The sequence below is a fragment of the Gemmobacter aquarius genome (assembly GCF_003060865.1).
Classification (GTDB): Bacteria; Pseudomonadota; Alphaproteobacteria; order Rhodobacterales; family Rhodobacteraceae; genus Paragemmobacter; species Paragemmobacter aquarius.
The window spans coordinates 1076545-1132427 of sequence record NZ_CP028918.1; the positions used below are offsets into that span (position 1 = coordinate 1076545).

53 protein-coding genes and 2 pseudogenes (2 of these 55 only partly in view) are annotated in these 55883 nt (G+C 65.1%); 33 read left to right on the forward strand and 22 right to left on the reverse strand.

Annotation, left to right across the window (positions count from 1 at the left end; genetic code table 11):
* The 11 genes and pseudogenes from pepT to HYN69_RS05270 form a co-directional block, all read left to right on the forward strand.
* Positions 1 to 187, forward strand: the end of a protein-coding gene (pepT, locus tag HYN69_RS05220) for a peptidase T (protein ID WP_108434818.1). 1034 nt of this gene lie to the left of the window's left edge; 187 of the gene's 1221 nt are visible here — the last part of the coding sequence; its start codon lies beyond the left edge, outside the window; it ends in the stop codon at positions 185 to 187.
* A gap of 213 nt (positions 188 to 400) precedes the next feature.
* The gene (locus HYN69_RS05225; RefSeq protein WP_108434819.1) at positions 401 to 1480 is read left to right on the forward strand and encodes a transporter substrate-binding protein; all 1080 of its coding nucleotides are present in this window, start codon (positions 401 to 403) and stop codon (positions 1478 to 1480) included.
* Positions 1477 to 2094: an ANTAR domain-containing response regulator gene (locus tag HYN69_RS05230; RefSeq protein WP_108434820.1), complete on the forward strand. Its 618-nt coding sequence runs from the start codon at positions 1477 to 1479 to the stop codon at positions 2092 to 2094. Before HYN69_RS05225 ends, HYN69_RS05230 begins: the two co-directional genes overlap by 4 nt.
* A complete protein-coding gene (locus HYN69_RS05235; RefSeq protein WP_108434821.1) occupies positions 2072 to 2956 on the forward strand; it encodes an ABC transporter permease in 885 nt (294 codons plus the stop codon). The genes HYN69_RS05230 and HYN69_RS05235 overlap by 23 nt, the downstream gene beginning before the upstream one ends.
* Positions 2956 to 3876: an ABC transporter permease gene (locus tag HYN69_RS05240; RefSeq protein WP_108434822.1), complete on the forward strand. Its 921-nt coding sequence runs from the start codon at positions 2956 to 2958 to the stop codon at positions 3874 to 3876. Before HYN69_RS05235 ends, HYN69_RS05240 begins: the two co-directional genes overlap by 1 nt.
* Positions 3877 to 3914: 38 nt before the next feature.
* Positions 3915 to 5528, forward strand: a complete 1614-nt coding sequence (locus HYN69_RS05245) for an ABC transporter substrate-binding protein (protein WP_108434823.1) — start codon at positions 3915 to 3917, stop codon at positions 5526 to 5528.
* On the forward strand, positions 5528 to 6487 hold the full coding sequence (locus HYN69_RS05250; RefSeq protein WP_108434824.1) for an acetamidase/formamidase family protein: 960 nt from the start codon (positions 5528 to 5530) through the stop codon (positions 6485 to 6487). The genes HYN69_RS05245 and HYN69_RS05250 overlap by 1 nt, the downstream gene beginning before the upstream one ends.
* 5 nt (positions 6488 to 6492) lie before the next feature.
* Positions 6493 to 8259, forward strand: a complete 1767-nt coding sequence (locus HYN69_RS05255; RefSeq protein ID WP_230426491.1) for an ABC transporter ATP-binding protein — start codon at positions 6493 to 6495, stop codon at positions 8257 to 8259.
* 54 nt (positions 8260 to 8313) lie between these two features.
* Positions 8314 to 9453: a fumarylacetoacetate hydrolase family protein gene (locus HYN69_RS05260; protein WP_108434826.1), complete on the forward strand. Its 1140-nt coding sequence runs from the start codon at positions 8314 to 8316 to the stop codon at positions 9451 to 9453.
* A 75-nt stretch (positions 9454 to 9528) separates the two neighbouring features.
* Positions 9529 to 11370 carry a dihydroxy-acid dehydratase gene (ilvD, locus tag HYN69_RS05265; RefSeq protein ID WP_108434827.1) on the forward strand — a complete coding sequence of 614 codons (1842 nt, stop codon included), beginning with the start codon at positions 9529 to 9531 and terminating at the stop codon, positions 11368 to 11370.
* 73 nt (positions 11371 to 11443) lie between these two features.
* Positions 11444 to 11746, forward strand: a pseudogene (locus tag HYN69_RS05270) (arginase family protein); the annotation flags it as partial.
* 338 nt (positions 11747 to 12084) lie between these two features.
* Here HYN69_RS05270 and HYN69_RS05275 read toward each other — a convergent pair.
* On the reverse strand, positions 12085 to 12840 hold the full coding sequence (locus HYN69_RS05275; protein WP_230426492.1) for an efflux RND transporter permease subunit: 756 nt from the start codon (positions 12838 to 12840) through the stop codon (positions 12085 to 12087).
* Positions 12841 to 13101: 261 nt separating this feature from the next.
* Here HYN69_RS05275 and HYN69_RS05280 point away from each other — a divergent pair, with 261 nt between their 5' ends.
* The 5 genes from HYN69_RS05280 to ureC are packed head-to-tail and all read left to right on the forward strand — an operon-like array spanning position 13102 to position 16465.
* Positions 13102 to 13929 carry an urease accessory protein UreD gene (locus HYN69_RS05280; RefSeq protein ID WP_108434828.1) on the forward strand — a complete coding sequence of 276 codons (828 nt, stop codon included), beginning with the start codon at positions 13102 to 13104 and terminating at the stop codon, positions 13927 to 13929.
* Positions 13929 to 14231 carry an urease subunit gamma gene (locus tag HYN69_RS05285; RefSeq protein WP_108434829.1) on the forward strand — a complete coding sequence of 101 codons (303 nt, stop codon included), beginning with the start codon at positions 13929 to 13931 and terminating at the stop codon, positions 14229 to 14231. The genes HYN69_RS05280 and HYN69_RS05285 overlap by 1 nt, the downstream gene beginning before the upstream one ends.
* 12 nt (positions 14232 to 14243) lie before the next feature.
* Positions 14244 to 14402: a peptidase M23 gene (locus HYN69_RS05290; protein ID WP_108434830.1), complete on the forward strand. Its 159-nt coding sequence runs from the start codon at positions 14244 to 14246 to the stop codon at positions 14400 to 14402.
* Positions 14399 to 14704, forward strand: a complete 306-nt coding sequence (locus HYN69_RS05295; protein ID WP_108434831.1) for an urease subunit beta — start codon at positions 14399 to 14401, stop codon at positions 14702 to 14704. The genes HYN69_RS05290 and HYN69_RS05295 overlap by 4 nt, the downstream gene beginning before the upstream one ends.
* Positions 14705 to 14722: 18 nt before the next feature.
* Positions 14723 to 16465, forward strand: a complete 1743-nt coding sequence (gene ureC, locus HYN69_RS05300; protein WP_108434832.1) for an urease subunit alpha — start codon at positions 14723 to 14725, stop codon at positions 16463 to 16465.
* Here ureC and HYN69_RS05305 read toward each other — a convergent pair.
* A complete protein-coding gene (locus HYN69_RS05305) occupies positions 16462 to 16797 on the reverse strand; it encodes a hypothetical protein (RefSeq protein WP_108434833.1) in 336 nt (111 codons plus the stop codon). The two genes, ureC and HYN69_RS05305, sit on opposite strands and share 4 nt — an antisense overlap.
* A 136-nt stretch (positions 16798 to 16933) precedes the next feature.
* Here HYN69_RS05305 and HYN69_RS05310 point away from each other — a divergent pair, with 136 nt between their 5' ends.
* The 8 genes and pseudogenes from HYN69_RS05310 (at position 16934) to urtE (ending at position 25353) form a co-directional block, all read left to right on the forward strand.
* Positions 16934 to 17515: an urease accessory protein UreE gene (locus tag HYN69_RS05310; protein WP_108434834.1), complete on the forward strand. Its 582-nt coding sequence runs from the start codon at positions 16934 to 16936 to the stop codon at positions 17513 to 17515.
* Entirely contained in the window at positions 17512 to 18144 is a 633-nt protein-coding gene (locus HYN69_RS05315; RefSeq protein WP_108434835.1) for an urease accessory protein UreF, read from the forward strand. The genes HYN69_RS05310 and HYN69_RS05315 overlap by 4 nt, the downstream gene beginning before the upstream one ends.
* Positions 18145 to 18153: 9 nt before the next feature.
* Positions 18154 to 18786 (forward strand): urease accessory protein UreG, encoded by a 633-nt coding sequence (gene ureG / locus HYN69_RS05320; RefSeq protein WP_108434836.1) that lies wholly within the window; start codon positions 18154 to 18156, stop codon positions 18784 to 18786.
* A gap of 481 nt (positions 18787 to 19267) precedes the next feature.
* Positions 19268 to 20551 carry an urea ABC transporter substrate-binding protein gene (gene urtA, locus HYN69_RS05325; RefSeq protein WP_108434837.1) on the forward strand — a complete coding sequence of 428 codons (1284 nt, stop codon included), beginning with the start codon at positions 19268 to 19270 and terminating at the stop codon, positions 20549 to 20551.
* 73 nt (positions 20552 to 20624) lie between these two features.
* Positions 20625 to 22574, forward strand: coding sequence for an urea ABC transporter permease subunit UrtB (gene urtB / locus HYN69_RS05330; protein ID WP_108434838.1), 1950 nt, complete (start codon positions 20625 to 20627; stop codon positions 22572 to 22574).
* 99 nt (positions 22575 to 22673) lie between these two features.
* Positions 22674 to 23905, forward strand: a pseudogene (gene urtC, locus HYN69_RS05335) (urea ABC transporter permease subunit UrtC).
* Positions 23902 to 24645 carry an urea ABC transporter ATP-binding protein UrtD gene (gene urtD, locus HYN69_RS05340; protein ID WP_108434839.1) on the forward strand — a complete coding sequence of 248 codons (744 nt, stop codon included), beginning with the start codon at positions 23902 to 23904 and terminating at the stop codon, positions 24643 to 24645. Before urtC ends, urtD begins: the two are co-directional and overlap by 4 nt.
* A gap of 12 nt (positions 24646 to 24657) precedes the next feature.
* The gene (urtE, locus tag HYN69_RS05345; protein WP_174213599.1) at positions 24658 to 25353 is read left to right on the forward strand and encodes an urea ABC transporter ATP-binding subunit UrtE; all 696 of its coding nucleotides are present in this window, start codon (positions 24658 to 24660) and stop codon (positions 25351 to 25353) included.
* Between the two features lie 243 nt (positions 25354 to 25596).
* Here urtE and HYN69_RS05350 read toward each other — a convergent pair whose 3' ends face one another.
* The 15 genes from HYN69_RS05350 to bchF all read right to left on the reverse strand — a co-directional run bounded on the left by HYN69_RS05350 (position 25597) and on the right by bchF (position 41748).
* Entirely contained in the window at positions 25597 to 26085 is a 489-nt protein-coding gene (locus tag HYN69_RS05350) for a c-type cytochrome (protein WP_108434841.1), read from the reverse strand.
* 122 nt (positions 26086 to 26207) lie between these two features.
* Positions 26208 to 27419: a 5-aminolevulinate synthase gene (gene hemA, locus HYN69_RS05355; RefSeq protein WP_108434842.1), complete on the reverse strand. Its 1212-nt coding sequence runs from the start codon at positions 27417 to 27419 to the stop codon at positions 26208 to 26210.
* A gap of 1 nt (position 27420) precedes the next feature.
* Entirely contained in the window at positions 27421 to 28233 is an 813-nt protein-coding gene (gene puhE / locus HYN69_RS05360; protein ID WP_108434843.1) for a putative photosynthetic complex assembly protein PuhE, read from the reverse strand.
* Between the two features lie 96 nt (positions 28234 to 28329).
* On the reverse strand, positions 28330 to 29424 hold the full coding sequence (gene acsF / locus HYN69_RS05365; protein ID WP_174213600.1) for a magnesium-protoporphyrin IX monomethyl ester (oxidative) cyclase: 1095 nt from the start codon (positions 29422 to 29424) through the stop codon (positions 28330 to 28332).
* Positions 29421 to 29717, reverse strand: a complete 297-nt coding sequence (locus HYN69_RS05370; RefSeq protein WP_108437046.1) for a hypothetical protein — start codon at positions 29715 to 29717, stop codon at positions 29421 to 29423. The genes acsF and HYN69_RS05370 overlap by 4 nt, the downstream gene beginning before the upstream one ends.
* 2 nt (positions 29718 to 29719) lie before the next feature.
* Complete coding sequence (gene puhC / locus HYN69_RS05375) at positions 29720 to 30181, reverse strand: photosynthetic complex assembly protein PuhC (protein ID WP_230426493.1); 462 nt, start codon at positions 30179 to 30181, stop codon at positions 29720 to 29722.
* A 13-nt stretch (positions 30182 to 30194) separates the two neighbouring features.
* Positions 30195 to 30827, reverse strand: coding sequence for a photosynthetic complex putative assembly protein PuhB (gene puhB / locus HYN69_RS05380; RefSeq protein WP_108434845.1), 633 nt, complete (start codon positions 30825 to 30827; stop codon positions 30195 to 30197).
* Positions 30828 to 30891: 64 nt separating this feature from the next.
* A complete protein-coding gene (puhA, locus tag HYN69_RS05385) occupies positions 30892 to 31662 on the reverse strand; it encodes a photosynthetic reaction center subunit H (protein WP_108434846.1) in 771 nt (256 codons plus the stop codon).
* Between the two features lie 18 nt (positions 31663 to 31680).
* The gene (locus HYN69_RS05390) at positions 31681 to 33120 is read right to left on the reverse strand and encodes a PucC family protein (RefSeq protein ID WP_407925254.1); all 1440 of its coding nucleotides are present in this window, start codon (positions 33118 to 33120) and stop codon (positions 31681 to 31683) included.
* Complete coding sequence (bchM, locus tag HYN69_RS05395; protein WP_108434848.1) at positions 33117 to 33785, reverse strand: magnesium protoporphyrin IX methyltransferase; 669 nt, start codon at positions 33783 to 33785, stop codon at positions 33117 to 33119. The genes HYN69_RS05390 and bchM overlap by 4 nt, the downstream gene beginning before the upstream one ends.
* Before the next feature lies 1 nt (position 33786).
* Positions 33787 to 34689: a ferredoxin:protochlorophyllide reductase (ATP-dependent) iron-sulfur ATP-binding protein gene (gene bchL / locus HYN69_RS05400; RefSeq protein WP_108434849.1), complete on the reverse strand. Its 903-nt coding sequence runs from the start codon at positions 34687 to 34689 to the stop codon at positions 33787 to 33789.
* Between the two features lie 106 nt (positions 34690 to 34795).
* A complete protein-coding gene (locus tag HYN69_RS05405) occupies positions 34796 to 38383 on the reverse strand; it encodes a magnesium chelatase subunit H (protein WP_407925248.1) in 3588 nt (1195 codons plus the stop codon).
* On the reverse strand, positions 38373 to 39950 hold the full coding sequence (gene bchB / locus HYN69_RS05410) for a ferredoxin:protochlorophyllide reductase (ATP-dependent) subunit B (protein WP_108434850.1): 1578 nt from the start codon (positions 39948 to 39950) through the stop codon (positions 38373 to 38375). Before bchB ends, HYN69_RS05405 begins: the two co-directional genes overlap by 11 nt.
* Complete coding sequence (locus tag HYN69_RS05415) at positions 39947 to 41239, reverse strand: ferredoxin:protochlorophyllide reductase (ATP-dependent) subunit N (RefSeq protein WP_108434851.1); 1293 nt, start codon at positions 41237 to 41239, stop codon at positions 39947 to 39949. Before HYN69_RS05415 ends, bchB begins: the two co-directional genes overlap by 4 nt.
* Positions 41236 to 41748 (reverse strand): 2-vinyl bacteriochlorophyllide hydratase, encoded by a 513-nt coding sequence (gene bchF, locus HYN69_RS05420; RefSeq protein WP_230426494.1) that lies wholly within the window; start codon positions 41746 to 41748, stop codon positions 41236 to 41238. The genes HYN69_RS05415 and bchF overlap by 4 nt, the downstream gene beginning before the upstream one ends.
* 313 nt (positions 41749 to 42061) lie before the next feature.
* On the opposite strand from bchF, the gene HYN69_RS05425 reads away from it, so the two are divergent.
* From HYN69_RS05425 to idi, 8 genes are all read left to right on the forward strand, one after another.
* Positions 42062 to 42865, forward strand: coding sequence for a cobalamin B12-binding domain-containing protein (locus HYN69_RS05425; protein WP_230426495.1), 804 nt, complete (start codon positions 42062 to 42064; stop codon positions 42863 to 42865).
* Positions 42866 to 42925: 60 nt separating this feature from the next.
* A complete protein-coding gene (ppsR, locus tag HYN69_RS05430) occupies positions 42926 to 44341 on the forward strand; it encodes a transcriptional regulator PpsR (RefSeq protein ID WP_108434854.1) in 1416 nt (471 codons plus the stop codon).
* Positions 44342 to 44428: 87 nt separating this feature from the next.
* Complete coding sequence (gene bchE / locus HYN69_RS05435; protein ID WP_108434855.1) at positions 44429 to 46081, forward strand: magnesium-protoporphyrin IX monomethyl ester anaerobic oxidative cyclase; 1653 nt, start codon at positions 44429 to 44431, stop codon at positions 46079 to 46081.
* Positions 46078 to 46638, forward strand: coding sequence for a bacteriochlorophyll 4-vinyl reductase (gene bchJ / locus HYN69_RS05440; protein WP_108434856.1), 561 nt, complete (start codon positions 46078 to 46080; stop codon positions 46636 to 46638). Before bchE ends, bchJ begins: the two co-directional genes overlap by 4 nt.
* 165 nt (positions 46639 to 46803) lie before the next feature.
* Positions 46804 to 47700 (forward strand): chlorophyll synthase ChlG, encoded by an 897-nt coding sequence (gene chlG, locus HYN69_RS05445; RefSeq protein ID WP_108434857.1) that lies wholly within the window; start codon positions 46804 to 46806, stop codon positions 47698 to 47700.
* Positions 47697 to 48980, forward strand: coding sequence for a BCD family MFS transporter (locus HYN69_RS05450; protein ID WP_108434858.1), 1284 nt, complete (start codon positions 47697 to 47699; stop codon positions 48978 to 48980). Before chlG ends, HYN69_RS05450 begins: the two co-directional genes overlap by 4 nt.
* A 3-nt stretch (positions 48981 to 48983) precedes the next feature.
* Positions 48984 to 50165 (forward strand): geranylgeranyl diphosphate reductase, encoded by a 1182-nt coding sequence (locus HYN69_RS05455; protein WP_108434859.1) that lies wholly within the window; start codon positions 48984 to 48986, stop codon positions 50163 to 50165.
* A gap of 26 nt (positions 50166 to 50191) precedes the next feature.
* Positions 50192 to 50713 (forward strand): isopentenyl-diphosphate Delta-isomerase, encoded by a 522-nt coding sequence (idi, locus tag HYN69_RS05460; RefSeq protein WP_108437048.1) that lies wholly within the window; start codon positions 50192 to 50194, stop codon positions 50711 to 50713.
* Between the two features lie 213 nt (positions 50714 to 50926).
* Here the strand turns inward: idi and bchO are convergent, their stop codons facing one another.
* From bchO to crtA, 5 genes are all read right to left on the reverse strand, one after another.
* Positions 50927 to 51805, reverse strand: a complete 879-nt coding sequence (gene bchO, locus HYN69_RS05465; protein ID WP_108434860.1) for an alpha/beta fold hydrolase BchO — start codon at positions 51803 to 51805, stop codon at positions 50927 to 50929.
* A gap of 1 nt (position 51806) precedes the next feature.
* Complete coding sequence (locus HYN69_RS05470) at positions 51807 to 53417, reverse strand: magnesium chelatase subunit D (protein WP_230426496.1); 1611 nt, start codon at positions 53415 to 53417, stop codon at positions 51807 to 51809.
* A 65-nt stretch (positions 53418 to 53482) separates the two neighbouring features.
* Positions 53483 to 54487, reverse strand: coding sequence for a magnesium chelatase ATPase subunit I (bchI, locus tag HYN69_RS05475; protein ID WP_108434862.1), 1005 nt, complete (start codon positions 54485 to 54487; stop codon positions 53483 to 53485).
* Positions 54484 to 54624 carry a hypothetical protein gene (locus HYN69_RS21150; protein ID WP_216824657.1) on the reverse strand — a complete coding sequence of 47 codons (141 nt, stop codon included), beginning with the start codon at positions 54622 to 54624 and terminating at the stop codon, positions 54484 to 54486. The genes bchI and HYN69_RS21150 overlap by 4 nt, the downstream gene beginning before the upstream one ends.
* Positions 54621 to 55298 (reverse strand): spheroidene monooxygenase, encoded by a 678-nt coding sequence (crtA, locus tag HYN69_RS05480; RefSeq protein ID WP_108434863.1) that lies wholly within the window; start codon positions 55296 to 55298, stop codon positions 54621 to 54623. The genes HYN69_RS21150 and crtA overlap by 4 nt, the downstream gene beginning before the upstream one ends.
* A 184-nt stretch (positions 55299 to 55482) precedes the next feature.
* Between crtA and HYN69_RS05485 the strand changes: the two genes are divergently transcribed.
* On the forward strand, positions 55483 to 55883 hold the 5' end (the start) of the coding sequence (locus tag HYN69_RS05485; RefSeq protein WP_108434864.1) for a phytoene desaturase. 1165 nt of this gene lie beyond the right edge of the window; the window shows 401 of its 1566 coding nt (coding positions 1-401); the start codon lies at positions 55483 to 55485; the stop codon falls past the right edge of the window.

Sequence of the window (55883 nt, forward strand, 5' to 3'; positions counted from 1 at the left end):
GGGGATTGCTGCGGTATCGGTGCCGATACGTGGCGGCACCGACGGGTCGCGGCTGACCGAGATGGGGGTGCCGACGCCCAACATCTTTACCGGCATGCAGGAAATCCACGGGCCGCTCGAATGGGTGTCGGTGCAGGACATGGCCGCCGCCGTGCGGGTTCTGCTGCGGCTGGTCGGGCGCGGCTGAGGCTGCGCCCGGGAGCGTATGCCTGAAATTTAGGCAAATGTCATGATGCACCGCCGGTTTGGTGCATCCTTCCCTTGACCACGGGTGCATTGCCTCTAGTCTTGGTCACACATCGGCGAGAGCCAAGCGGCACACGGGCCCCATGATGCGAGGAAGTTTTGCGCTTCCCTGCATCGGGGCCTGTCGCATTTTCGGGGGGAGGAACGGGGCGGCATGAAGCGGCGGGTGGAACTGGGGCTCTTATATTCGCGGTCGGGCAGCTATACGCTGATTTCCGAAGCGTGCCGCACGGGTGCCTTGGCCGCGATTGCCATGGTGAACGCCGACCCTGCGCTGGATGTCAGCTTTGTTCCGGTAGAGCGTGACCCCGAAGGCAATGTCGATCTGTACGGGCCGCTTTGCGAGGAGATCCTGAGGGATACGGGGGCGCGCCATGTGATCGGCTGCGTGACGAGCTGGAGCCGGAAAGAGGTTATCCCCGTGCTGGAAAAGCACGGCGGGACGCTTTGGTATGCGGTGCCTTACGAGGGGTTCGAGGCGTCGGACCATGTGGTTTACACCCATGCCTGCCCGAACCAGCATCTGCTGCCTTTGCTCGACTGGGTGCTGCCCGCGCATGGCAGGCGGGCTTACCTTACGGGGTCGAATTACATCTGGGGCTGGGAGATGAACCGGCTGGCGCGCGAGGTGATTTCGCAGGCCGGGGGCGAGGTGTTGGGCGAGCGGTATCTGCCGATCGGGTCGCGCGATGTGGCGCGGATGATCGAGGAAATCCGCCATGCGCGGCCGGATTTCGTGCTCAATTCGCTGATCGGGCCTTCATCATACGAATTTCTCGCGGCCTATCGGCGGCTGGGTGCGGAGGACGCGCATTTCAGGGCGGATCGCTGCCCCGTGCTGTCGTGCAACCTGACGGAATGCGAATTGCCCGCGCTGGGCGAAGCGGCCGAGGGGTTGGTGGCGGCGGGGCCGTATTTCAGGGGCGCTGCGGGTTGGCCCGATGCCGGTATCGGTGGGCGGTTCGGGTCGTCGCATGAAGCGGCGGCATTCGCGGCGGTGCGGGAATTGGCGCGGCTGCTGCATGGCCGTGCAGAGGCGGGGATTGCAGGCTTGTTGGCGGGGGCGGCTTCGGTGGTGGATGCCAAGACGCATCACACCGAATTGCCCGTGCTGATCGCGCAGGTGCGGGGCGGGGCGTTCCGCGTGATCCGCGAGCAGGCGGCGGTGGCGGGTGACCCGTATCTTACGCGGGGGCGGGTGGCTGCCGTGCCAGCCTTGCGGGTGGTGTCATGAGACGGCCGATCCGCATCCAGAACCTTGGCGGGGCAAGGGCGGTGATCTTGCATCGCCCGCACCCCACCGTGCAGGCGCTTACGCGGCAGTTGACGGCAATCGGGCTGAGTGTCGAGCAGGTATGGCCGGAACTCGGGCCTTCGGCGCTGGGGGCGGATTTCGTGTTCTTCGATGCCGACATGGGTCATGACGAGCAATTTCCGTGGGAAGCGGGGGCGTCGCCCATGCCGATGGTGGCGTTGATCGGGTCGGAGGCGCCGGGGCGGATCGAATGGGCGCTGCGGGCGGGGGCACATGCACAACTTCTCAAACCCGTGGGGGACAACGGGGCCTATTCGGCGCTGCTGATCGCGCGGGATGCGTTCGACGCGCAAAGGGCGCTGTCGGTCGAGATCGCGGATTTGCGGCGGCGCTTGGACGAGCGGTTGACGGTGGTGCGGGCGGTGGCTGCGCTGGCAGCACGGGGCAAGACCGAGGACGAGGCTTACGCGCAGTTGCGGCAGATGGCGATGGCGTGGCGGGTGAGTTTCGAGGATGCGGCGGTGCGGGTCGTGGCAGGAATGGCGGGTGGTGCAGGAACGGGGGGCGAGGATGACCGACGGAACCGTGGTTGACGCGGGCCGCCCTGCGGGGGCGTTCGCGCGGCTGATGAAGCGGAAGATGGCGGTGGTCGGGCTGGTCCTGATTGCCGTGGTGGTGCTGGGCGCGGTGCTCGCGCCGTTGATTGCGCCCTATGCGCCGGACGAGCAGCTGTTCGACGGGCTGACGCTGGAAGGTGCGCCCTTGCCGCCCGATGCGACGTTCATCTTTGGCACCGATTTGCTGGGGCGCGATCTTTTCACGCGGATTTTGTATGGCGCGCAGACGAGCCTGATCATCGGAGTGGTGGCCAACGGGCTGGCGCTGCTGATCGGCACGGTTGTCGGCATCGTTGCGGGGTATTTCAGGGGCTGGGTCGGGTCGGTGCTGATGCGGTTCACCGACCTGATGATGGCCTTTCCGGCGCTTTTGTTGGCGATATGCCTCGCGGCGATCTTCCAGCCGTCGCTCTGGATCGTGGCGATGGTGATCGCGCTGGTGAACTGGGTGCAGACGGCGCGGGTGATCTATACCGAGACGACAAGTCTGGCGACGCGCGATTTCATCGCCGCCGAGCGGACGCTGGGGGCGGGGACGGGGCGGATTTTGTTCAAGCATATCCTGCCGCATCTGGTGCCGACGATCATCGTCTGGGGCACGCTGGGGATTTCGACGACGGTGCTGCTGGAGGCGACGCTGAGTTTCCTCGGGGTTGGCGTGCAGCCGCCGACGCCAAGCTGGGGGAACATCATCTTCGAGAACCAGACCTATTTTCAGGCAGCCCCCTGGCTGGTGTTCATTCCGGGGGCGGCGATCATCTTGCTCGCGCTGGCGTTCAACCTTGTGGGCGATGCGCTGCGCGATGTGCTCGACCCGACGCAGCGGGGGCGTGACTGATGGCGGGGTATTTTCTGCGGCGGATCGTGCAGGCGGTGCTGATCTTGCTGGGGGTGAGTTTCATCACCTTCTTCCTGCTTTACGTGCTGCCCGCCGATCCGGTGCGCCAGATTGCGGGGCGGTCGGCCACGGCGGCGACGGTCGAGAATATCCGCCAGCAGTTGGGGTTGGATCAGCCTTTCATCGTGCAATACGGGCGCTATCTGGCGGGGCTGGTGCAGGGCGATCTGGGGCGGTCCTATCTGCAAAAGACCGAAGTGGCCGAGCTTATCGCCTCACGCCTGCCTGCCACCTTGCAGTTGATGCTGGCCGGGATTGCGGCGGAACTGGTGCTGGGCTTGGGCATGGGGATCGCGGCTGCACTGCTGCGGGGCCGTGTGGCGGATCAGGTCTTGATGATGACCAGTTTCGTGACCGTATCCGCGCCGCAATTCGTGGTGAGCCTGCTGCTCTTATACGTCTTTGCGGTCAAGCTGGGCTGGTTTCCCATCGGCGGTTACGGGACGCTTTGGCATCTGGTGCTGCCTGCGCTGACCTTGGGCATCCTCGGGTCGGGGTGGTATTCCCGCATGATGCGCTCAAGCATGATCGACGTTCTGCGCGCCGATTTCATCCGCACCGCGCGGGCCAAGGGGCTGACGCAAAGCCGTGTGGTGCTGCGCCATGCGCTGCCCAACGCGATCTTGCCGATCATCGCCATGATCGGGATCGACATCGGGATTTTCATGGGCGGGATCGTGGTGGTCGAGAGTGTGTTCGGCTGGCCGGGGATCGGGCAGCTCGCGTGGCAGGCGATCCAGCGGGTCGATATTCCGATCATCATGGGTGTGACGCTGGTTTCGGCCTGCGCCATCGTCTTGGGTAACCTTTTGGCCGATGTTCTGGCCCCTTTTGTCGATCCGCGCATCCGGCTTCGGTGACGCGGCAGTTTTTGGCCCACCAACAGGAGAGAGAAACGATGAAGAAATGGCTTACCTCGACCGCTCTGGTGCTGACGCTGGCTTTGCCCGTGGCGGCGCAAGACTATACGCCCAGCCCCGATGCCAAGGCGGGCGGTTCGATCACGGTGACCTACAAGGATGACGTGGCGACGCTTGATCCGGCGATTGGCTACGACTGGCAGAACTGGTCGATGATCAAATCGCTGTTCGACGGGCTGATGGATTACGTGCCCGGCACCACCGAGCTGCGCCCCGGTCTGGCCGAAAGCTACGAGATTTCGCCCGACGGGCTGGTTTACACCTTCAAGCTGCGCGCAGGCGTGAAATTCCACAACGGCCGCGAGATGACGGCAGAAGATGTGAAATACTCGCTCGGTCGCGTGACCGATCCTGCCACGCAATCGCCGGGGGCGGGGTTCTTCGGGTCTATCGCGGGCTTCGATGCGGCGGGGCCTGACGGGCTTTCGGGTGTGGAAGTGACAGGTCCCTTGACGGTCAAGATCACGCTTTCGCGGCCCGATGCCACGTTCCTGCATGTCATGGCGCTGAACTTCGCATCCGTGGTGCCAAAGGAAGCGGTCGACGAGGCAGGGGCCGATTTCGGCAAGAAGCCGGTCGGGACAGGGGCCTACAAGCTGGAAGAATGGACGCTGGGCCAGCGGCTGGTCTTTGCCAAGAACGCCGACTACTGGCGTGCGGGTGTGCCGTTCCTTGACTCGGTCGTGTTCGAGGTCGGGCAAGAGCCTGTCGTGGCGCTGCTGCGCTTGCAGAACGGCGAAGTCGACGTTCCCGGCGACGGCATCCCTCCGGCCAAGTTCCAAGAGGTGATGGGCGATCCGGCGCAGGCCGCGCATGTCGTCGTGGGTGGGCAGTTGCATACCGGCTACATCACGCTGAACGTCAAGATGGCGCCGTTTGACAATCTGGACGTGCGTAAAGCCGTGAACATGGCGATCAACAAGGACCGGATCGTGCAGATCATCAACGGTCGCGCCGTGCCTGCGACCCAGCCGCTGCCGCCCAGCATGCCGGGCTATACCGAAGGCTACGCCGGTTACGCCTATGACGTCGAAGGCGCCAAGAAGTTGCTGGCGGATGCCGGTCTTGCCGACGGGTTCGAGACCGAGATGTATGTGATGAACACCGACCCGAACCCGCGGATCGCGCAGGCGATCCAGCAGGATCTGGCGGCCATCGGGATCAAGGTGAACATCCAGTCGCTGGCCCAAGCCAATGTGATCGAGGCCGGTGGCGCGGGCACGGCACCGATGATCTGGTCGGGTGGCATGGCATGGATTGCCGACTTCCCCGATCCGTCGAACTTTTACGGGCCCATCCTTGGCTGTGCCGGTGCCGGTGACGGTGGCTGGAACTGGTCGAAGTTCTGCGACGAGGCACTGGATGCCAAGGCGACCGAGGCCGACAGCATGGCCGACCCTGCCAAGGTCGAAGAGCGCCTGAAGCTGTGGTCGGACGTTTATACCGGCGTGATGGAGCAGGCACCCTGGGTGCCGGTGTTCAACGAAGAGCGCTACACCATGAAGTCCGACCGCATGGGTGGCGAGGATGCGCTTTACGTCGATCCGGTCTCGATTCCGGTCAACTATGACTACGTCTGGGTCAAACAGTAATGTGCAAAGCCTGCAACTACACGATCCACGGCGCGCAGCATCACTTCGGGTGGGATAACTCTATCGCACCCGTGCTGCGGGCCGAACCGGGGTCGACGATCCTGTTCCATTGCAACGATTCCTCGGCGGGCCAGTTAGGCCCGTCGTCGACCGTGGCGGATGTGGGCACGCTCGATTTCGGTAAGATCAACCCGGTGTCGGGGCCGATCTATATCGAGGGGGCAGAGCCGGGCGATGCGGTCAAGGTGACGATTGAAAGCTTTGCGCCGCGTTCGTTCGACGGGGCCGGATTTGGCTGGACGGCGAATATTCCGGGGTTCGGGTTGTTGGCCGATCAGTTTACCGAGCCTGCGTTGAAGGTCTGGAAATACGATCCCGCCACCATGGAGCCTGCGCTTTGGTCGGATGTGGCGCGGGTGCCGTTGAAGCCCTTTGCCGGGACCATCGGCAATGCGCTGGCGGAAGCCGGGCTTCATTCGGTCGTGCCGCCGCGTCGGGTGGGCGGGAACCTCGATATCCGCGATCTGAACGCGGGGACGACGCTCTACCTGCCGGTCGAAGTGGCAGGCGCCTTGTTCAGCGTGGGCGATACCCATGCGGCGCAGGGCGACGGCGAGGTGTGCGGGACGGCCATCGAGTCGCCCATGGATGTGGTGCTGACGCTCGATCTGGTGAAGGGGGCGCATCTGAAGACGCCGCGTTTCACCACGCCGGGGCCGGTGACGCGGCATCTGGACGCCAAGGGCTATGAGGTGACGACGGGGATCGGGCCTGACCTGATGAGCGCTGCCCGCGATGCGGTGGCGAACATGGTCGATTTCCTGTGCGCCACGCGCCAGATGGCGGCGGTGGATGCCTATATGCTGGTGTCGACCTGCGGCGATCTGCGGATTTCCGAGATCGTCGATATGCCGAACTGGGTGGTCAGCTTCTACTTCCCGCGCTGCGTGTTCGAATGAGCGTGATGCAAGAAATGTCCGGGGCTGTGGCGGCCCCGGATGCCCCCGTGTTGGTGGTGGATCAGCTTTGCGTCGCGGTCCGGACCGAAGGCGGGATGAAGCCCTTGGTGCGGGATTTGTCGTTTTCGCTGCGGCGGGGCGAGACGCTGGCGATTGCGGGGGAGAGCGGGTCAGGCAAGTCGATCACCTCGCTTGCCATCATGGGGCTGTTGCCGCCGCCTGCGGTGCGGGTGACGGGGGGCGCGGTGCGTCTGGGCGGGGTGGAGTTGACCGCGCTGCCCGAAAGCCGGATGCGGAGTTTGCGCGGTGACCGGATCGCGATGATCTTTCAGGAGCCGATGACGAGTTTGAACCCCGTGCTGACGGTCGGGGCGCAACTGGTCGAGGCGATACGGGCGCATGAGGCGGTGGGGCGTGCCGAGGCACGGGCGCGGGCGCTGGAGGCTTTGCGGGCGGTGCGGCTGTCGCAGCCCGAGCGGCGGCTTGAACAGTATCCGCATGAATTGTCGGGGGGCATGCGGCAGCGGGTGATGATCGCCATGGCGCTGGCCTTGCGGCCCGAGGTGCTGATTGCGGATGAACCCACGACTGCGCTGGATGTGACGGTGCAGCGCGAGGTTTTGGACCTGCTGCGCGATTTGCAGCGCGATCTGGGGACGGCGATCATCCTGATTACCCACGATATGGGCGTGGTCGCCGAAATGGCCGACCGTGTGATCGTGATGAAGGACGGTGCTCAGGTCGAGACGGCGGCGACGGCTGATCTGTTCGCGCGGCCACAGGCGCAATACACGCGCGATTTGCTGGCGGCAGTGCCGAGGATGGGCGCGGGGGCTGTGCGTGCGCCCGTGACGGGCGATGTGGTGGCATCGCTTCGCGATGTGGTGGTGCGCTTTCCGCTCAAGGGCGGGCTGCTGGGGCGGGTGACGCAGAATGTGCATGCGGTCGAGCATGTATCGCTTGAGGTCCGGCGCGGCGAGACATTCGCGCTGGTGGGCGAATCCGGCTGCGGGAAATCGACGATTGCCAAGGCGATTGTGGGATTAGTGCCGCATCAGGGGCGCATCGAGGTGGGCGGGCAGGCGCTTGAGGGCCTTGATACGGCAGGGCAGAAGGCGCTGCGCCGCAAGGTGCAGATGGTGTTCCAAGACCCTATGGCAGCACTCGATCCGCGGATGACAGTGGGCGATCTGATCGCCGAGCCGTTGGTGATTCACGGGGTCGGGACACGCACCGAACAGCGGGCGGCGGCGGCCGAGTTGATGGCGCGGGTGGGGCTTGGGGCCGATGGGTTGGACCGCTATCCGCATGAATTTTCCGGCGGGCAGCGGCAGCGGATCTGCATTGCGCGGGCGCTGGCCTTGAAGCCTGAATTGATCATTGCCGATGAAAGCGTGTCGGCCTTGGATGTTTCGGTGCAGGCGCGGGTGCTTGAATTGCTGCGCGCCTTGCAGGCCGAATTCGGCATCGCTTTCCTGTTCATCAGCCATGACATGGCGGTGGTCGAGAATATCTCGGACCGTGTGGCGGTGATGTATCTGGGGCAGATCGTCGAGACGGGGACGCGGGCACAGGTGTTCGGCAACCCGCAGCACGCCTATACGCGGCGGCTGATCGAGGCGGTGCCGGTGCCTGATCCTGCCCATGTGCGGGCGGCGGGGGTGCGGCTGGCGGGCGAGGTGCCCTCGCCGGTGCATGACGTGGGGCGCGGGCCGGTTCGGGTGACGCTGGTCGATGTGGGCGGCGGGCATCTGGTGGCGCGCGAGGGGTAGGTTGCCCTTCGGCCTGTGACAGGCCAAGGTGCCGGAAAATCGGGGGGATGGGCGATGATCGGACTGCCACAAGAGGGGCTGTTTCTGGGGCGTGTGTGGCGGGCGGGGGTTGGTCCTGCGGTCGTGACGCTGCGCGGGGGCCGTGTGTTCGATATCACCTCGCGCGCTGCGCCGACGATGCGCGATGTGCTGGAACAGGCGGATATCGCGGGATACGTCGCGGGGATCGCGGGGCAGGATATCGGGTCGCTGGATGACATCGCGGCGGCCTCGGTGGAACCCGCGGGCGATGTGACGCGGCTTCTGGCGCCGAATGATTTGCAGGCGGTCAAGGCTTGCGGTGTGACATTCGCGCGGTCGATGATCGAGCGGGTGATCGAGGAGCGGGCGGCGGGCGATGCGTCCCGCGCCGAGGCGATACGGGCGCGGGTGGCAGGGGCAATCGGCGACTCGCTTCGCAATCTGGTGCCTGGGTCGGACGAGGCTGCGGAAGTGAAGCGGCTGTTGCAGGCCGAGGGGCTGTGGTCGCAATACCTCGAGGTGGGCATCGGTCCGGATGCAGAGGTGTTCACCAAGGCCCAGCCGATGGCGGCGGTAGGATACGGGGCATCGGTGGGGCTGCATCCGATCAGCAAGTGGAACAACCCTGAACCCGAAGTGGTGATGGTGGTGGACAGCACGGGGCGGATCGTGGGCGCGACGCTTGGCAACGACGTGAACCTGCGCGATGTCGAAGGGCGGTCGGCGCTGCTGCTGGGCAAGGCCAAGGACAACAACGCGGCGGCGAGTGTGGGGCCGTTCATCCGGGTCTTCGATGCGGGGTTTACCTTGGATACCGTGCGCGGCTTGGAGTTGACGCTGACGGTTGAGGGGACGGACGGGTTCACTCTGACGGGGCGGTCGTCGATGGCCGAAATTTCGCGCGACCCCGCCGATCTGGTGGCGCAGACGCGGGGGCGGCACCACCAGTATCCCGACGGGTTCGTGCTTTACTGCGGGACGATGTTTGCCCCCGTGCAAGACCGTGACGGGCCGGGGCAAGGGTTCACGCATCACCTTGGTGATGTGGTGACGATTGCGGCGCCTGAACTGGGGCGGCTGGTAAATACGGTGCGGCTGTCGACCGGGGCGCCGGAATGGACATTCGGCGCGTCGGCATTGATGAAAAACCTGAGCGCGCGCGGGCTTCTTTAGCCCTTTGCCTTGACCACCGACACACAGGGTGCCACATCGGCACGAGCCGATTTCGCATGACCGGAGGAAACCCCGATGCCCGTCTATCGTTCACGCACCACCACCCACGGCCGCAACATGGCCGGCGCCCGCGGCCTGTGGCGCGCAACGGGCATGAAGGACGGCGATTTCGGCAAGCCGATCATCGCCATCGTGAACAGCTTCACCCAGTTCGTGCCGGGGCACGTGCACCTGAAAGACCTTGGCCAGATGGTCGCGCGCGAGGTCGAGGCGGCAGGTGGTGTGGCCAAGGAGTTCAACACGATTGCCGTCGATGACGGGATCGCGATGGGCCATGACGGGATGCTTTATTCGCTGCCGTCGCGCGAGATCATTGCCGACAGCGTGGAATACATGGTCAACGCCCATTGCGCCGATGCGATGGTGTGTATCTCGAACTGCGACAAGATCACTCCCGGCATGCTGATGGCGGCGATGCGGCTGAACATTCCGGTCGTCTTCGTGTCGGGCGGGCCGATGGAGGCCGGCAAGGCCGTGATCAAGGGCAAAGAGATTGCGCTCGATCTGGTCGATGCGATGGTCGTGGCGGCGGATGAAAGCTATTCCGACGCCGAGGTCGAAGAGATCGAAAAGGCGGCTTGCCCGACCTGCGGGTCATGTTCGGGCATGTTCACCGCCAATTCGATGAACTGTTTGACGGAAGCCCTTGGGCTATCGCTGCCGGGGAACGGGTCGACCTTGGCAACCCATGGCGACCGGCAGCGGCTGTTCGTCGAGGCAGGGCATCTGATCGTTGACCTTGCCAAGCGCTATTATGAACAGGACGATGCCAGCATCCTGCCGCGCAATGTGGCCAACAAGCAGGCTTTCGAGAATGCTATGGCGCTCGATATCGCGATGGGCGGATCGACCAACACGATCCTGCACATTCTGGCGGCCGCGCATGAAGGCGGGATCGACTTCGATCAGGACGACATCGACGAGTTGTCGCGCCGCGTGCCCTGCCTGTGCAAGGTGGCCCCCGCCAAGCAGGATGTGCATATGGAAGATGTGCACCGCGCGGGCGGGATCATGTCGATCCTTGGCCAGCTCGATGCCGGTGGCCTGCTCAACCGTGATTGCGTGACGGTGCATTCGCCCACCATGGGGGCGGCGCTCGACCATTGGGACATCAGCCGGACGAACCATGAGAACGTGCGCCAGTTCTTCAAGGCGGCACCGGGCAATGTGCGCTCGGCCACGGCGTTTTCGCAGAACAAGCGGTATCAGGAACTGGACCTCGACCGTGAAAACGGCGTGATCCGGTCGGTGGAGCATGCGTTTTCGAAAGAGGGCGGTCTGGCGGTGCTGAAAGGCAATATCGCGCTCGATGGCTGCATCGTGAAGACGGCGGGCGTGGACGAGTCGATCTTCGTCTTTTCGGGTCCGGCCAAGGTTTACGAATCCCAGAATGCCGCCGTGGCCGCGATCTTGAACAACGAGGTCAAGGCGGGCGATGTGGTAGTGATCCGCTACGAGGGGCCAAAGGGCGGGCCGGGGATGCAAGAGATGCTTTACCCGACGAGCTATCTGAAATCGAAGGGGCTGGGCAAGGTTTGCGCTTTGCTGACGGACGGGCGTTTTTCGGGCGGCACCTCGGGGTTGTCGATCGGGCACGCCAGCCCCGAAGCGGCTTCGGGCGGGGCGATCGGGTTGGTGCGCGAGGGGGATATGATCGACATCGACATTCCGGCGCGGACGATCAATCTGCGGATTTCGGACGCGGAATTTGCGGCGCGGCGGGCCGAACAGGACCGTTTGGGCTGGAAACCCGCCAAGCCGCGGTCGCGCAAGGTGTCGCAGGCGTTGCGGGCATATGCGCTGTTCGCCTCATCCGCCGACAAGGGTGCTGTGCGGGTTCTGCCCGACGAGGCGTAAGGGTTTTTCCACGAAACCGGATGGGGCATCGGGGCATCACAGCCGTGGTGCCCCTTTTGTGTTGCGGGCGCAGGTGCGCGAGCGGATCGGGGATGCGCCGGTTTACATTACCTATGACATCGACTCGCTCGATCCGGCCTTTGCGTCGGGGACGGGAACGGTCGAAGTGGGCGGGCTGAGCACGTGGCAGGCGCTGGAGATCATCCGTGGCTGTGCGGGGCTGAACATCGTGGGGGGCGATCTGGTCGAGGTGTCGCCGCCCTATGATACCACGGGCAATACGGCTCTGATCGGGGCAAATCTGCTGTACGAGATGCTGTGTGTGATGCCGGGGGTGCCGCAGAAGCCTTCGCGCTGGTCGGGGTTGGTGTTTTAAGACCGAGGGGTCAGGCGGGGCAGGAAACGCGACCCGCGTTTCCCCGCCTGCGCGGGACGGTAGCGACCTGCCGGTGTGGCTCGGTCACCACAGAGGCCGGCGCCAGGCCAGGCGGGCGAGAAGCGCCCGCCATGGGCGGGACGGGCGCTGGCCGGTGGCCTCGGGGCCACCGGCGGATGGCGGGACGGGCACCGCGTGGCAAGGCGATGGCCTTTGCCATGGGTGTGAGGCGATCTGTGTTTTACGCGGGCGTATCTTCTGAGGAAGTGGGTGGGTGGATCACCCACCCTACGGTGTCGCGCTGGATTTGTAGGGTGGGTGATTCACCCACCCTTTCTTCATTCGGCTACGTGCAGCGTCGGGCGTTTGCCGGACAGGGCGTCGACGCGGGTGGAAAGGTCGTCGATCCGTTCGGCGAGGACCGATGCGGCGGGTTCGTCGGGCTCGCTTTCCTTGGGGCCGAGGATGCGGCTGAACAGGCGGCCGACGAGGCGCGACAGGTCGTCCATGATCAGGAAGAAGGCGGGCACCACGATCAGCGACAGCACGGTCGAGACGATGATGCCGCCGATCACCGCCGTTGCCATGGGTGCGCGGAACGATCCGCCCTCGCCCACGCCGAGAGCGGAGGGGAGCATGCCTGCCGACATGGCGATGGAGGTCATCACGATGGGGCGGGCGCGTTTGTGGCCGGCCTCGATCACCGACTGGAAGCGGTCCATGCCTTGGGCGCGCATTTCGATGGCGAAATCGATCAGCAGGATCGCGTTCTTGGTGACGATGCCCATGAGCATCAGGATACCGATCAGGACAGGCATCGACAGGGCCGATCCGGTGAGGATAAGCGCCGCGGCCACGCCACCGATGGCGAGGGGGAGCGAGAAGAGGATGGTGAAAGGCTGGATGACCGAGCGGAAAAGCAGGATCAGCACGGTAAGCACCAGCATCAGGCCCATGATCATGGCATTGCCGAAGCTGGACATCAGTTCGCCCTGAACCTCGGCATCGCCGGATTCCTCGATCCGGGCGGTGGGGGGCATTTCGACGCTTGCGGCGAGTTCCTTGAAGCGGTCGCTCGCGGTTCCCAGCGCCACACCCACGGGAAGGTTCGCGCCGATGGTGGCGCGCCTTCCTCCTTGCGGAAACTACACGCGAGATGCGGGGGGTGCGGGGGGTGTGAAACCCCCCGCCCCGGCAGGAGGGCAAGGCAACGCCTTCCCGAACTGCCTGATTTCCGTGCATCGCGCCCATTCTGCGGGCGCGTCGACACGCGGCACCCTTACCGGACGGGCCGCCGGTCAGTGGGCTGTTGAGCCCGCCTTTGCCTTTCGCTTTGGGTGGTGGCGCGAGGTGATATGACCCTACAGGCCGCCCTTTCCCCGATGCAGCGCAGCCGTGGCGAGGCTTTCGCTTCCTTTGCGCTTTCGGGCGGGCGGATGCGTCTGGGCGATTTGCGGCAGGCGGGGTCGGCCAAGGCGATTCTGCCGCATGTGGGCGCTGTGCCCGAGGTGGTCTTTCTGAACACATCGGGCGGGCTGACAGGCGGGGACCGGTTGTCTTATGGCGTGACCTTGGGCGACGGAGCCTGCGTGGTGGCCACGACCCAGACGGCCGAGCGGGCCTATTTCAGCAATCAGGGCGCGGCGCGGGTCGATGTTTCGCTGAGTGTCGGGGAGGGGGGCTGGATCGACTGGTTGCCACAAGAGACGATCCTGTTCGACGGCTCGAACCTAGTGCGGCACACGCGCATCGATCTGGGCGCGCGGGCGGGGTGTCTGGCGCTGGAAGCGGTGGTGCTGGGGCGCGCCGCGATGGGCGAGACGGTGGCGCGGCTGGCGTTCCGCGACCGGCGCGAGATCTGGGCGGGCGACAGGCCGGTGCATATCGAGCCGTTGTTTCTGGACGATGCGGGTTTGCAGGCGGGTGCGGCCACGCTGGGCGGCGCGCGGGCTTTCGCTTCGGTCGTGATGGTCTGCCCCGATGCGGGCGACCTGCTGGCACCGCTGCGGGCGGTGCTGACGGTCGAGGGCGTGGTGGCTGCGGCATCCGCCTATGACGGGCGGCTTACGCTGCGGATGATGGCCGGCGATGGCTGGCCGCTGCGGCAGCAAATTGCGCGGGCTTTGCACGTGCTGCGGCGCGGTGCGGCGCTGCCCCGCGTGTGGCAGATAGGGAGAGACTGATGAACCTGACCCCGAGGGAGAAGGACAAGCTGCTGGTCAGCCTTGCCGCGATGGTGGCACGCGGGCGACTGGCGCGGGGGGTGAAGCTGAACCACCCCGAGGCGATTGCGTTGATCACCGATTTCGTGGTCGAGGGCGCGCGTGACGGGCGCAGCGTTGCCGACCTGATGCAGGCGGGGGCGCATGTCATCACCGCCGCGCAATGCATGGAGGGTATCGCGTCGATGATCCATTCGGTGCAGGTCGAGGCGACCTTTCCCGACGGCACCAAGCTTGTCACCGTCCACCACCCCATCCGCTGAAGGAACCTTGTCATGGCACGCATGATCGCCTCGCTGTTCATCCTGTCCGCCTCGCCCGCGCTGGCGCATCCGGGGTTTCACCCCAACCCGCATTGGACCGGGGCGGGCTGGCTGGTCGCCGCCCTGATCGGGGCGCTTGCGGCACCGCTTCTGGCGCGGTTGCGGAAATGATCCCCGGCGAGGTGTTCCCCGCGGCGGGCGAGATCGAGCTGAACGCAGGTGCTGTGGCGGTGAAGATCATGGTCGCCAATTCCGGCGACAGGCCCATTCAGGTGGGCAGCCATTACCACTTTGCCGAAACCAATGCGGGGCTGGTCTTCGACCGTGCTGCTGCGCGGGGGATGCGGCTCGATATCGCGTCGGGCACGGCGATCCGGTTCGAGCCGGGGCAATCGCGCGAGGTGTGGCTGGTGCCGCTTTCGGGTGCGCGGCGGGTGTTCGGGTTCAACGGGAAAGTTATGGGCGGTCTGTGACCGTTTGAGGGGGGCGATATGCCAGCACGGATTTCACGCAGCGCCTATGCCGATATGTATGGCCCCACGGTCGGTGACCGGGTGCGGCTTGGTGACACCGATCTGATCATCGAAGTCGAGCGCGACCTGATCGCGGAACGCTCGAGCGGGCAGGCCAACGCGCTGCGCTATGGCGAAGAGGTCAAGTTCGGCGGCGGCAAGGTCATTCGCGACGGGATGGGGCAATCGCAGGCCACGCGGGCCGAGGGGGCGATGGACACGGTCATCACAAATGCGCTGATCGTGGACTGGACCGGCATCTACAAGGCCGATGTGGGCCTGCGTGACGGCCGGATCGCGGTGATCGGCAAGGCTGGGAACCCCGATACGCAGCCGGGTGTGAACGTGATCGTCGGGCCGGGGACCGAGGTGATCGCGGGCGAGGGGCGGATCTTGACCGCCGGAGGGATGGACGCGCATATCCATTTCATAGCACCCCAGCAGATCGACGATGCCTTGCACAGCGGGATCACCACCATGCTTGGCGGCGGCACGGGGCCGGCGCATGGCACGCTGGCCACCACCTGCACACCGGGGCCGTGGCATATCGAGCGGATGATGCAGGCGGCGGATGCCTTCGCGATGAATCTGGCCTTTGCGGGCAAGGGCAATGCGTCTTTGCCTGCCGCGCTGGAGGAACAGGTGCGGGCGGGGGCGTGCTGCCTGAAGCTGCACGAAGACTGGGGCACCACGCCTGCGGCCATCGACTGCTGCCTGACGGTGGCGGACGGCATGGATGTGCAGGTGATGATCCACACCGATACGCTCAACGAGAGCGGTTTCGTGGAAAACACGCTGGCGGCGATTGGCGGGCGGACGATCCACGCCTTTCACACCGAGGGCGCGGGGGGCGGTCATGCGCCCGACATCATCAAGGTGGTCGGGTCGCAGAACATCCTGCCGAGTTCGACGAACCCGACGATGCCCTATACGGTGAACACCATCGAAGAGCATCTCGATATGCTGATGGTGTGCCACCACCTCGACCGCAGGGTGCCCGAGGATGTGGCTTTTGCCGAAAGCCGCATCCGGCGCGAGACGATCGCGGCCGAGGATATCTTGCATGACATGGGGGCGTTTTCTGTGATCTCGTCCGACAGTCAGGCGATGGGGCGGGTGGGCGAGGTGATCACCCGCACCTGGCAGACCGCGCATAAGATGAAGGTACAGCGCGGGCGCTTGGCCGAGGAAACGGGCGAGAACGACAATTTCCGTGTGCGGCGTTACATCGCGAAATACACCATCAATCCGGCGGTGGCGCACGGGATCTCGCGCCATATCGGCAGCGTCGAGGAGGGCAAGCGCGCCGATCTGGTGCTGTGGTCGCCTGCGTTCTTTGGTGCCAAGCCTGAGATGGTGCTGATCGGCGGGTGCATCGTCGTGGCACAGATGGGCGATCCGAACGCGTCGATTCCGACGCCGCAGCCGGTTTACACGCGGGCGATGTTCGGCGCTTACGGGCGGTCGGTCGAACGCAATGCGGTGGTCTTCGTTTCCCGAGCCGCGCAAGAGGCCGATGTGCGGCACCGCTACGGAACGGCCAAGGCGACATTGGCGGTGGAAGGCTGCCGCGGCATCGGAAAGCGCGACATGCGGCTGAACGATGCGACACCCGTGATCGAGGTGAACCCCGAGACGTACGAGGTGCGGGCGGACGGGGTGCTGCTCACCTGCGAACCGGCCACGGAGTTGCCGCTGGCGCAGCGGTATTTCCTGTTCTAATGCGCGGCGCGAGCGGGTGTGAAGGCGGGGGAACGGAGGATCGGCCAGCCGGGGCGCGGGGGTGCGAGCTTAGGCGCGAGGGGCATGGTGCGGACGATGGTTTGCGGACGGCTGCGCCAATAGGCGGGGTCGTTGCGGATGTTTTCGGGCAAAAGTGCCGCGTCGAAGACGCTGTTGTGGCCATGGGTGATTTCGACCCTGTGGAAGCGGCCGATCAGCGTGGTAAAGGGAGATTTCATCAGCCGGTCGCGCAACTGCGCTTCGCGCAGTTTAAGGCGGGCAATCTCGGCCCTGACTTCGGCCAGTTCGTCGGCGGGGGACAGGCGGTGCATCAGGATTCTCCTGTGGGACGGGGCGAGGATGGCGGCGAAGCGTTAACAAAGCGTGACGGGTTGGCAAAACGGGGGCGGCGAGGCTGCGTAAAGCTGTTAGACTGTCTGCACGCCAATATTCCGGGGATCTTTTGTTATGCCTGACCTTCCCGCATCCCACCGCGTCATCCGCAAACCCGAAACCGGTGGAAAAGTTCCTGTGGACCGTGTCGTTCTGGGCTATGATGAGCGGTTCTTGCGCCGGAAACGGCTGATGACCGAGGCGGGCGCCGGGTTTCTGGTCGATCTGGCGGAAACGTCGAGTGTTTCGGCGGGCGATTGCTTCGAACTGCTCGATGGGCGGCTGGTTGTTGTGGAAGCGGCGGCAGAGCCGGTGCTTGTGGTGACGGGGGCGAACCTGCCGCGTCTGGCCTGGCATATCGGGAACCGGCACACGCCCTGCCAGATCGAGCCCGCACGGCTGGTGATCCGCGATGACCATGTCTTGAAGGGGATGCTGGCGGGGCTGGGGGCCACGGTCGGCCATGCGATGGAGCCGTTCACACCGGAAGGCGGGGCCTACGGACACGGGCGGACGATGGGGCATGACCACGGATTCGGCGCGCATGACCATTTGCGTGGGCCGGTTTTGACGCTGCCGCATGCGCTGGCGGGGCTGCATGTGCAGCACCAGGGTTTCGCGCGCGTCGAGGATGACCCCGAGGCGCCCGACGAATGAGCGGGCTTATCACGCTGGTGCAGTGGCTGTCGCCGGCCTTTCCGACGGGGGGCTATGCCTTTTCGCACGGGATGGAGCGGGTGATCGGTGACGGCACCATTCGCAGTGGTGCCGACCTTGCCGTCTGGCTGGGGGCGGTGCTGCGGCACGGGGCGGGGCGGCAGGATGCGATCTTGCTGGCTTGTGCGCTGCGCGAGGGGGCGGACCACGCGGCGCTTGCAGCCTATGGGCGGGCGCTGGCGGCATCGGGCGAGCGGTATTCCGAGACTTGCGCGCAGGGGGCGGCGCTTGCGCGGGCGGTTTCGGCGGTGACGGGGCGCGAGATTTCGGCGGGGCCGTTGCCGGTGGTGCTGGGGCAGGCGGCGGGGCCGCTTGGGTTGGCGGCAGAGCAGGTGATCGGGCTTTACCTGCACGCGTTTGCGTCGAACCTCGTGTCTGCTGCGGTGCGCTTCGTGCCATTGGGCCAGAACGAGGGGCAGCGGGTGCTGGCGGGGTTGCACGGGCTGATCGGGGAGATCGCGGCGGCGGCGGCAGGGGCCGGGCTGGAGGATATATCGAGTGCGGCCTTTGGGGCGGACCTTGCGGCGATGCGGCACGAGACGATGGATGTGAGGATATTCAAGACATGAGCAATCACGATGAGTAAGAACGGGCCGTTGCGCGTGGGGATCGGCGGGCCGGTGGGCGTGGGCAAGACCACGCTGACCGAGCAGTTGTGCCGCGCGCTGGCAAGCCGCTGTTCGATGGCTGTCATTACCAATGACATCTACACCCGCGAGGATGCCGAATATCTGATGCGGGCGCAGGTGTTGCCGGTGGAACGGATACGGGGCGTCGAGACCGGGGGCTGCCCGCATACTGCGATTCGCGAGGATGCGTCGATCAACCTTGCGGCGGTGGCCGATCTGCGGGCGGCGTTTCCCGACCTCGACCTGATCCTGATCGAAAGCGGCGGCGACAATCTGGCGGCGACCTATTCGCCGGAGCTGGCCGATATCACCATCTATGTGATCGACACGGCGGCGGGGCAGGACATTCCGCGCAAACGCGGGCCGGGGGTGACGCGGTCGGATTTGCTGGTGGTGAACAAGACCGACCTTGCACCCTATGTCGGGGTCGATGTGGCGCTGCTGGAGAGTGACACGAAGTTTGCGCGGGGGCGGCTGCCTTATGTCATGGCGCGGCTGCGGCAGGGTGTGGGGATTGCCGAGATCGTGGCCTTTCTGGAACGCGAGGGCGGATTGGTGCTGCGCGAGGCGGTGCAGGCCTAGTTTGGCACGGGCCTGGTTTGGCATGGGCCTAGTTTGGTACGGGCCTGGTTTGGTACGGGCCTGGTTTCCGGACCATAGCGGGCGGGCAGGAAGGCCGGACGGAAACGTCCGGCTTTCTTCTGTTTGCGACCTGTTGCGCCGCGAAAGCGGCCCGAGTCGCTGCGGAACTGTCCAGCAAACGGCCTAAGGAACGGGCATTTCATGCTGCACTGCGGAATTAATGGGCGAACGGGCCGGGTGCGGACCATGCCCGTTCCGTCGGCGCGGGCTATCCGTTGCGACACGCGGCGACTGCGGCTTTTGTCGGGGGGCGGGGTCTTTCGGGGCCGTGCCGGAAAAGATGTGCGGGAGGGGGACATGATGTGGAAGTCCGACCCCCTCACCGCACGGGGTGCAACCTAAGTTGCCGCCTGAAGATAGTGGTCCTTTCCGGATTTGGAAAGGCGGCTTCGGGCGGCCCGGAAACAGGGAAAAAAACCGTATGAACGGGATCAAGGGGATGTTGCTGGCAGGGGCCATGGGCCTGTCGTCGGCGGGGGCTGTGATGGCCCAGGAAGAGACGATCAAGGTGGGTGTGCTGCATTCGCTGTCAGGCACGATGGCGATTTCGGAGACCACGCTGAAGGACACGGTCCTGATGATGATCGACGAGCAGAACAAGAAGGGTGGCCTGCTGGGCAAGAAGCTGGAGGCGGTGGTGGTCGATCCGGCATCCGACTGGCCGCTGTTCGCCGAAAAGGCGCGTGAATTGCTGACGGTGGACAAGGTCGCCGTGACCTTCGGCTGCTGGACCAGCGTCAGCCGCAAGTCGGTGCTGCCGGTGATCGAGGAGTTGAACGGCTTGCTGTTCTATCCGGTGCAGTACGAGGGCGAGGAATCGTCGAAGAACGTGTTCTACACTGGTGCCGCGCCGAACCAGCAGGCGATTCCGGCGGTGGATTACTATCTGGAAGAGTTGGGCGTGCAGAAATTCGCGCTTCTGGGCACCGATTATGTCTATCCGCGCACCACGAACAACATTCTTGAAAGCTATCTGATCTCGAAGGGGATCCCGAAAGAGGATATCTTTGTGAACTACACGCCGTTCGGCCATTCTGACTGGTCCAAGATCGTGTCGGACGTGGTGGCGCTTGGTGCTGACGGCAAGAAGGTGGGCGTGATCTCGACCATCAACGGCGATGCGAACGTGGGCTTCTACAAGGAGCTGGCAGCGGCGGGCGTGACGGCGGACAAGCTGCCCGTCGTGGCCTTCTCGGTTGGCGAGGAAGAACTGGCGGGACTGGATACGACGAACCTCGTCGGGCATCTGGCGGCGTGGAACTACTTCGAATCCGCCGATACGCCTGAAAACGCGGCCTTCATCAAGCAGTGGCACACGTTTATCGGCGACGACAAGCGCACCACCAACGACCCGATGGAGGCGACCTATATCGGCTTCCAGATGTGGGTTCAGGCGGTCGAGAAGGCCGGAACCACCGATGTGGATGCCGTGCGTGACGCGATGTATGGCCAAGAGGTAAAGAACCTGACGGGCGGCACGGCCAAGATGTTGCCGAACCATCACCTGACCAAGCCGGTGCTGATCGGCGAGATCCGGGCAGACGGGCAGTTCGACATCATCAGCCAGACCGAACCGGTCGCCGGTGACGCCTGGACCGATTTCCTGCCGGAATCGGCGGTGCTCGAGTCCGATTGGCCGGGCCTTGGCTGCGGGATGTACAACAGCGAGACCAAGACCTGCGTGCAGTTGAAGTCGAACTACTGACCTAAGGCAGGCGGGGGGCCGCATCCGGCCCCCCGCACCCCCCCGATTTCACATTCTTTTACCGCAGGTTTTCATGCGTCCGTTTCTTCTTGCCCTGACGCTGACCGTGCTGGCCCTGCTTGGGCCGCTGCCCGCCGCGGCCGAGACCGCTGCCGGGATTTTGGCGCGCCATGCGGCGGCGATCGAAAAGCCCTCGCGCCAGACCATCGGGCCGGTGATTGCCGAGCTTGCGGGCAGCGGTGACGCGATGGCGGCGGCGGTGCTGCAGGCATGGGGCGACAAGCGTCTGGGGCTGCGAAAGGCGGACGGGGCGTTCTTCATCATCGCAAAGACCGCCGATGGCTGGGCGCTGACGGCGCTGGACGGCGCAGATGCCGGGGCTGCGGCCAAGGGTGACATTTCCGAGTTGAAACCCAACGCCGGGGTGCGCGGGCTGATCGCTGCGGCCTTGGTGCAATTCACCCTGTCGGACCCTGACCGCGCCAAGCGGGCGGCGGCGCTCGACTCGATTGCCAAAGACCCGAATGCCGAAGCGCTGGAGCCGTTGCGGGCGAGCGTTGCAGGCGAGGCGGATCCGCTGCTGCGGGCCCAGAAAGAGCGTCTGCTGGGGTTGCTGACCATCCGCTTCGGGGCGGACACTTCGGCGCGGGTTGCGGCGATCGACGGCTTCGGGAGCGATGCGGGGATCGATCTGCGCGGAGCGCTGAACCCATTGGTCGCCGTGACGCGCATCGCCTTTGCGGGCGAGGCCCCGGCGGGGGCCAATCTGGCGCGGTCGTTGCGGCCGGGGCGCGATCTGACCGAGGCCGAGGCCTATGATCTGTTGGTGTCGGCGGGCCTTGCACCGGCGCGTCTGACGCCAGCCGATGCGCGGGCGGCGCTGGTGACGCATCTGAAGGATGGGGCGGTGGCCGGTGTGCCGCTAGAGCAGTTGAACCGGCAAGAGGCCCGCGACCGCGCCTATAACGCGCTTGAAGCGGCAGGCCTTGTGCCGCCCGCCGCGACCGATGCCGAGGTGACCGAGGCGGTCGCCAAGCACCGCTTCGCCGAAGTTTACGCCGAGCCTGACCCTGCGGTGACGGCTGCGGCTGCGGTGGCGCTGGGCCGGATCGGAACGAAGGTCGGCGCGATGCAGGCGGTCGATCTGGCGCTCGACGCGATGTCGCTGGCGTCGATCTATTTTCTTGCGGCCATCGGGCTTGCCATCACCTTTGGCGTGATGCGGGTGATCAACATGGCGCATGGCGAGTTCATCATGATGGGCGCCTATACCGGCTACGCCGTGCAGCAATGGATCACGAATTACACGCTGTCGATCATCGTGGCGCTGCCCTTGGCATTTGCGGTCACCTTTGCCGCCGGAGTGGCTATGGAGCGGCTGGTGATCCGGCATCTTTACAAACGCCCGCTTGAAACACTGCTTGCGACCTTCGGCATTTCCATTGCGCTCCAGCAACTGGCCAAGAACATCTTCGGCACGCAGGCGCGGCCCCTGACCTCGCCCGAATGGCTCGACGGGGCGCTTGTGTTCAACGACGTGGTGTCGATCAGTTACATCCGCATCGCGATCTTCGTGCTGGCGCTGCTCTTCTTGCTGTTCTTCCTGTGGCTGATGAAGCGCACGCGGCTGGGGCTCGAGGTGCGGGCGGTGACGCAGAACCCGTCGATGGCCGCATCGATGGGCATCAACCCGGACCGGATCAACATGCTGACCTTCGGCCTCGGGTCGGGCATTGCGGGCATCGCGGGGGTGGCCATCGGGCTATTCGCCAAGGTGACCTCGGAACTCGGGTCGGATTACATCGTGCAAAGCTTCATGACCGTGGTCGTGGGCGGGGTCGGCAACATCTGGGGCACGCTGGCGGGGGCGGCGCTGATCGGTGTGCTGCAAAAGGGGATCGAGTGGTTCAACCCCTCGAACACGCTGGCCGCGCAGACCTACATGATTCTGTTCATCATCCTGTTCATCCAGTTCCGTCCGCGCGGGATCATCGCCCTAAAGGGCCGTGCGGCGGGGGATTGACCGGATGCCTGCGTCATTTTCTGTCTTCAAATATCCCGCGGGGGTCCGGGGGCGCGAAGCCCCCGCTGCGACCATGGAACAAAGCGGAAAGGGTCTCGCATGAGCCGCAGCTTTCTTGTCCGTAACCCTTCGGTGCTGTGGTTCATCCTGATCCTTGCCGTTTTCACGCTGGCGGTCACGCTGATGTCTGAAGCTTATGGTGTGGCTTTCGTCTCGACCTCTTTCGTCAAGACCTTGGGCAAGACGCTTTGCCTGTGTCTTGTCGCGCTCGCCATGGACCTGATCTGGGGCTATGCGGGGATCCTTTCGCTGGGCCACATGGCGTTTTTTGCGCTGGGGGGCTACGGCTTGGGGATGTGGCTGATGTATGCCCGCACCGAAGAGATCGTGGTGGCAGCCTTGGCGCAAGACGTGCTGCCCGCCACGCCCGATGAGATACGCCAAGGCATCGCCACGCAGATTTTCGGGGTGGTGGGGGCGTCGGACCTGCCCGCGATCTGGGTCTTTGCCCATTCCTTCTGGTTGCAGATGGCGTTGGTGGTGCTGGTGCCCGGCGTCTTGGCGCTGGCCTTCGGCTGGCTGGCCTTCCGCGCCCGCGTGACGGGGGTGTATCTGTCGATCCTGACGCAGGCGATGACGCTGGCGCTGGCGCTTTACCTTTTCCAGAACGACTCGGGGCTACGCGGCAACAACGGGCTGTCGGGGTTGCAGAACCTGCCGGGACTGGCCGAGGTGTCGCAGGACCGGCTGTCGGTCTGGTTCTTCTGGGCCTCGGCTTTTGCCTTGGGGCTGGGCTATCTGCTGGTCGCCTGGGTGGTGTCGGGCAAGTTCGGCAGCGTGATCCGCGCGATCCGCGATGACGAGCAGCGCGTGCGGTTCCTTGGCTATTCGGTCGAGGGTTACAAGCTCTTTGTCTTTACCCTGACGGCGGTGATCGCCGCACTTGCGGGGGCGCTGTACTATCCGCAGGCGGGGATCATCAATCCGGCGGAGCTTGCGCCCATCGCGTCGATCTATCTGGCGGTCTGGGTGGCGATCGGCGGGCGGGGCCGGCTTTACGGGGCGGTGATAGGGGCGGCTTTCGTGTCGATCGTGTCGAGCTGGTTCACGGGGGGCGGGTGCCCGACGTGCCCTTGGGGTTCTATACGGTGCAATGGGTGGATTGGTGGTCGGTGGTGTTGGGGCTGTCCTTTGTTCTGGTCACGCTCTTCGCGCCAAAGGGTATCGGCGGGTTGTTCGATCTGTGGCAGGGGCTTCGCAGCCCTGACCGCAAGGGTGCGGCGCTTGGCCCCGAGGACGGGGCGCTGATGGAGAAGGAGGCGCAGCGATGAGCGCGCTTCTGGAAGTGTCGGGCGTATCGGTCAGTTTCGACGGGTTCCGCGCGATCAACAACCTGTCGTTCAACATCGGCCCTGCCGAGTTGCGCGCGATCATCGGGCCGAACGGGGCGGGCAAGACGACCTTCATGGATATCGTGACCGGCAAGACGCGGCCGGACAGTGGCAGCGTGACCTTTGGCGAGCGGTCGGTGTCGCTTTTGTCGATGACCGAAGCGCAGATCGCCCGTGCCGGTGTCGGGCGCAAGTTCCAGCGCCCCACGGTGTTCGAGGACCAGACGGTGCATGAAAACCTGATCATGGCGCTCAAGGCACGGCGCAGCCCTTGGCGCGTTCTGATGTGGCGCGAAGGGGTGGCGGACCGCGAAAAGGTGGCGGCGCTGGCCGGTGAGGTGGGCTTGTCGGATGCGCTGCCGCGCAAGGCGGGGGAATTGTCGCACGGGCAGAAGCAATGGCTGGAAATCGCGATGCTGCTGGCGCAGGAGCCGCGGCTGTTGCTGGTGGATGAGCCGGCTGCGGGGATGACGCTGGCCGAGCGCGAGCATACGACAAAGCTGCTGGTCGAGATGGCCAAGACGCGGGCCGTGGTGGTGGTCGAGCATGATATGGAATTCGTGCGGCGGCTGGAGTGCAAGGTGACGGTTCTGCACGAGGGCGCGGTTCTGGCGGAAGGGTCTTTGGACCATGTGACGAAGAACCAACAGGTGATCGAAGTCTATCTGGGGCGCGGTTAGGGAGCGGGGCTGATGCTGGAAACCAAGGGTCTGACGCTGCATTACGGGGGGTCGCAGATCCTTTATGGCATCGACATGGTGGCGCGGGCGGGCGAGGTCACCTGCGTGATGGGTACCAACGGGGTGGGCAAGACAAGCCTGTTGAAAGCGCTGGCGGGGACGCATCTGCGCTCGGGCGGGGTTGTGACGCTGGGGGGCGAGGATGTGCCACGGGTGCCGCCGCAGGGCATGGCCAAGCGCGGGTTGGCGGTGGTGCCGCAGGGGCGGATGATCTTTCCCTTGCTGACGGTGAAAGAGAACATGGAGACGGCTTTCGCCCTGTTGCCGAAGGCCGAGCACCGGATACCGGACGAGATCTACGATCTGTTTCCGGTCTTGAAGGACATGGGCCACCGGCGCGGGGGCGATCTTTCGGGCGGGCAGCAACAGCAACTGGCCATCGCGCGGGCTATGATCATGCGCCCGCGCGTGTTGCTGCTGGACGAGCCGACCGAAGGCATCCAGCCCAACATAATCCAGCAGATCGGGCGGGTGATTTCCTATCTGCGCGGCAAGGGCGACATGGCGATCGTGCTGGTCGAGCAGTATTTCGATTTCGCCTATGGCTTGGCGGACAGTTTTTACGTGCTTAAACGCGGGCAGGTCGCGCTTTCGGGAACCAAGGCCGAATTGTCGCAGGATGTGCTGCGGCAGACTGTTTCGGTCTGACGAAAAGAAAAGGGGGGCTATCCGCCCCCCTCGCCGCGAAGCGCGGCGCACCCCCCGAGGATATTTCAGCCGAGAAGAAGCCGCAGGCAAATCTCGTGCCCTTCTTCTTGGTGCAAATATCCTCGGGGGAAGGCGCGGAACGCGCCGCAGGGGGGCAGACAGCCCCCCTGCGTCGGGCAACGGCGGCGGCCAAAACAAAAGGGGCCGCACGGGGCGACCCCTTTTGCAACGATCTGCTTGCGATCAGTTGGTCGCTTCGCCCTCGGCCGGTGCAGCCTCGCCTTCGGCGGGGGCGGCGGCATCGGTCGCAGCCGGAGCCAAGGACACGAGGAAGGCTGCCACGTTGGCGGCATCTTCGGCCTTCTTGATCTTGAACATCATCTTGGACTTGGCTTTCTTGTCACCGGTCTTTTCGACGAGGAACTTGGTCGGGTCCTGCACGTAGACCGCGAGGTCTTCTTCGGTCCAGACATAGCCGGTTCCGTTCAGCTCGAGGATGCCTTCGCCGTATTTGAACTCGGGGTACGAACCTGCAACGCGGCCTACGACGGCGTAGAGGTTCGGGCCGGTCTTGGCGTTCTTGCCAGCCAGCACGTTGCCATCGGGATCGACCACGGCGTGGCAGGTCTGGCACTGGTTGAAGACTTTCTTGCCTGCTTCGGCGTCACCCGCGGCGAAGGCCGGAACGGCTGCCACGGCGGCAAAGGCAAGAGCGGTCAGGGTCAGTTTCATCGGGTCGTCCTCCCAAGGGAATTTTGTAGACTGTATACTGGTGCATTCAGTCGCGATGACAAGACTTCGTGACCGCAACTTTGGCGAAAATTTCGGCGGTATCCAGCCCCTTTTTGGTCTTTTCAGGCGACGGCGTGGCTGACCGCGCAACGTTGCCACAGCGAGGTGAGTGCGGTGACCAGATGGTCGATGTCGGCGTCGGAATGCAAGGGGCCGGGGGTGATACGCAGACGTTCGGTGCCCTTGGGGACGGTGGGGTAGTTGATCGGTTGGACGTAGATGCCCCAATCGTCCATCAGGATGTCGGAAATCATGCGACATTTGACCGGATCGCCGATCATCACCGGGATGATGTGGCTGGCGTTTTCCAGATGCGGGATGCCTGCGCGGTCAAGGCGGGCGCGGAGTTTGGCGACGTTTGCGCGCTGGGCCATGCGTTCGGCATCCGACTGCTTGAGGTGGCGGATCGAGGCGGTGGCGGCGGCGGCCACGGCGGGGGGCAGGGCGGTGGTGAAGATGAAGCCTGACGCGAAGCTGCGGATGAAATCGCACAGGGCGGCCGAGCCGGTGATGTAGCCGCCGACCACGCCGAAGGCTTTGCCCAGCGTGCCTTCGATCAGGCTGATGCGGTGGGCGAGGCCCAACTCTTCCGACACGCCGCCGCCGCGGGGGCCATACATGCCGACTGCGTGCACCTCGTCGATGTAGGACAGCGCGCCATGGGCTTCGCAGACCTCGACGATTTCACGGATGGGGGCGATGTCGCCATCCATCGAATAGACCGATTCGAAGGCGACGATCTTGGGGCGGTCACCGACGGCATGCAGTTTGCGGTCGAGGTCGCGCCAGTCGTTGTGCTTCCACAGCACCTTGTCGGCGCGGGAATGGCGGATGCCTTCGATCATGCTGGCGTGGTTTTTCTCGTCCGACAGGATCACGGCATTGGGGATTTTCGAGCCGAGGGTTGAAAGAGCGGCCCAGTTCGAGACGTAGCCGGAGGTGAACAGCAACGCCGCTTCCTTGGCGTGCAGGTCGGCGAGTTCACGCTCCAGGATCAGGTGGTGGTGGTTGGTGCCCGAGATGTTGCGCGTGCCGCCCGCACCCGTGCCGCAGGTTTCGACCGCGTCGACCATGGCTTTGACGACCGTGCCGTTCTGGCCCATGCCGAGGTAATCGTTCGAGCACCAGACGGTGACTTCGCGCAATTCGCCGTTCTTGTGGTTTCCGGCGCGGGGGAACGATCCGCAGCGGCGCTCCATTTCCGCGAAGACGCGGTAATTGCCTTCGGCCTTGAGGGCGTCGAGTTGGCTGCTGAAAAGGGCGTCGAAATCCATGTCAGTGCTTTCTGGTCAGGGCCGGGTCTGTGATCGGCTTTGTTACAGGCGGCGCGGGGATCATCCAGCGCCAGAGTTTCTGGTCGGGGAGGGGAAGGACCATGAACCAATGCTCGAGAAGGGCGAGCAGGCTCAGGGCGGAAAGGAGGGTGAAGCCGACGAGGTGGCCGGGGGTTGGCGCGTTCCAGGCGCGTTCGATGAAGCAGGCGACCGCAAAGGTCAGGGCCGAGACCCAGATCGGGAAGGCGGCGTTCATCGGCGCGCGGCGGAAGTGGCTGGGCAGATGCGCCAGCGTTTGCGGCAGGAATTCGGTATGGATGCGCGGCACGCCGAAGAACAGGTTCAGCTTGGCCGAGATGCGGGCGAAGAACAGGATCACAAAGGTCCAGAGGCCGAAGATGTTGGTGTGGCCTTCGGTCACGACCGCCATTGCGCCCATGGTGCCCATGAGCAGCAGTTCGTGCCACGCGATGGTGCCGCAGGCGCGCAGGAAGCGGTTGGCAGTGGTCGCATCGGGCGGGCAGGGCGTGGTGTTGGGGCCTGCGATGATGCCCGACAGGAAGGCAAGCTCGATCCATGCCCAGATGGCGAGGGCCGAAAGAAAGCCGAGATAGGCGCCGGTTGCGGTGTCGTCATCCAGTACGTTGACGAAGACGACAGCGCCGCCGACGACCAAGGGCAGGCCAAGGATCACCGACCACAGATGCGCGTCGCGGCCCTGATGGTCGGCGCGTTTGACGCGCCAGATGATGATGCCGGTAGAGAACCACCACAAAAACAGCGCGGACAGGGCGGCAAGCCATGGGTTGTTCATACGCGGCCCCCCCGTAAGGGGAGCCGCGCAGGGCGGTGGGACGCGCCCATCCCTCCGCCGCAATCACCGTTTGCACGGCGATATGATGGTCACTGGTCAATAGGTCGGCTCCATCCGGACGGATGCCGGAGGTGTCGTCTTGATGACCGGGATCAGATAGAGACCGGCAAAGGCCAGCAGGGCGCGGGCAGTTGCGGTTTTGTGTGAAAGCCAGCCCGTCAGGCCGCCCTTTTTCTTGGCTTTGTCCATGTCGCGCATGGCGGCGTCCATCGCCCGCAGGCCCGGAAGCCAGCGCGGGTGTTTGATGTCCAACTCGACCGGAAACACCTGCCGCGCGATTTCCGAGGTGATGCGGTAGACCTCTTGGTCATACCAGTCGATGTCGACACCGAGGTGGTGGTGGAAATCGACCCGTGCGTGATCGCGCACCCACATCGTGGAATAGACCGCCGTAAGGAAGAAGCGGATCCACAGCTTGTTGGCAAAGCTGGTGGTCAGTTTCGGGTCGGTCCGCATCAGCAGGGCAAAGGCCTCGCCATGGCTGAACTCGTCGTTGCACCATTCCTTGAACCATTTGAAAATGGGGTGGAAGCGGTGCTCGGGGTGCCGTTCCAGATGGCGGAAGATGGTAATGTAGCGGGCGTAGCCGATCTTTTCCGACAGGTAGGTGGCGTAGTAGATGAATTTGGGCCGGAAGTAGGTGTATTTCTTGGCCTTGGTCAGAAACCCGAGGTTCACCGCAACACCCGCTTCGCGCAGCGCGTCGTTGATGAAACCGGCGTGGCGGGCTTCATCGCGTGACATGTAGCTGAAGAGTTCGCAGATGTCGGGGTTGGTGCCGCGGCGCTTCATTTCCTTGTAAAGCACGCAGCCCGAGAATTCGGCCGTGCAGGACGACACCAGAAAGTCGATGAATTCCACGCGCAGAGCGGGGTCCATGCCTTTCCAGTCGACCGTGTCCCAATCGGCATTCTTCTTGAAATGGCCCTTGTTCGGGTCGGATTTCATCTGTGCCAGCAGGGCATCCCAATCGGCGCGGACGGGGGTGACATCGACGCGGTCCATCTCGTCGAAATCGGTGGTGTAGAAGCGCGGGTTGAGAAGGGTGGTTTCGGTCGCCATCGCCGTGGTGTCGAAGGCACCCTGCATTTCGGAATGCAGTTCGTCGTGGGTGGTTGCGTGAACGTTCATAGCGTCACCTCGTCCGAGAAGGAAAATTCGCAAAGCTCCATGAATTCCAGATCGCCCGTCAGGCGGGTCCAGAGGCGTTCGATGGCGCTTGCGCGGGTGATGGTGGCGGTGCGGTCTTCGACCACGACTTCGCCGTAAGCGGCCATGACCGGCGCGCCGTGGACGAGCACTTCGTCACCGGGGTGGACGACCGCGCCGTTGTTGAAACGGACATGGGCGTGCAGGGCTTCGAAGCGGTGGCTGATCTCGACGGTGCAGGGCACATCTTCGCGGGTTTTCGTGAACAGTGGCATGGTCATTCCCCCGCTTTTTCGATCAGGCGCTCGAAGGCGGCCTTGTTGTCGGAACCGAAGGCGTAAAGCTCGGCGCTCCAGCCGGTCGTCGGGTCTTCGGCGACGAGGCGGCCGTTGTCGTAGCGCACGATGTTGATGGCCGGGTTGTCCTTGATGCCGTGGACGAGGCGTTCGCGGGCCATGCCTGACTGGATGACGGTGATGAAACCGCCATGGGGCAGGTCGGCAAGCACGGTGCCATCGGGGCGTTCGACAACGACGGCTTGCGCCGATTTGCCGATCAGGACGATGGGCGTGGTCTGGATCACGGTGCCTGCGGCGGGGGTGCCGACGCGGTCACGGCCTGTCGCGACCGAGTAGCTGGCAAGCGCGAGGGTGGAAAGCGCCAGCGCGGCCATGCCCAAAAGCAGGGTGCGCGGGATCATCTCTTTTTCGCGGTTCGGGGTGTGTGATGTGCTGTGCATGGTCATTTCCCCCTTATTCCGCTGCGACCGCGCCCATGGGCGCTTGGCGTGTGACGACGGGTTGCGAGAGCCGCGTCTCGGCGGCATCGGACAGGACGCGGGCCACGATGGCGGCATCGGGGATGCAGCGCAGCGCGGGTTCGGTCTGTTTCAGGTGCCAGGGCCGCGCATGCGGCCACATCTGCAGATAGGCAAGGCGGGTTTCGCCCTGGGTCTGCAAGGCGATGGTGCCTGTGCCGTTCGGCTTCGTCTCGACCGATGCCGAGGCGATCTGCACGAAGGGGATGTTATAGGTGACCGAAAGCGCGCCGATCCGCATCAGGACGCGGGCGGTGGTGACGGTATAGATCGTGGCGCGCGACTGTGCCCAAGCAAGGAACAGGATCACGCCGAAGGCCGCTGCCATCAGCATGGCATAGGGCAGGCCACGGGCGACGGCCATGATGGCCCCGCCGTCGGCAAAACCGTTGGCGGCTTTCCAGATCACGATCACGGCCATGTAGCCCATGATCCAGTTGAGTTTCCAAGCCTCGCGGGCAAGGGGAAGCACAGAGGGGCGGCCTTGCCAGAGGATGGATTCCCCCTTTGGCAGGGGCGCCGGAATGCCGGGTGCGGCATCGAAGGCGAAGTCGTCATGGTCTGACATCGTTCAGACCCTTTCATGTTGGGGTAAGACGGGGCGGCCCGGGCGCAGGCCGCCCCCCTTTTGTTCAGAAGCCGCTCTTGCGTTTGGCGGCGTCATACATCCAGCCACCGGCGACGTAGCCCGAGATCTTGTCTTCCTCGAGTTTGGTCACGGTGGTGAGGGATTTGGTCTGCGGGATGCCCGCAAAGCTGTCGGAGGCGATGGCGCGGACGCGGACGCGGTCGGGCCAGATGCGGGCCAGCGTCATCGGCACAAGCCGCTTGCCGCCGCCGTTCAGTTCGACTTCGAGGTAGCGCACCAGTTGTTCGGGCGCATCGACCCACATGTCCGACACGCGACCGACGATTTCGAGATCGGCACCCTGCACCGGCAGGCCGCGCGGATCGCGCCCGGCGCTGACGACAAAGCCCTTGGCCTGACCCATCGGGATGATCTTGGCATGGCCGTGGCCATCCAGTTCCGGTTCGTCACGGCGCGGTGCCCAGCTTGCGGGGCCGACACCATCGGCCATCGCATTGCCGGTGGGGGCATGCGGGAAGCCTTCGGAGACGGCGGTGCGGGCAAGGGCCAGATCGGTGCGGCGGTGTGCGGCTTCGTTCGCCGCCGAGGGCACCACGACATCGCCTTTGCCGAAGGGCAGGCGGAAGGTCTTGGGTTTCGGCACGGGGAAGGGGCCCTGGTTCGGGGCGGGCATGCCGTCCTCGGTCTCCAGCGGGTAGCCTTCGCGCATGTTTTCGGTTTGCAGGTAATAGACGAGCAGGGCGAAGAAGCCCCAGAAGAGCCAGATGGCAAGGCTTGCCAGATCGAAGTTGCCGAAGAAGTTCACACCAACCATTTTTTGGTCCTCCGAGGGTCAGGTGGGGAATTCGACGATGGCAAGACGCGCATCGCCGGAAGGCTTGGTTTCAGACAGGGGCCGGACGCGGACCAAGGGGCCGAGCACGGCAAGGGTCGCAAAGAGCAGCCCGATTTCAAGGTGGTAGACGAAAGAGTAGCCGAGGCTGGCGTCGGTCAGGCCAGCGCCCAGCCAGCCGTTGGTGGCGAGGTGACCGACAAGGTCACGCAACGAGCCGCCGAGGAAGATCGAGGCGCCTTGGGCGGTGGCTTGCGCGGCCCCCCATGCGCCAAGGGCGATGCCTGCACCGGCGAGGCCGCCGACAGAAAGCTGCATGGCGACGGTCAGGGTCGATATGGCGAAAAGGCCCGAGCCGAAGCCGATCATTCCGGCACCGGCGAAGAATAGCGCGGTGGAATGCAAGGGGCCTGCGAAGATGACGGCGACGAAGGCCACGATGCCTGCCAGCAGACCGCGTGCGGCCATGCGGAAGGGGTCGATGCCTTTCGACAGCCAGCGGGCGGCGAGCAGGAAGCCGATCAAGGCTCCGGCAGCCGACATCGCGGTGAGCAGGGTGGTCTGCGAGACGGAGAGGCCAAGAATCTCGCCGCCATAGGGTTCGAGAAGCACATCTTGCATGTTGAAGCCGAGCGTGCCGATGACGACGACGACGAGCAGGCGACCTGCGGTGCCGCTGGCCATCAGGTCGGCCCATGACGAGGAGAAACTGGTGCGCGGGGCGGCGCGTTCCTCGGCGGTCATCGGGCGGAAGCGTTCCTGCTTCCACAGCGCGATCAGGTTGAGGACCAGCGTGGCAAGGCCGCAGCCCTGCACGACGCGCACGAGGGTGAGGGGGCTGAAATCGGTGAGCAGCCAGCCGACGATGATGGCCGAGACACCCATGCCAAGCAGGTTCATGACGTAGAGCAGCGCCACCACGCGGGGCCGCGTCTCGTCGCTGGCGCGGTCGGATGCCAGCGCGAGGCCTGCGGTCTGCGTCATATGCATGCCGATGCCGGTCATCAGGAAGGCGAGGGCTGCAAGCACTTCGCCCGCGAAGGGCACGTCATAGGTGCGATCGCCCGACAGCACGATCAGCGCGAAGGGCATGACGGCAAGGCCGCCCATCTGCCACAGGCTGCCGAACCAGAGGTAAGGCACGCGCTTCCAGCCAAGGGCCGAGCGGTGGGTATCGGAGCGGTGGCCCAGAAGCGCGCGGAAGGGCGCGACGAGGACGGGAATGGCGATCATGGCGGCGACGACCATGGCGGGCACGGAAAGTTCGACGATCATCACGCGGTTCAGCGTGCCCAGAAGCAGGACCGAGGCCATGCCGACCGAGACCTGAAACAGCGACATGCGCAAAAGCTGCATGAGCGACAGGTCTTTTGACGCCACATCGGCAAAGGGCAGCCAGTTGGCCCCCAGCATTTGCAGATGCTTCTTGCGGATGATCACGGCCGGTACTCCAGACATTCCGAGATGTAGAAACCGCGAGTTACGCGGTCGATGCGCTTGAGCTGCCCTTTGGCATGGGCGGCGATGGTTTCGGCGGCGTGCGGGATCATGGTGGGCGAGCGGTCGGCGCGGGGGAACAGCTTGCCCAGCGTGAAGAAGGCCATGAGGAACGGCGTCTTCGGGGCCACGGTAAAGATGATGCCGCCGCGCGTGCGCTGGCCAAGCCGGTTCAGGATGCCGCCGATATCGGGGGCGGCGTAGTAGATCAGGCTGTCCATGGCGAGCACGAAGTCGAACCTGCCATGGGCGGCGTCGGTCATGTCTCCGGCAGCAAAGGTGACGCGCGAGGCCAGCGCCTTGGGCAGGCGGGCCTTGGCGATGCCGATCAATTGCGGCGAGATGTCGACGGCCAGCACGTCGGCTCCGCGACGGGCCAGTTCTTCGGTCATCGATCCCGTGCCGCAGCCCGCGTCGAGCACGCGGCAACCGCGCAGGTCGGCGGGCAGGCGGCCAAGCATGGTCGCCCGCATAAGGTCGCGGCCTTCGCGCACGGTCTGGCGGATGCGGCTGACCGGCGCGTCGCTGGTCAGGCGGTCCCAGACCGATGTCGCGCTGTGGTCGAAGTAGCGTTCGACCCTTTGGCGGGTGGCGGTGTAATCGGCCATATCAATCGAATCCCAGCAGTTCGAAGATTTCGCGGTCGGGCAGCGGTTCGGGCGTTGACCCCGTGCCTTGCACCGATCGCCACAGCGTTTCGGCAAGGCGCATGTATTCGGCGCGGGCCATCACGATGTCTTCGCTGTCGTCCATCTCGAACAGCGTCTTCTTCTTCAGGCGCGAGCGGCGGATGGCGTCGATGTCGGGCATATGGGCCAGGCGGTTGAAGCCGACGCGGGCGCAGTAGCGGTCAACCTCGTCGGTTTCGCGGCTCCGGTTGGCCACGCAGCCCGCCAGACGGACCTTGTAATTGCCCGATTTGGCTTGGACGGCGGCGATGATGCGGTTCATCGCGTAGATGCTGTCGAAGTCGTTCGCGGTGACGATCACGGCGCGGTCGGCGTGTTGCAGGGGGGCTGCAAAGCCGCCGCACACCACGTCACCCAGCACGTCGAAGATCACCACGTCGGTGTCTTCCAGCAGATGATGCTGCTTGAGCAGTTTCACCGTCTGGCCCACGACATAGCCGCCGCAGCCGGTGCCTGCGGGCGGACCGCCCGCCTCGACGCATTTCACGCCGTTGAAGCCGGTGGCCACGTAATCCTCGGGGCGCAGTTCCTCGGCGTGGAAATCGACCTCTTTCAGGATGTCGATGACCGTGGGCTGCAAGCGGCCGGTCAGGGTAAAGGTGCTGTCATGTTTCGGATCGCAGCCGATCTGCAACACGCGCTTGCCCATCATGGAAAAGGCGGCGGACAGGTTCGAGCTGGTCGTCGATTTGCCGATCCCGCCCTTGCCATAGACCGAAAAGACCTTGGCCCCTTCGATCTTGGTGTCATTGTCCTGATGGACCTGAACCGACCCTTCGCCGTCCAGACCCCGCAGATCGGGGATTTCGTCTTTCGGGCTCATGTCGTCTCCTTCGGGGCGGGCGCGCCCTTCATTTTCTGTCCATAAATATCCCGGGGGTGCGGGGGCTGGCCCCCGCTGGTCGGGTTCAGTCTGGGAAGCGTTCCGGTCATTCTGCCGCGATCCCTTCCAAGCGATCCTCAAGCTCGTCCGCCGCATGTTGCAGGGCGGAAAGCGTGTCGGCATCGGGTTGCCAGTAGTTGCGGTCGCTGGCTTCCAGCAGGCGTTGGGCCATGCGGCTGGAGGCTTCGGGGTTCAAACCTGCCAGACGGCGGCGCATCGCCTCGTCCAGCACAAAGGTTTCCGACAGGCGCTGATAGACCCAAGGGTCGACCTGCGCGGTGGTGGCCGACCAGCCAAGCGTGTTGGTCACATGCGCCTCGATCTGGCGCACGCCTTCAGCCCCGTGGCGCAACAGGCCCTCGTAGAATTTCGGGTTCAGGCTGCGCGAGCGGGTTTCCAGCGCGATCTGGTCTTTGAGCGTGCGGACGGTGCCCGCACCGCGCGTCTGGTCGCCGATGTAGACGGGGGTTTCCTCGCCGCCACGGGCGCGTTTCACCGCGCGGGCGATGCCGCCGAGCGTGTCGAAGTATTGGTCGACCGAGGTGACGCCGAGTTCGACGGATTCGAGGTTCTGATAGGCAAGGTCGACGTCTTTGAGCACCTGCTGCAGCAGGCCCGCATGTTTGACCGGCTTGCCGCCCATGCCATAGGCAAAGGATTTGCGGGATTCGTAGGCGTCGGCCAGTTCATCCTCGGCGCCAAAGGCGGACGATCCGACAAGGATATTGACGTTCGAGCCGTAAGCCCCTTCGGCGTTGGAGAACACGCGCAAGGATGCGGTTTCCATATCCACGCCCAGTTCGGCGGCCTGCCGCAGGGCGTGCTCGCGGATAAAGTTCTGCGACAGCGGCTCGTCGGCGGTTGCGGCCTTGTATGCGGCTTCGGCGAGCATCCGGGTTTGCAGCGGCAGCAGGTCGCGGAAGATGCCCGACAGCGTCATCACCACATCGATGCGCGGGCGGCCGAGTTCGGCAAGCGGGATCAGGTCGGCCCCGCACAGGCGGCCGTAATGGTCGAAGCGGGGCTTGGCCCCCATCAGCGCCAGCGCCTGCGACAGCGGCGAGCCGTCGGATTTGATATTGTCCGACCCCCAAAGCACGAGTGCCACCGAACGCGGCAGGCGGGCATGGGCGGCAAGCAGGCGTTCGGCCTGCGCCGCGCCATCGCGCAGGGCAAAGGCGGTGGGCATGCGGAAGGGGTCGAAGGCGTGGATATTGCGCCCGGTGGGCAGGATGTCGCGGCTTCGCAGCAGATCGCCGCCGGGAACGGGGGCGATGAAATGGCCGCCCAGCGCACGCAGCAGCGCGGGAATTTCGGTGTCTTGCGCCAGTGCTGCGTTCAGCGTCGCGGCATCCGCTCCGGTCAGGCCGATCAGGTCGGTCATGTTCTGGCGCATCTCGGGCGTCATCGGGCGGCCAAGGACGTGCAGGCCGTCGGTGATCAGCGCGTTCTCGGTGTCGAGAAGTTTCAGCCAAAGCGTGTCGGGGTCGGTCGCATCCAGATCGACGAGTGCCGCCTGTTCACGCAGCAGGGCGAGCAATTCGTCGCGTTCCGGCGCGTCGGTATCCAGTCCGCGCCAGCGGGTGAGCGAGTCCTTGAGATCCAGCAGGCCCTTGTACAGGCCCGATTGCGCCAAGGGGGGCGTCATATGGGTGATGGTGATTGCGTTCGAGCGGCGCTTGGCCAGCGTTGCCTCGGACGGGTTGTTCGACGCGTAAAGGTAGATGTTGGGCAGGTTGCCGATCAGCCGGTCGGGCCAGCAGCCGCCGCCGACGCCGGCCTGTTTGCCGGGCATGAATTCCAAGGCGCCGTGCATGCCGAAATGCAGCAGGGCATGGGCGCCGAAGTCTTCACGCATCCAGCGGTAAAAGGTGGTGAAGGCATGGGTGGGGGCAAAGCCGTGTTCGAACAGCAGGCGCATCGGGTCGCCCTCGTAGCCGAAGACGGGCTGGAGGCCGACGAAGACATTGCCGAACTGCGCGCCCAGCACCATGACGCCGCGCCCGTCGGTCTGGATGCGGCCGGGGGCGGGGCCCCAGACGGCTTCGACATCCTTCAGCCACGGGCTGCGGGCGACCATTTCGGCGGCGGGCACGATGGTGTGCACGTTGGCGGGTTGGCCGTAACGCTTGGCATTGCCGCCAAGAACCGCCTCGCGCAGGTCTTCGACGGTGGCGGGGGGTGTCAAGTCGTAGCCTTCGGCCTGCATGGCGTGCAGCGTGTTCAGGAGCGATTCGAAAACGCCGAGGTAGGCGGCGGTTCCGGCAGCGCCCGCGTTGGGCGGGAAGCCGTAAAGCACCACGGCGACCTTGCGCTTGAAGGTGGCGGAACGGCGCAGCGTTGCAAGGCGGGCGACCTTGTCGGCCAGCGCCTCGATCCGTTCGGGGCAGGGCGACATGGCGCGGTTGGTGACTGATTCGGCGGGCGCGCGGCAGTGGTGCGCGCAGCCGTCGCACCCGTTCAGATCGTGGCGTCCGGCAAAGACCGTGGGGTTGGTCGCGCCGTCGATTTCTGGCAGCGCGATCAGCATGGTGGTCTCGACCGGGCCAAGGCCACCGTTCGATGCGCCCCATTGGCCCAGCGTCTGGAATTCCAGCGGGTGGGCTGCGATGTAGGGCACGTCAAGTGCGCTAAGCGCCGTCACGGCAGCGGGGCTGTCGTTATAGGCGGGGCCGCCGACAAGGCTGAAACCGGTCAAGGAGACCAAGGCATCGACGCGGCCTGCGAAATAGGCGTCCATCGCGGGCCGACCGTCAAGGCCACCGGCAAAGGCGGGCAGGACGGCGATGCCTTTCGCCTCAAAGGCGCGGATCGCGGCGTCGTAATGGGCGGTGTCACTGGCGAGGATGTAAGAGCGCAGCATCAACAGGCCCACGGTCGCGGTGGCCCCTGCGGGGCGCGGGATTGCGGCGGGGTCGGTGGTGATGCGGGCGGCAAGATCGGGGTGGTAAAGGCCAACGTCGGGGTAATCGACTGGCGGTTTTGACGCCACGCCCTGCCAGTCGCGGTTTGTGGTGTAGCGCGAGACGAGGAAGCGGATCATCTGCTCGATATTGTCGTCGGACCCGCCGAGCCAGTATTGCATCGACAAGAACCACGCGCGCAGGTCCTGCGCCTTGCCCGGCAGGAAGCGCAGGATTTTGGGCAGGCGGCGCAGCATCTTCATCTGCTTTTCGCCCGACTTGCCCGAAGGCGCGCCCGACCCGCGCAGTTTCTTCAGGAATTGCATCGCGGCCGAGGCGGGCTTGGACATATCCAGATCGCCCATCCGTGTCAGCTTGACGATGGCGGGGTCGGCAATCAGGCCAACGAAGGCATCGGCGCGCAGGCTCGCGGCCTGCAATTGGGGCAGGATGGCGCGGATGTGTTCCTCGATGAACAGAAGGTTCGCCACGACGAAATCGGCGGTTTCCACGGCTGCGCGGGCAGCGGCAAGGGCTGCTGGGTTTTCGGCCCATTCGGCGGCGGCGTGGACCGAAACCTCGATCCCCGGAAAGTCGCGGGCAAGGCGGGGAGCGATGCGCGCGGCAGGGCCTGCGGCATGGGCATCGAGCGTGACGATGACAAAGCGGTAAACTCCCGCGCCCTTGTCGGGCGGGGTCAGGGTCGCGCGTGTCATCTGGTCATCGCGCATAATGTGCCTTTGCCTCATAGAGGGTTTCGACGTTGATTTCGGTCACGCCACGGTCGGCGGCGTATTTCTCGGTGTTGCGCTTGGCCTTGCCGCGCACGAAGAAGGGAATCTTCTTCAACTCGCGCTCGGCGGCATCGGCCCAGAACGGCTCTGCGGCAGGTGCCGCCCCGCTTTTCGCATTTTCTGTCTCTAAATATCCCACGGGGGGTGCGGGGGGTGTGAAACCCCCCGCGTCTTCGGGTTCCACCCGCGCCACGGCCTTGGCGCCGTGATGGCTTGGCCCTGCGGCATCGTGGAATTCGAAATCCTCGCGGAACATGGTCAGCAGGTGTTCTTCCAGACCCATCACAAGCGGGTGGATCCATGTGTCAAAGATGACATTCGCGCCTTCGAACCCCATCTGGGGCGAGTAGCGGGCGGGGAAGTCCTGCACGTGGACGGGTGACGAGATGACGGCGCAGGGAATACCCAGGCGCTTGCCGATGTGACGCTCCATCTGCGTGCCGAGGATCAACTCGGGTTGCAGGCGTTCGATTTCGGCTTCGACTTCCAGATAATCGTCGGTGATCAGCGCCTCGATGCCATGGGCTTTGGCGGCGGCGCGCATGGGCCGTGCGAATTCGCGGTTGAAGCAGCCCATGCCCACGACCTGAAAGCCGATCTCGGTCGCGGCGATGCGGGCGGCGGCGATGGCGTGGGTGGCGTCGCCGAAGATGAAGACGCGCTTGCCGGTGAGGTAGGTCGAGTCGACCGATGCAGACCACCACGGCAGGCGCAGCGCGCTTTCGTCGACGGTCGGCGACAGGCCGGTGAGGGCCGCCACTTCATGCAGGAAGTCGCGTGTGGCGCCGACGCCGAGGGGGACGGTCTTGGTCCACGGCTGGTTGCAGGTCCGTTCGAGCTGGCGCGCGGCGCCTTCGCCGGTTTCGGGGTAGAGCAGCACGTTGAAATGCGCCTGACCCATGCGGGCGATATCCGACGGGCGGGCGTCGAGCGGGGCCGCCACGTTGACCGTGATGCCCATGAGGGACAGCAGTTTCGTCACCTCGGCCACATCGTCGCGGTGGCGGAAGCCAAGGGCGGTCGCGCCGAGGATGTTGCAGGTTATGTTTGCCGTACGCGGCATCGGTTTGGCCAAATGCCGCACGATCTGGTGAAAGGTCTCGTCCGCGCCGAAGTTTTCCTTGCGCTGGTAGGAGGGCAGGTCGAGCGGGATCACCGGGATCGGCAGGCCGAGGGCTTCGGTCAGGCCACCCGGATCGTCCTGGATCAATTCGGCGGTGCACGAAGCGCCGACGATCATCGCTTCGGGCTGGAAGCGGGCATAGGCGTCGCGGGCCGCATCTTTGAACAGGTTGGCGGTGTCGCCGCCCAGATCGCGGGCCTGAAATGTCGTGTAGGTGACCGGCGGGCGGTGGTTGCGCCGTTCGATCATGGTGAACAGCAGGTCTGCGTAGGTGTCGCCCTGCGGGGCGTGCAGCACGTAATGCAGGCCCTTCATGCCGGTGGCGACACGCATGGCACCGACATGGGGCGGGCCTTCGTAGGTCCAGAGGGTAAGTTTCATGCGTTGGCCCCCGCTTGCAGCAGTGCCTTGCGGCGCAGGGGGCGCGAGAAGAGACCCGCAAGGTCGCCTGCCTGTTCGTAGAAATGGACGGGGGTGAACACCAGTTCGATGGCCCATTTCGTCGTGTGGCCCTTGGCTTCCAAGGGATTGGCGAGGCCGAGGCCGCAGACCGTCAGGTCGGGGTTCGCGGCGTGCTGGCGGTCGAGTTGCTTTTCGACATCCTGCCCTTCGGAAATCGTCGGGCCTTTGGCGATCAGATCGAGGTCGGGCCCGTGGATGGCGTCATGCAGGTAGGGGGTGCCGATCTCGATCGCCGTCATGCCGCATTCGCGGGTGAGGAAGCGGGCGAGGGGGATTTCAAGCTGGCTGTCGGGGAAGAAGAACACCGACTTGCCGACGAGTTCGGCGGATTGCGTGGCGATGGCCTTGAGCGCGCGGGCGCGGGGGGCGGCGGTGACGCGGTCGAAGGTGGCGTCATCGACGCCGAATTCGGTGGCGACAGCGCGCAGCCAAGCGGTCGTGCCTGCTTCCCCGAACGGGAACGGGGCCGCGATATGGGTTGCGCCACGGCGGGTGAGCGCGGCGTGGGTGTCGTTCAGGAAGGGTTGGACAAGCGCGAAGACGGTGTTCGCGCCCACGGCGGGCAGATCGCCCGAGCGGCGGGCGGGCAGCATGCGGACGGGGCCGATGCCCATGGCCGACAGCAGCGCGAGGCACTGGTCTTCGACGACGTCGGGCAACGCGCCGACGACGAGGAGTTCGCGGGCGGTGGTGCTGGCAAGCGTTGGGACCATCGCGGCAAGGCAGGCATCCTCGCCTTGGGTAAAGGTCGTCTCGATGCCGCTGCCCGAGTAGTTGTAAACCCGCACATGCGGGCTGTGCAGGCCCGAAAGCCGTTCGGCGGCGCGAGCGAGGTCAAGCTTGATGACCTCGGACGGGCAGGAGCCGACGAGGAAGAGCTGTTTGATGTCGGGACGGCGCGACAGCAGGCGCTGCACTTCGCGGTCGAGTTCTGCATTTGCGTCTGCAAGACCGGCAAGGTCTTTCTCTTCGAGAATCGCCGTGCCGAAGCGGGGTTCTGCAAAGATCATCACACCGGCGGCGGCTTGCAGAAGGTGGGCGCAAGTGCGCGATCCGACCACGAGGAAGAAAGCGTCCTGCATCTTGCGGTGCAGCCAGATGATGCCGGTGAGGCCGCAGAACACCTCGCGCTGGCCGCGCTCTTTCAACACCGGAGTGTCGCGGCAGCCGGTCGATTTGGCGAGGGTGGCGGGAAGGTCGAGGCTCATGCCGTGGCGCCTTGTGTCAGGGCGCCGTCGAGGCGGGCGAGGCGGAGTTTCCAGATGAATTGGGCAGCGTTCACCGCGTAGGTGGCATAGGCCAGAAGGGCCAGGGCCATAAGCTGCGGTTCGGTCAGCGCGCCGGTGAAAAGCGCAATGATATAAAGGGTATGCAAGCCGATGACGGCAAAGCTGAACACGTCTTCCCAGAAGAAGGCGGGGGCAAAAAGATACTGGCCGAAGACCACCTTTTCCCAGATCGCGCCGGTCACCATGATGACGTAGAGAAAACCGGTTTTCACCAGCACCGAGATGGTCGCCGCAGCGTAGCCGTCACCCGTCGCAAGGAAGCGCAGCACCAGGACGAGCGAGACGGCGAAGGCGAGGAACTGGGCCGGTGCCAGAAGCCCCTGAACGAGGGTCCACCGCGTTGCGTCACGGCGGGCGCGCTGCTCTTCGGTGTAGAGCCGCTTGCGCGGTGCGGGGTGGGCATCGGGGTGCATCTTGCGACGCCTCATATTTCAGCTTCTTGTGGGTCCAAGGTAGCGACAGGGGGCAGAGTGTCAACTGAAACTTACATATTTTTGCACGACATTGCGTAAAGAGATGCCGGGGGCCCGGGGCTGATTTGTCAAGAAACGCAGGATAAATTCCAACAAAAGCGGGTATTTGTGGTGCGCCATGCTGTTTGTGGCGAATGGCAGTGTCAATTTGCTTTGACATTCCTGTCGCCGGGGCAGAGATTGGTGCGAAGGATCTTTAGGTCTTGCGTGCGCGGGGTTTTCCCGTGTGCGATCCGAACAGATCCGGGAGCCGGTCATGCAGCATCAGATGCAAGGGACGACCGCGCGCCGGATGGAGGGCGTTATGGGCGACGTTACGCGGACCGGAGGCACGGACGGGGTGGCACATTTCGCCGCCGAAGTCCTCGCACGTTTGGTCAAGAGCGAAGCGGTCGCCGGTTCGGTGCTGAACGAGACGCTCGTGCTGCGGTTGATGCGGGCGGTCTCGACCGGCGATCCGGAGGCTTTCGGCGCGCTGCGGGCCGATTTCAAGCGGGCGCGCGTGTCGGCTGCGGTGCTGGCCGACCATTACATTCCCGAAGTTGCCCGCAGGTTGGGCAAGGGCTGGGCCGAGGATTGCGTGACCTTTGCCGATGTCACCATGGGCACGGCGCGCTTGCAGGCGATGCTGCGCGAGATCGGGCAGGACTGGTACGCCGATTCCGCAGGGGCTGCGGTGGGGCCGACGCTGCTGGTGATCATCCCCGAGGGCGAGCATCACACGCTGGGTGCGATGGTTCTGGCGGCAAGGCTGCGGCGCAGTGGCGTTTCGGTTTCGCTTCGGATCGGCGATCCGCCCCCTGTGCTTGCAACCTTTGTGCGCGACCGTAGTTTCGATGCTGCGCTGATCTCGGTTGCCTGCCACGAAAAGCTTGAAACTTCGGCAAGACTTGTCAAAACGCTGAAGGATGCGACCAAGGGCAGGTTGAAGATTGCGTTGGGCGGGGCGGTGCTTGCAACCGGGGAATACTGCGCGTCGAACACGGGCGCGGATGTCGTGACCAACGATATCGAAGCGGCGTTGAAGGGGTTGGGATTGCTGGAGCACTCCGCTGAAAGAGAACGGGTCTGAGACGGAACAAGAGGTGCCGTTCCGCTGCTGCGGGGCGGGCCCAAGGAAGCTGGGAACGACGTGACAACTGACGGCAGACATCTTTTGCATGGCGGAAAGCTTCCGCTGATCGCGCCCGATCTCTTGAGCGAGATTCTGGCGACTGCGTCGGATATCGCGCTTCTGGTTTCGCCGTCGCGTCGGATCATCTCGGTGATGGTCAACCCGCATCATCGCAGCTTTGGCCAGTTGACCGATTGGGAAGGCGGCAATCTGCGCGATGTGCTGACCGACGAGAGCAACCGCAAGTTCGAGGCGCGTCTGGCCGATCCGCATGCCAAGCGGATGCCGGGGCTGGCGATCGAGCTGAACCATGCCGATCAGGCGCATTGGGAGTTTCCGGTGCGCTATTCGATCCATCGCATCGGCAACGACGCTTCCCTGTTGATGATGGGCCGCGACCTGCGCCCCGTGGCCGAGGTGCAGCAGCAGCTTGTGCAGGCGCAACTTGCGCTCGAGCGCGATTACGAGAATCAGCGCGAGCTGGACACGCGGTACCGCGTGCTGATGGAAGTGTCGCGCGATCCGGTGGTGATGGTGTCGATGGGCACGGGGCGGATCACCGATCTGAACCCTGCCGCAGCGCTTTTGCTGGGTGGCGTGCGGGCCGATCTGGTGGGTGCGGCCGTCGCGCAGGAATTCGAGGGGCGCAGGCGCGGCGAGTTTCTGGAAAGCATGTCGAACCTTGCCGTTGCCGAGCGCAACGCACCGATCGAATTGACCGCGCGTCGCTCGCAGAAGCGGGTTTTCGTCACACCCACTGTGTTTCGTGCGGCCGGCGAGCGGATCTTGCTGTGCCAGCTTGATACCGCGCAGGCGGGCGGCACGGCGACGGATGAATTGGCGGCCAACCTTTCGCGGCTTTATCACGAAGGTGTCGACGGGATCGTGTTCTGCGACGCCGAGGGCAATATCCGCGCCGCGAACGAGGCCTTCCTGAACCTGACCGACACGGCGAACATGGCCGCGATCAAGGGGCGGTCGATGGCCGATTTCCTTGCGCGCGGGGCGGTCGATCTGCGGGTGCTGATCGACAACGTCAAGCGCACTGGCCAGTTGCGGATCTATGCCACGCGGCTGACCACCGATTTCATGGGCCAGATCGCGGTCGAGATTTCCGCGACTTGGCTGAACGACCGCCCGAACCCCGTGCTGGTTCTGGTGGTGCGCGATTCCAGCCGTGCCGATACGATGCGCCGCCCGCCCCTGGGCCAGCATGACGATGGCGTGCGTAACGTGATGGAGTTGGTCGGGTCGTCGACGCTGAAGGATATCGTGGCCGAGACGACGGATGTGATCGAAAAGATGTGCATCGAGACGGCGCTGGAACTGACGCGCAACAACCGTGTCGCGGCGGCCGAGATGTTGTCGCTGTCGCGGCAGTCTCTTTACGTGAAGCTGCGGAAATACGGGCTGATCAACAAGGGCGACGAGTAACCCCTAAAACTTGCGCGACTTTGACTTGGGTCAAGGTCTGTGCGCCCCAAACTGTCAATCTGGGTTGACACATGGAGGGCGCGCAGGATGCGGATCGTTTTCGTTCACCCCAATTACCATTCCGGCGGGGCCGAGATTGCGGGCAACTGGCCTCCGGCCTGGGTTGCCTATCTGACAGGGTCGCTGCGGGCGGCGGGCTTTCAGGATATCCATTTCATCGACGCGATGACCTATCACATCGGGCCGGAGGATTTGCGAAAGCGTCTGGCCGAGTTGCAGCCCGATGTGGTGGGCACGACTGCGATCACCCCCGCGATCTACGAGGCCGAGGCGGTGTTGCAGATCGCAGCCGAGGTGGTGCCGAATGCGCTGCGGGTGCTGGGGGGCATCCATGCGACCTTCATGTTCCGGCAGGTGCTGACCGAAGCGCCGCAGGTCGACGTGATCGTGCGCGGCGAGGGCGAAGAGATCATGGTCGCGCTGATGCAGGCCGTCGATCAGGGCCGCTGGCCTGCGGACCGGCGCAAGATCAAGGGCTTGGCTTTCCTCGACGCGGGCGAGATCGTGGCGACGCAGGCAGCACCCACGGTCAAGGATCTGGACGGGATCAACCCCGATTGGTCGATTCTCGACTGGGCGAAATACATCTACGTGCCATTGGGCGTGAAGGTGGCGATCCCCAACATGGCGCGGGGCTGTCCCTTTACCTGTTCGTTCTGTTCGCAATGGAAGTTCTGGCGCGATTACCGTGTGCGCGATCCGAGGAAGGTGGTCGATGAAATCGAGCGGTTGGTGAACGACCACGGGGTCGGGTTCTTCATTCTTGCCGACGAGGAGCCGACGATCAACAAGAAGAAATTCGTGGAATTCTGTCAGGAGTTGATCGAGCGCGGTCTGAACGACCGGATCAAATGGGGGATCAACACGCGGGTGACCGATATCTGGCGCGACCGCGACCTGCTGGGGTTCTACCGCAAGGCGGGGCTGGTTCATGTGTCGCTTGGCACCGAGGCGGCGGCCCAGATGAAGCTGGACATGTTCAACAAGGAAACCACGGTCGCGCAGAACAAGGAAGCGATCCGGCTGCTGCGTGAAGCGGATATTTTCACCGAAGCCCAGTTCATCGTGGGGCTGGACAACGAGACCGCCGAGACGCTCGAGGAAACCTACCGGATGGCATGGGACTGGCAGCCCGATCTGGCGAATTGGGCGATGTATACGCCTTGGCCGTTCACGCCGCTGTTTCAGGAAATCCGCGATCAGGTCGAGGTGTTCGACTTTTCCAAATACAATTTCGTCACGCCGATCATGAAGCCTGCGGCCTTGACGCGGGGGGAATTGCTCGACGGGGTGATGAAGAATTACCGCCGTTTCTACATGAAAAAGGCGCTGTTCCATTACCCGTGGCGCGGCACGGGGTTCCGGCGGCGCTATCTGCTCGGGTGTTTGAAAGCGTTTCTGAAGGCGGGGGTGGGGCGCACCTTCTATGATCTTGGCAAGGCGGGCTATTGGGGTCCGCAGACCAAGGATAAGGTCGATTTCCACTTCGACGGGACGCGCCAGATTGCCGAGGCGCAGATGGCCGATTGGGAGGCGAGTGCCGACCGTGCGGCGCGGGCTGCGGAACGGCGCCATGCGGTGAAGGTGCAGATGGCCGAGCGCGCCGACGAAAGAAAGGGCTTTGCCCTGCCCGCAGATGCCATGGCCTGCGGCGGTGGCAAGGACCAGATGGCCGAATGATGCAGGCGCGGATCGGGCCGAATGCGGTGCTGCAACTGGTCGGTGTGCTCGACCGCGATCTGGGTCGTCAGGCGCGGGACCGTGTCTTTGCCGGGCTGCGCCTGCCGCCACCCGACAGCGGGATGATCCCGCAGGCCGAGGCGATTGCCGCCCATCTTGCGCTGCGGGCAGCCTTGCCCGAGCGGGCAGACACGCTGCTTGCTGCGGCGGGCGAGGCGACGGCAAGTTACATCCTGCGCCACCGCATCCCCGCCGTGGCGCGGGGGCTGATCAGGCTTTTGCCTGCCCGCATCGGCGCGCGGGTGCTGGCGCGGGCGATCGAGCGGCACGCCTGGACCTTTGCCGGTTCGGGCAGGTTCCGTGTGGCGGGTCTTTCGCCCTTGGTCTTTGAATTGCACGACAACCCCCTCGCGCAGGATGGCGCGGCCTGTGTCTGGCATGCCGCCGTGTTCCGGCGGCTGTTCGAACGGCTGGTCTGGCGCAGGGTGCGAGTGGTCGAAACCCGTTGCGCGGGGCAGGGGGGCGATCTCTGCCGGTTCGAACTCCATCCGGACTGACTGCCCCTTTCACGCTGGAAAAATATCCTCGGGGGGAGCCGCGGCACGCGGCGTGGGGGGCAGACAGCCCCCCTTGTTTGGCAAAGGGTGGTTCTGCACGAAATTGTAAACCTAGCCTTACACATCCTGCTTGCCTGACGTGGCGTTGTCCTGTTTAATTGACAGATGATTGCAAGCGCCCTTTCCCCCAGACGTTACCCCGAACCGCGCGCCATGCTGCGGCTGATCAAGCCGATCACATGGTTTCCGCCGGTCTGGGCCTATCTGTGCGGCTCGGTCTCGGCGGGTGTTCCGCTTGGCGGGCAGTGGGGGCTGGTGCTTTTGGGCATGATCCTGTCCGGCCCCATCGTCTGCGGCATGTCTCAGGCGGCCAACGACTGGTGCGACCGGCATGTCGATGCGGTGAACGAGCCGGATCGACCCATTCCTTCGGGCCGGATTCCGGGGCGCTGGGGCTTGTGGATCGCGCTGGCGATGACGGGGCTTAGCCTTGCGGTTGGCTGGTTGCTGGGGCCTTGGGGGTTTTACGCCACCGTGGCGGGAGTGATCGCGGCTTGGGCCTATAGCGCCGAACCGGTGCGGCTGAAGCGGTCGGGCTGGTGGGGGCCGGGGCTGGTGGGTCTGTCCTACGAGGGGTTGCCGTGGTTCACCGGCGCCGCCGTGTTGCTGGGCGCTGCACCGCGTTTCGAGGTGGTGATGGTCGCGCTTTTGTATGCGCTTGGCGCGCATGGCATCATGACGCTGAACGATTTCAAGGCTTTGGAGGGCGACCGCCAGCATGGCGTGCGGTCGCTTCCCGTGGTGCTGGGGCCAGAGGTTGCCGCAAGGATCGCCTGCACGGTCATGGCGATGGCGCAGGTTCTGGTGGTGGCGCTGCTGCTGGTCTGGGGCAAGCCGTGGCAGGGGCTGGCGGTGACGCTGCTGATCGTGGCGCAATTTGCCGCGATGCGGGTCTTGTTCCGCGACCCCAAGGGCAAGGCGCCGTGGTATAACGGCACGGGCGTGGTGCTTTACGTCACCGGCATGATGATTTCGGCCTTTGCGCTGCGGGGGCTGGCATGAAGCTGTCATGGGTGCAGATCTTCCGGTTGGGTCTGGTGCAGATGTGCCTTGGCGCGGTGGTTGTGCTGACCACCTCGACGCTGAACCGGCTGATGGTGGTGGAACTGTCGCTGCCCGCCGTGCTGCCCGGTCTTCTGGTGGCGTTGCATTACGGCATCCAGATCACGCGGCCGAACTGGGGATACCGCTCCGACACGCGGGGCAACCGCACGGCCTTTATCATCGGTGGCATGGCGGCCTTGGCGGCTGGCGGTTTCCTTGCGGCGGCGGGTGTCGTGGTGATGGGCTTTGCGCCGTTTGCGGGTCTGGCGCTGTCGATCCTTGCTTATGCGCTGATCGGGGTCGGGGTGGGGGCTTCGGGCACCTCGCTTCTGGCGCTGCTGGCCACAGCGACCGCACCGCGCCGGCGGGCGGCGGCGGCGACGATCACATGGTTGATGATGATTTTGGGGATCGCGGTGACGGCGGGCACGGTGGGTGCCTTGCTTGACCCCTATACGCCCGCGCTTTTGCTAGAGATCGTCGGCTGCGTCACGGCGGGGGCGGTGGTTCTGACCACGCTTGCGGTTTGGGGTATCGAACGCAGGGTCATCGCCGAGCGCGAGGCGGAGGCCACTCCGTTTCGCCAAGGCATGGCCGAGGTCTGGGCCGAGCCGCAGGCGCGGGCCTTCACGCTGTTCATCTTTCTGTCGATGACCGCTTATTTCCTGCAGGAACTGATCCTCGAACCCTACGCGGGGCTGGTCTTTGCCATGAGCCCCGGTGAAAGCACGCAGCTTTCGGGCGCGCAGAACGGCGGGGTTTTCGTGGGGATGGCTCTGGTCGGCATTGCCGCCACGGGGCTGCGGATCGGGTCGCTGCGGATGTGGGTGATGGGCGGTTGCCTCGGGTCGGCGGCCTCGTTGGTGGCGATAGCCGCCTTGGGGCAGGGCGGAACGGGGCTTGTTCCCGCGGTCGTGGCGCTGGGGCTGTTCAACGGCATGTTCGCGGTGGCGGCCATCGGGTCGATGATGGCGCTGGCAGGACGCGGGCGCGATGCGCGGGAAGGCACGCGGATGGGGCTTTGGGGGGCCGCGCAGGCGCTGGCTGCCGGTTTCGGCGGCTTGCTGGGTGCGGCTTCGGTCGATGCGCTGCGGCTGGTGGTTCCGGCACCGCAGGCCTTTGGCATGGTGTTTCTGGCCGAGGCCGGATTGTTCGTACTGGCGGCGCTTATGGCCGCAAAGATCATCGAGGGGCGGCAGGTGCCTGCCCCCGACGCGCAACTCGTTCCGGGAGAATGACCGATGGGATATGACGTATTCGTGGTCGGCGGCGGTCCTTCGGGGGCGATTGCGGCAGAAGACCTTGCGCGGGCGGGGCGGCGTGTGGCGATGCTCGACCGTGCGGGGCGGATCAAGCCCTGCGGCGGCGCGATCCCGCCGCGCGCGATCCGCGATTTCCAGATCGACGGCGGGATGCTGGTGGCAAAGATTACCACGGCGCGGATGATCTCGCCCACGGGGCGGCAGGTCGATATTCCGATCGAGAACGGCTATGTCGGCATGGTCGACCGCGAGCATTTCGACGAATATCTTCGCAAGCGCGCCGACGAGGCGGGGGCCGAGCGGCTGACCGGCACCTTCCTGCGAATCGAGCGCGACAAGGATGGCACCCAAGTCGTCTGGCGCGACAAGGCATCGGGCGAGGAGCGCCGCAGCGCGACGCGGCTGGTGATCGGGGCCGATGGCGCACGGTCAGCCGTGGCGCGGGCCGAGGTGCCGGGGGGTGACCGTATTCCCTATGTCATCGCCTATCACGAGATCATCAAGGCACCACCCGCATCGGCCAATTACGATCCGAAACGCTGTGACGTGATCTATGACGGGCGGATCAGCCCCGATTTCTACGGCTGGATCTTTCCGCATGGCGATAATGCCAGCGTGGGCATGGGCACGGAAGTGGACGGGGTCGATCTGAAACAGGCGACTGCCGCCTTGCGCGAAAGCGCGGGGCTTGCAGGCTGCGAGACGATTCGCAAAGAGGGCGCGCCGATTCCGCTGAAGCCGCTTGACCGTTGGGACAACGGGCGCGACGTGGTGCTGGCGGGCGATGCGGCGGGGGTGGTGGCGCCTTCGTCGGGCGAGGGGATCTATTACGCCATGGTCGGGGGCCGTGTGGCCGCGACTGCGGCGCAGGCCATGCTGGCCTCGGGTCGGGTGCGCGATCTGAAACTGGCGCGCAAGATGTTCATGAAGGAACATGGCACGGTGTTCCGCGTGCTGCGGTCGATGCAGGACGCCTATTACAAGTCGGACGAGCGGCGCGAGCGGTTCGTCAGCCTGTGCCACGATGTCGATGTTCAAAAGCTGACCTTCGAGGCCTATATGAACAAGAAACTGGTATCGGCGCGCCCCTTGGCGCATCTGAAGATCGGGGTGAAGAACATGGCGCATCTGTTGCGGCTGGTTTCTCCAAGCTGGGTTTGAACGACGTGGACGTATTGACCGAAGAGATGATTCCGGCATGGGTCGAGGGCAAGCTGGTGCCGGTGGGCAAGCTTGACGTGCACAAGCGCGGGCTGCGGCACAAGGCGGTGTCGGTCTTCGTGATGGACGGGGGCCGCGTGCTGTTGCAGCAACGGGCGCTGGGCAAATACCACACGCCGGGGCTGTGGGCCAACACCTGCTGCACCCATCCGCGCTGGGACGAGGCAGCACTCGATTGCGCGGTGCGGCGGCTGCGCGAGGAGTTGGGGATCACCGGGCTGGTGCCGGTCTTTGCCGACCGTCTGGAATATCGCGCCGATGTGGGCAACGGGCTGGTCGAGCACGAATTGGTCGATGTCTTCACCGCCAAGGCCGGCCCAGGCCTGCGGCTTGCGCCTGACACCGACGAGGTGATGGCGACCGAATGGGTCGAACTGGACCATTTGTCGGCCGAAGTGCAGCGCACACCCGCGCGCTTCACCCCGTGGCTGCGGATCTACATGACCGAACACATGTCGCGCATCTTCGGCGACCGTTCCGCCCCCTGACCAAACGGAGCGCGGCAAAGGGGCCGCGCAAGCCATCTCTCGCGCGTGCCGCGCTCGGGCGTGGGGGCTGCCGCCCCCGTCGCGCAAGATGCGCGCCTCCCCCGCGGATATTTGGACCGAAGAGAAGGACTTGACGTTCTTTCCACCTTCTTCTTGGTGCAAATATCCTCGGGGGTGAGGCCGCAGGCCGAGGGGGCGGAAAGCCCCCTGAAATTATTCGCAGAATAATTTTTCTTGCTGGCCAAGCCAGGGCAATGCGGTTTCGGCGACTGTTTCGGCGGCTTCTTCGTGCAGCAGGTGTCCGTAGCCCGGAATTTCCGAGTACAGGGCGTTCGGCATTTGTCGTGCGGCTTCGGCCGAGACGCGCGCGGGCACTGCCTTGTCGCCGGTCGATGCGATGAGGAGGGTCGGCGTTTGCAGCCGTGGCAGGGCTGCCATCAACCCGTCGAGCCGCCATTGCGCCATCATGCCGAGCGTGCCTTCGACATGCGCGGAGTCGCGGACGAGGGCGAGGTATTGGCGCTGGCCTGTGGCGTCGAGCGGAGAGCCGGTCGAAGCGAGCAGGCGTCCGACGCTTTGCGGGTTGCCCCAGAGTTTCGACACCAGATGCGGCACGAAGGGGGCTGCGGCAAGGGCGCGGGCGAGCAGCGGGAACATGACGCCTGCCGCGCCTTCGAAGCTGCCAAGCGCCGCGTTTATGCCGATGACGGCCCTGACGGCCGCGCTTTGCGCCATGCGTAGCGCGATTGCGGCACCCGCCGAATGGCCGAGAATAAATGTCGGGGTCAGACCCATCGTCGCGCATAGCGTTGCGATGTCTTCGGCCATCGCATCCAGCCCGTAGCGGCTGCGGCTGCCGGGGCGGGTGAAGCCCTGACCGGGCAGGTCGGGCACGATCAGGTGGTAATGCGGGGCGAGCAGCGGGATGAGCGCGCGAAAGCTGTGGCCCGATCCGCCCGCGCCGTGCAGCATCAGCAGCGTCGGGCGGTCCTTGGGGCCTGTGTCGATGACGCACCAGTCATGCGGGCGGCTTTGCACGCGGCGGATGCTGTCCCGTCGGGGCCAGTCGGGGGGCATCCGAGACAGGTCCATCCTAGCCGTCCAGCGCCGCGCCGAGGGCCGCGCTGAGCCGCCGGGCATCGGCGCGGGGCAGCGCGAGGTAGGGCGCGTCCATGGTTTGCGCGAGCAGGCGCAGGCCAGGTTGCGGGCGGTTTGCCACGTCGATCACCAGCGCAGGCGTACCTGTTGCACGGATCTGGCGGGCAAGGCGGCTGGCCTCGTCTTCCGCCTTGGCGCGGTCGGCGGTGCCGTCGAGCGCGATATTGCCGCGACCGTCGGTCAGGATGGCGATGGTCGGTGTCAGCCCTCGCGCCTTGGCCTGTGCGGCCGTTGCCAGCGCCAGTTGCAGGGCCGAGGCGAGTGGTGTGCCGCCGCCGCCGGGAACGCCTGCAAGGCGGCGCTTGGTTTGGACCAGCGAACGGGTGGGCGGCAGGATCAGTTCCGCTTGCGCGCCGCGAAAGGCCAGCAGGGCCACATGGTCGCGGCGGGCATAGGCGGCGGCGAGGAGGAGCTCGATGGCACCTTTGGCTTCGGCCAGACGGGCGAAGGCGGCGGAACCCGAGGCGTCGACCGCGAAGATCAATACGCGGTCCGAGGTTTCGCGGAAGCGTTTGACGCGCAGGTCGGACGCGCGGACGAGAAGCGTGGCATCGGGCCGATCGGTCTGGCGGCGGCGGAGCGGTTGCCACGGGGCCGCGGCGCGCAGCGTTGCAACAAGGTCGATGCGGGCACCCTGGGCCAGGCGGCCGGGGCGCGAGGGAAGCGGGCGACCGCGGCGGTTGCCGCTGTGGGCGGCACCGGAGCCTGTGGCCGATTTGGCGCTGCGGGCGGCGCGGCCTGCAGCGAGGGCTTCGAGCAGGTCTTGCGGTAGGGCGGCGAGCGCGGCTTCGACCATCATCTCGGTGGGCAGGGTGGCGGTGTCGGGCTGCGTTTCGCCCTGTGCGCTGTCGGGTTGGTCAGGGGTGGGGGGCGGCGGCGTCGCGTCTTGCGGCTGTCGGTCGGGCATGGGTGCCGCGCGGTGGGCGTAGACGAGTTCGGCGGCGGCGATCAGGTCTGCATCTGTCACTTCGCTGTGGCCTTGCCATGCCGCATGGGCGCGGGCGGCTTTGGCGGCGAGGAGCGGCGCGCGAAGCGAGGCGATGCCGAGTTCGGCGGCGGCGCGGGTGAGTTGTTCGAGCGCTGCGGGCGGCACGATGAGTGCCGGCAAGGCGGCACGGGCGGCTGCCAGCCGTGCGGGGTCGGGTGTCGGGTCGGGGCTGTCGGACCACAGGTCGTCAGAAAGGTCGAGGAAGAGACCGAGGCGGTCGGTAAGCGCGGGAGGCAGGGCTTCGTCGGGTTCGGCCCCTTCGTCGACGGCGATCAGCGCATGGCCGGGGGTATCGAGCGCAGCCGCAAGGCGTGCCGACAGGCCTGCGGGGCAGCGCTCGGCCATGGTCAGGATCAGCGCGGAGGGGCGGGAAAGCAGCCCGCTTGTCAGGATTTGACGGCCCGTGGCCAAGGTCGCCGCAAGGTCGAGGCCGCCATAAAGTGCGTCGTCGGCGATGGTCGGGTGCAGGCGGACAAGCGGGAGGGGCAGGGCGGTCAGCGCCGCAGTCACACGGTCGCGCAGGGGGCCGGAGCGGGCGCGGAGCCAGAGACCGCGCAAACCTGCGGGGTCGACGGCCAGCAGCGCCAGCGCGGTCTGTGAGCGTGTAGGGGCGGGTACTTCGGTCAGGGCAGCACCTCGGTCACGGCGCGGATGACGCGGGCGGTCGATCCTGCCTCGTCCAGGGGGTCGCGGCGCAGGCGGTGCGACAGCGCCATGGGGGCCACGGATTTCAGGTGGATGCGGCCCACGGACTCGTCGCCCTCGAAGGCGGCGATGGCGCGGGCGGCGCGCAGAAGGGTAAGTTCACCGCGCAAGCCGTCGGACCCGATGGCGATACACAGGGCCGCGCAATCGTGCAGCACCGTGTTGGGGGTGTGCAGCGCGGGCAAGGCGGCGCGGGCGGCAAGGATGCGGTCGCGCAAGGCCATGTCTTGCGGGCGCCAAGTCTCGATGAAGGCGCCGTAATTCGTCTCATAGGCGTCGCGGCGGCGGATCACCTCGACCCGCGTTTCGATGTCGCGCGGGCTGGTGACTTCAACCGACAGGCCGAAACGGTCGAGAAGTTGCGGGCGCAGCTCGCCTTCCTCGGGGTTGCCGGACCCGACGAGCACGAAGCGGGCGGGGTGGCGGATGGAAAGCCCCTCGCGTTCCACCACGTTCTCGCCCGATTGGGCCACGTCGAGCAGCAGGTCGACGATGTGGTCTTCGAGCAGGTTCACCTCGTCTATGTAGAGATAGCCGCGGTTGGCGCGGGCAAGCAGGCCCGGCTCGAAGGCTTTCTCGCCGCGGGTCAGGGCGCGTTCGATGTCGAGCGCACCCACGACGCGGTCTTCGGTTACGCCGAGCGGCAGGTCGACGACGGGGGTTGGTTTGCGAATGATGCGGTCGGTCGTGCCCTGCGCCCAGTCGGGCACATCGGCGGGGCGGGCCGAATTGACGGGGCAGCCTTCGACGGCCTCGATTTCGGGCAGCAGGGCCGCGAGGGCGCGCACGGCGGTGGATTTGCCGGTGCCGCGGTCGCCAAAGACAAGGACGCCGCCGATGGCGGGATCGACCGCGGTCAGGATCATCGCCTGTTTCATGGCCTCTTGGCCGACGATGGCGGAAAAGGGGAAGGGTTGTTTCATGTCGACCGTCCGGCTGGCAGGATTATCTGCGAAAATCCTGTGGGGCGAATTTTCTGCGAAAATTCGGGATGGGGCGTTTGATGATCCTTCGCAGAAGGATCGTTGACGTGATTTTTCGCAGAAAAATCGTGCGTCATGCGGCGCGCTCCTGCATCAGCGGGGCGAGCGGGTCCTGGCCGTTCCAGGTTCCGGTGGCGCCGAGCAGGCGGAAGCGGGCGTAAAGCTCTTCGCGGAACCACTGGCCTTCGCGCACGGCGGCGATGGCGCGGCCATGCGGGCCGTCGCCACGGGCGAAATTGGCCATGCTCGCGGCATCGGGCCAGATCGAGAAGGTGACCTGATGCAAAAGCGGCAACTCCCCGATGCCGATCTTGAAGGTGACGTTGGGGTCGCTGCCGATGGTGGCCGAAATCGAGGGGACACGGTTCCAGAAGCGCAGGGCGCGTGCCGGTTTGACCGTAGCGCGGGTCAGGGCGGCGAGGGGGCCGGTCGGGGCCGTTACGGGCGTGTCGGGAAGGAAGGGGTTGACCCCCGCCCATGCGCCGCGTGCCGAGACAGGGTCGAGGAACACGGTCCAGCTTTCGCGGGCCTTGCCGCGCCATGCCTGCCAGACGGGGCCGTTCGTGGTGCGGTCGCGGGCGGTCGCCTCGTCCGGCCAGACCGACAGGATGGCCCAGACGCCCCAGTTCGGACGCGGGGTAAAGCCTTCGCCGGTGCCCGAGCCGCAGAGTTTCCAGAACAGGGCGCGTGATTCGCGGCGCAGCGCCAGACGCGCCAAAGCCATCTGTCCGATGACCCACAGGCGGGGCATCAGGCCGTCGAAGCGGAAAAGGCTAAGGCAGACGGTCGGGATGATATGCCCCTTTTTGCGCGGCTGGGTGGCAATATGTAAACCTAGTCTGACATTTCCTTGCAGGCGAGGAAAGGAAAATCCGGTGATTTGCCGCCGTTAACGTCGCTATTGTCAATCAAACTAGACAGTCTATCATCGGGGCATGACCCATGCTCGCCCCACCCCGCCCGAGACAGACGCAAACCATGCCATCGTGATCGGCGCAGGACTTGGCGGCCTTGCCTCGGCCATGCGGCTCGGGGCCAAGGGGTGGCGGGTGACGGTGATCGACCGGCTTGACCTGCCGGGCGGGCGCGGGTCGTCAATCACGCAAGGCGGGCACCGCTTCGACCTTGGCCCGACCATCGTGACGGTGCCGCAGGGCTTGCGCGAGCTTTGGGCGACCTGCGGGCGGGATTTCGACCGCGACGTGAACCTGAAACCGATGGAGCCGTTCTACGAGATCCGCTTTCCCGATGGCGAGACCTTCACCGCGCGGCAGGATGATGCCGCGATGCGGGCCGAGGTTGCACGGATTTCGCCACGTGACGTGGCGGGATATGA

Excerpts from the sequence above, each read along its gene's own strand:
- puhA (WP_108434846.1), bottom strand. The coding sequence starts at position 31,662 with ATGGTTGGTGTGAACTTCTTCGGCAACTTCGATCTGGCAAGCCTTGCC.
- bchF (WP_230426494.1), bottom strand. The coding sequence starts at position 41,748 with ATGAGGCGTCGCAAGATGCACCCCGATGCCCACCCCGCACCGCGCAAG.
- acsF (WP_174213600.1), bottom strand. The coding sequence starts at position 29,424 with ATGAACGTTCACGCAACCACCCACGACGAACTGCATTCCGAAATGCAG.
- HYN69_RS05245 (WP_108434823.1), top strand. The coding sequence starts at position 3,915 with ATGAAGAAATGGCTTACCTCGACCGCTCTGGTGCTGACGCTGGCTTTG.
- hemA (WP_108434842.1), bottom strand. The coding sequence starts at position 27,419 with ATGGATTTCGACGCCCTTTTCAGCAGCCAACTCGACGCCCTCAAGGCC.
- bchE (WP_108434855.1), top strand. The coding sequence starts at position 44,429 with ATGCGGATCGTTTTCGTTCACCCCAATTACCATTCCGGCGGGGCCGAG.
- puhB (WP_108434845.1), bottom strand. The coding sequence starts at position 30,827 with ATGTCAGACCATGACGACTTCGCCTTCGATGCCGCACCCGGCATTCCG.
- HYN69_RS05370 (WP_108437046.1), bottom strand. The coding sequence starts at position 29,717 with ATGCCACTGTTCACGAAAACCCGCGAAGATGTGCCCTGCACCGTCGAG.
- bchB (WP_108434850.1), bottom strand. The coding sequence starts at position 39,950 with ATGAAACTTACCCTCTGGACCTACGAAGGCCCGCCCCATGTCGGTGCC.
- HYN69_RS21150 (WP_216824657.1), bottom strand. The coding sequence starts at position 54,624 with ATGACGCACGATTTTTCTGCGAAAAATCACGTCAACGATCCTTCTGCG.
- HYN69_RS05255 (WP_230426491.1), top strand. The coding sequence starts at position 6,493 with ATGCAAGAAATGTCCGGGGCTGTGGCGGCCCCGGATGCCCCCGTGTTG.
- HYN69_RS05415 (WP_108434851.1), bottom strand. The coding sequence starts at position 41,239 with ATGAGCCTCGACCTTCCCGCCACCCTCGCCAAATCGACCGGCTGCCGC.
- bchO (WP_108434860.1), bottom strand. The coding sequence starts at position 51,805 with ATGGACCTGTCTCGGATGCCCCCCGACTGGCCCCGACGGGACAGCATC.
- HYN69_RS05350 (WP_108434841.1), bottom strand. The coding sequence starts at position 26,085 with ATGAAACTGACCCTGACCGCTCTTGCCTTTGCCGCCGTGGCAGCCGTT.
- HYN69_RS05405 (WP_407925248.1), bottom strand. The coding sequence starts at position 38,383 with ATGCGCGATGACCAGATGACACGCGCGACCCTGACCCCGCCCGACAAG.
- urtA (WP_108434837.1), top strand. The coding sequence starts at position 19,268 with ATGAACGGGATCAAGGGGATGTTGCTGGCAGGGGCCATGGGCCTGTCG.
- idi (WP_108437048.1), top strand. The coding sequence starts at position 50,192 with ATGATTCCGGCATGGGTCGAGGGCAAGCTGGTGCCGGTGGGCAAGCTT.
- HYN69_RS05235 (WP_108434821.1), top strand. The coding sequence starts at position 2,072 with ATGACCGACGGAACCGTGGTTGACGCGGGCCGCCCTGCGGGGGCGTTC.
- ilvD (WP_108434827.1), top strand. The coding sequence starts at position 9,529 with ATGCCCGTCTATCGTTCACGCACCACCACCCACGGCCGCAACATGGCC.
- HYN69_RS05260 (WP_108434826.1), top strand. The coding sequence starts at position 8,314 with ATGATCGGACTGCCACAAGAGGGGCTGTTTCTGGGGCGTGTGTGGCGG.
- HYN69_RS05250 (WP_108434824.1), top strand. The coding sequence starts at position 5,528 with ATGTGCAAAGCCTGCAACTACACGATCCACGGCGCGCAGCATCACTTC.
- HYN69_RS05450 (WP_108434858.1), top strand. The coding sequence starts at position 47,697 with ATGAAGCTGTCATGGGTGCAGATCTTCCGGTTGGGTCTGGTGCAGATG.
- HYN69_RS05290 (WP_108434830.1), top strand. The coding sequence starts at position 14,244 with ATGGCACGCATGATCGCCTCGCTGTTCATCCTGTCCGCCTCGCCCGCG.
- bchJ (WP_108434856.1), top strand. The coding sequence starts at position 46,078 with ATGATGCAGGCGCGGATCGGGCCGAATGCGGTGCTGCAACTGGTCGGT.
- HYN69_RS05295 (WP_108434831.1), top strand. The coding sequence starts at position 14,399 with ATGATCCCCGGCGAGGTGTTCCCCGCGGCGGGCGAGATCGAGCTGAAC.
- HYN69_RS05315 (WP_108434835.1), top strand. The coding sequence starts at position 17,512 with ATGAGCGGGCTTATCACGCTGGTGCAGTGGCTGTCGCCGGCCTTTCCG.
- ureG (WP_108434836.1), top strand. The coding sequence starts at position 18,154 with ATGAGTAAGAACGGGCCGTTGCGCGTGGGGATCGGCGGGCCGGTGGGC.
- bchL (WP_108434849.1), bottom strand. The coding sequence starts at position 34,689 with ATGAGCCCGAAAGACGAAATCCCCGATCTGCGGGGTCTGGACGGCGAA.
- HYN69_RS05425 (WP_230426495.1), top strand. The coding sequence starts at position 42,062 with ATGCAAGGGACGACCGCGCGCCGGATGGAGGGCGTTATGGGCGACGTT.
- HYN69_RS05280 (WP_108434828.1), top strand. The coding sequence starts at position 13,102 with ATGACCCTACAGGCCGCCCTTTCCCCGATGCAGCGCAGCCGTGGCGAG.
- HYN69_RS05225 (WP_108434819.1), top strand. The coding sequence starts at position 401 with ATGAAGCGGCGGGTGGAACTGGGGCTCTTATATTCGCGGTCGGGCAGC.
- ureC (WP_108434832.1), top strand. The coding sequence starts at position 14,723 with ATGCCAGCACGGATTTCACGCAGCGCCTATGCCGATATGTATGGCCCC.
- HYN69_RS05230 (WP_108434820.1), top strand. The coding sequence starts at position 1,477 with ATGAGACGGCCGATCCGCATCCAGAACCTTGGCGGGGCAAGGGCGGTG.
- HYN69_RS05285 (WP_108434829.1), top strand. The coding sequence starts at position 13,929 with ATGAACCTGACCCCGAGGGAGAAGGACAAGCTGCTGGTCAGCCTTGCC.
- HYN69_RS05240 (WP_108434822.1), top strand. The coding sequence starts at position 2,956 with ATGGCGGGGTATTTTCTGCGGCGGATCGTGCAGGCGGTGCTGATCTTG.
- bchM (WP_108434848.1), bottom strand. The coding sequence starts at position 33,785 with ATGGCCGATTACACCGCCACCCGCCAAAGGGTCGAACGCTACTTCGAC.
- urtD (WP_108434839.1), top strand. The coding sequence starts at position 23,902 with ATGAGCGCGCTTCTGGAAGTGTCGGGCGTATCGGTCAGTTTCGACGGG.
- HYN69_RS05455 (WP_108434859.1), top strand. The coding sequence starts at position 48,984 with ATGGGATATGACGTATTCGTGGTCGGCGGCGGTCCTTCGGGGGCGATT.
- chlG (WP_108434857.1), top strand. The coding sequence starts at position 46,804 with ATGATTGCAAGCGCCCTTTCCCCCAGACGTTACCCCGAACCGCGCGCC.
- urtE (WP_174213599.1), top strand. The coding sequence starts at position 24,658 with ATGCTGGAAACCAAGGGTCTGACGCTGCATTACGGGGGGTCGCAGATC.
- HYN69_RS05305 (WP_108434833.1), bottom strand. The coding sequence starts at position 16,797 with ATGCACCGCCTGTCCCCCGCCGACGAACTGGCCGAAGTCAGGGCCGAG.
- HYN69_RS05310 (WP_108434834.1), top strand. The coding sequence starts at position 16,934 with ATGCCTGACCTTCCCGCATCCCACCGCGTCATCCGCAAACCCGAAACC.
- puhC (WP_230426493.1), bottom strand. The coding sequence starts at position 30,181 with ATGCACAGCACATCACACACCCCGAACCGCGAAAAAGAGATGATCCCG.
- urtB (WP_108434838.1), top strand. The coding sequence starts at position 20,625 with ATGCGTCCGTTTCTTCTTGCCCTGACGCTGACCGTGCTGGCCCTGCTT.
- puhE (WP_108434843.1), bottom strand. The coding sequence starts at position 28,233 with ATGAACAACCCATGGCTTGCCGCCCTGTCCGCGCTGTTTTTGTGGTGG.
- crtA (WP_108434863.1), bottom strand. The coding sequence starts at position 55,298 with ATGCCCCGCCTGTGGGTCATCGGACAGATGGCTTTGGCGCGTCTGGCG.
- bchI (WP_108434862.1), bottom strand. The coding sequence starts at position 54,487 with ATGAAACAACCCTTCCCCTTTTCCGCCATCGTCGGCCAAGAGGCCATG.